Origin of the sequence: Halomonas sp. LBP4 (assembly GCF_003202205.1) — a bacterium.
Taxonomy (GTDB): Bacteria; Pseudomonadota; Gammaproteobacteria; order Pseudomonadales; family Halomonadaceae; genus Halomonas; species Halomonas flagellata.
On the sequence record NZ_PDOG01000010.1, the window covers coordinates 56055 to 101775 of the forward strand.

42 protein-coding genes and 1 other RNA gene (1 of these 43 running past the window's edge) are annotated in these 45721 nt (G+C 66.2%); 19 read left to right on the plus strand and 24 right to left on the minus strand.

Translation table 11 applies throughout. The annotated features are described in order from the left end of the window. Window positions 1-90 carry the 5' end (the start) of a DMT family transporter gene (locus CR157_RS20860; protein ID WP_110285487.1) on the minus strand. The gene continues 804 nt to the left of window position 1, outside the view, so 90 of the gene's 894 nt are visible here — the first part of the coding sequence; its start codon is at window positions 88-90; the stop codon falls past the left edge of the window. 248 nt (window positions 91-338) lie between these two features. Between CR157_RS20860 and CR157_RS20865 the strand changes: the two genes are divergently transcribed. Further along, on the plus strand, window positions 339-1283 hold the full coding sequence (locus CR157_RS20865; protein WP_110285445.1) for an HNH endonuclease: 945 nt from the start codon (window positions 339-341) through the stop codon (window positions 1281-1283). 71 nt (window positions 1284-1354) lie between these two features. Here CR157_RS20865 and dnaJ read toward each other — a convergent pair whose 3' ends face one another. From dnaJ to grpE, 3 genes are all read right to left on the minus strand, one after another. Next, window positions 1355-2506 (minus strand): molecular chaperone DnaJ, encoded by a 1152-nt coding sequence (dnaJ, locus tag CR157_RS20870; protein WP_110285446.1) that lies wholly within the window; start codon window positions 2504-2506, stop codon window positions 1355-1357. Window positions 2507-2598: 92 nt separating this feature from the next. Beyond that, a complete protein-coding gene (dnaK, locus tag CR157_RS20875) occupies window positions 2599-4530 on the minus strand; it encodes a molecular chaperone DnaK (RefSeq protein ID WP_110285447.1) in 1932 nt (643 codons plus the stop codon). A gap of 129 nt (window positions 4531-4659) precedes the next feature. After that, on the minus strand, window positions 4660-5286 hold the full coding sequence (gene grpE, locus CR157_RS20880) for a nucleotide exchange factor GrpE (RefSeq protein ID WP_110285448.1): 627 nt from the start codon (window positions 5284-5286) through the stop codon (window positions 4660-4662). A gap of 247 nt (window positions 5287-5533) precedes the next feature. Between grpE and recN the strand changes: the two genes are divergently transcribed. Further along, window positions 5534-7207, plus strand: coding sequence for a DNA repair protein RecN (recN, locus tag CR157_RS20885; protein ID WP_110285449.1), 1674 nt, complete (start codon window positions 5534-5536; stop codon window positions 7205-7207). A 105-nt stretch (window positions 7208-7312) separates the two neighbouring features. Here recN and fur read toward each other — a convergent pair whose 3' ends face one another. Then, window positions 7313-7762, minus strand: coding sequence for a ferric iron uptake transcriptional regulator (gene fur, locus CR157_RS20890; protein WP_110285450.1), 450 nt, complete (start codon window positions 7760-7762; stop codon window positions 7313-7315). 72 nt (window positions 7763-7834) lie between these two features. Here fur and CR157_RS20895 point away from each other — a divergent pair, with 72 nt between their 5' ends. After that, entirely contained in the window at window positions 7835-8284 is a 450-nt protein-coding gene (locus CR157_RS20895) for an outer membrane protein assembly factor BamE (RefSeq protein ID WP_110285451.1), read from the plus strand. A gap of 51 nt (window positions 8285-8335) precedes the next feature. Here CR157_RS20895 and CR157_RS20900 read toward each other — a convergent pair whose 3' ends face one another. Beyond that, on the minus strand, window positions 8336-8638 hold the full coding sequence (locus CR157_RS20900; RefSeq protein ID WP_110285452.1) for an RnfH family protein: 303 nt from the start codon (window positions 8636-8638) through the stop codon (window positions 8336-8338). Continuing rightward, window positions 8625-9062, minus strand: coding sequence for a type II toxin-antitoxin system RatA family toxin (locus CR157_RS20905; protein ID WP_110285453.1), 438 nt, complete (start codon window positions 9060-9062; stop codon window positions 8625-8627). The genes CR157_RS20900 and CR157_RS20905 overlap by 14 nt, the downstream gene beginning before the upstream one ends. A gap of 127 nt (window positions 9063-9189) precedes the next feature. Between CR157_RS20905 and smpB the strand changes: the two genes are divergently transcribed. From smpB to CR157_RS20935, 6 genes are all read left to right on the plus strand, one after another. Continuing rightward, entirely contained in the window at window positions 9190-9681 is a 492-nt protein-coding gene (smpB, locus tag CR157_RS20910) for an SsrA-binding protein SmpB (RefSeq protein WP_110285454.1), read from the plus strand. Between the two features lie 40 nt (window positions 9682-9721). Further along, window positions 9722-10102: a transfer-messenger RNA gene (ssrA, locus tag CR157_RS20915) on the plus strand. 328 nt (window positions 10103-10430) lie between these two features. Then, the gene (locus CR157_RS20920; RefSeq protein WP_110285455.1) at window positions 10431-11630 is read left to right on the plus strand and encodes a saccharopine dehydrogenase family protein; all 1200 of its coding nucleotides are present in this window, start codon (window positions 10431-10433) and stop codon (window positions 11628-11630) included. Window positions 11631-11636: 6 nt separating this feature from the next. Further along, on the plus strand, window positions 11637-12794 hold the full coding sequence (gene nspC / locus CR157_RS20925) for a carboxynorspermidine decarboxylase (protein ID WP_110285456.1): 1158 nt from the start codon (window positions 11637-11639) through the stop codon (window positions 12792-12794). A 77-nt stretch (window positions 12795-12871) separates the two neighbouring features. Further along, the gene (locus CR157_RS20930; protein ID WP_110285457.1) at window positions 12872-13111 is read left to right on the plus strand and encodes a hypothetical protein; all 240 of its coding nucleotides are present in this window, start codon (window positions 12872-12874) and stop codon (window positions 13109-13111) included. A 100-nt stretch (window positions 13112-13211) separates the two neighbouring features. After that, entirely contained in the window at window positions 13212-14183 is a 972-nt protein-coding gene (locus CR157_RS20935; protein WP_110285458.1) for an alpha/beta hydrolase family protein, read from the plus strand. Here the strand turns inward: CR157_RS20935 and CR157_RS20940 are convergent. From CR157_RS20940 to CR157_RS20965, 6 genes are all read right to left on the minus strand, one after another. Further along, the gene (locus CR157_RS20940) at window positions 14173-15057 is read right to left on the minus strand and encodes a helix-turn-helix transcriptional regulator (RefSeq protein WP_181422135.1); all 885 of its coding nucleotides are present in this window, start codon (window positions 15055-15057) and stop codon (window positions 14173-14175) included. The two genes, CR157_RS20935 and CR157_RS20940, sit on opposite strands and share 11 nt — an antisense overlap. A gap of 67 nt (window positions 15058-15124) precedes the next feature. After that, window positions 15125-16297 carry a Gfo/Idh/MocA family protein gene (locus tag CR157_RS20945; protein WP_110285460.1) on the minus strand — a complete coding sequence of 391 codons (1173 nt, stop codon included), beginning with the start codon at window positions 16295-16297 and terminating at the stop codon, window positions 15125-15127. 16 nt (window positions 16298-16313) lie between these two features. After that, window positions 16314-17249: a TIM barrel protein gene (locus CR157_RS20950; protein WP_110285461.1), complete on the minus strand. Its 936-nt coding sequence runs from the start codon at window positions 17247-17249 to the stop codon at window positions 16314-16316. Between the two features lie 409 nt (window positions 17250-17658). Beyond that, window positions 17659-18591 carry a sugar ABC transporter substrate-binding protein gene (locus CR157_RS20955; RefSeq protein WP_110285462.1) on the minus strand — a complete coding sequence of 311 codons (933 nt, stop codon included), beginning with the start codon at window positions 18589-18591 and terminating at the stop codon, window positions 17659-17661. 39 nt (window positions 18592-18630) lie between these two features. Continuing rightward, on the minus strand, window positions 18631-19572 hold the full coding sequence (locus CR157_RS20960) for a sugar phosphate isomerase/epimerase family protein (RefSeq protein ID WP_110285463.1): 942 nt from the start codon (window positions 19570-19572) through the stop codon (window positions 18631-18633). A 107-nt stretch (window positions 19573-19679) separates the two neighbouring features. Then, window positions 19680-20852 (minus strand): Gfo/Idh/MocA family protein, encoded by a 1173-nt coding sequence (locus CR157_RS20965; protein ID WP_110285464.1) that lies wholly within the window; start codon window positions 20850-20852, stop codon window positions 19680-19682. A 220-nt stretch (window positions 20853-21072) separates the two neighbouring features. On the opposite strand from CR157_RS20965, the gene CR157_RS20970 reads away from it, so the two are divergent. The 4 genes from CR157_RS20970 to CR157_RS20980 all read left to right on the plus strand — a co-directional run bounded on the left by CR157_RS20970 (window position 21073) and on the right by CR157_RS20980 (window position 24926). Continuing rightward, window positions 21073-22119, plus strand: coding sequence for a LacI family DNA-binding transcriptional regulator (locus CR157_RS20970; RefSeq protein ID WP_110285465.1), 1047 nt, complete (start codon window positions 21073-21075; stop codon window positions 22117-22119). A gap of 345 nt (window positions 22120-22464) precedes the next feature. Then, window positions 22465-23427 (plus strand): ornithine cyclodeaminase family protein, encoded by a 963-nt coding sequence (locus CR157_RS20975; RefSeq protein WP_110285466.1) that lies wholly within the window; start codon window positions 22465-22467, stop codon window positions 23425-23427. Window positions 23428-23514: 87 nt separating this feature from the next. Continuing rightward, on the plus strand, window positions 23515-23667 hold the full coding sequence (locus tag CR157_RS22720; protein WP_181422136.1) for a hypothetical protein: 153 nt from the start codon (window positions 23515-23517) through the stop codon (window positions 23665-23667). Further along, window positions 23664-24926: an NAD(P)/FAD-dependent oxidoreductase gene (locus tag CR157_RS20980; RefSeq protein ID WP_110285467.1), complete on the plus strand. Its 1263-nt coding sequence runs from the start codon at window positions 23664-23666 to the stop codon at window positions 24924-24926. Before CR157_RS22720 ends, CR157_RS20980 begins: the two co-directional genes overlap by 4 nt. A gap of 100 nt (window positions 24927-25026) precedes the next feature. On the opposite strand, the gene CR157_RS20985 is transcribed toward CR157_RS20980, so the two are convergent. Further along, the gene (locus CR157_RS20985; RefSeq protein ID WP_110285468.1) at window positions 25027-25872 is read right to left on the minus strand and encodes a helix-turn-helix transcriptional regulator; all 846 of its coding nucleotides are present in this window, start codon (window positions 25870-25872) and stop codon (window positions 25027-25029) included. A 119-nt stretch (window positions 25873-25991) separates the two neighbouring features. Here CR157_RS20985 and CR157_RS22725 point away from each other — a divergent pair, with 119 nt between their 5' ends. Further along, entirely contained in the window at window positions 25992-26159 is a 168-nt protein-coding gene (locus CR157_RS22725) for a hypothetical protein (protein ID WP_181422137.1), read from the plus strand. 98 nt (window positions 26160-26257) lie between these two features. After that, on the plus strand, window positions 26258-29923 hold the full coding sequence (putA, locus tag CR157_RS20990; protein ID WP_110285469.1) for a bifunctional proline dehydrogenase/L-glutamate gamma-semialdehyde dehydrogenase PutA: 3666 nt from the start codon (window positions 26258-26260) through the stop codon (window positions 29921-29923). Window positions 29924-30082: 159 nt separating this feature from the next. Here putA and CR157_RS20995 read toward each other — a convergent pair whose 3' ends face one another. From CR157_RS20995 to CR157_RS21030, 8 genes are all read right to left on the minus strand, one after another. Continuing rightward, complete coding sequence (locus tag CR157_RS20995) at window positions 30083-31585, minus strand: CoA-acylating methylmalonate-semialdehyde dehydrogenase (protein ID WP_110285470.1); 1503 nt, start codon at window positions 31583-31585, stop codon at window positions 30083-30085. A 31-nt stretch (window positions 31586-31616) separates the two neighbouring features. After that, window positions 31617-32519: a myo-inosose-2 dehydratase gene (gene iolE, locus CR157_RS21000; protein ID WP_110285471.1), complete on the minus strand. Its 903-nt coding sequence runs from the start codon at window positions 32517-32519 to the stop codon at window positions 31617-31619. A 52-nt stretch (window positions 32520-32571) separates the two neighbouring features. Continuing rightward, window positions 32572-34419, minus strand: coding sequence for a 3D-(3,5/4)-trihydroxycyclohexane-1,2-dione acylhydrolase (decyclizing) (iolD, locus tag CR157_RS21005; RefSeq protein WP_110285472.1), 1848 nt, complete (start codon window positions 34417-34419; stop codon window positions 32572-32574). A gap of 1 nt (window position 34420) precedes the next feature. Further along, a complete protein-coding gene (locus CR157_RS21010) occupies window positions 34421-36367 on the minus strand; it encodes a bifunctional 5-dehydro-2-deoxygluconokinase/5-dehydro-2-deoxyphosphogluconate aldolase (RefSeq protein ID WP_110285473.1) in 1947 nt (648 codons plus the stop codon). An 84-nt stretch (window positions 36368-36451) separates the two neighbouring features. Continuing rightward, window positions 36452-37183, minus strand: coding sequence for a TIM barrel protein (locus CR157_RS21015; RefSeq protein WP_258364250.1), 732 nt, complete (start codon window positions 37181-37183; stop codon window positions 36452-36454). Between the two features lie 161 nt (window positions 37184-37344). Further along, on the minus strand, window positions 37345-38205 hold the full coding sequence (locus tag CR157_RS21020) for an ATP-binding cassette domain-containing protein (protein ID WP_110285475.1): 861 nt from the start codon (window positions 38203-38205) through the stop codon (window positions 37345-37347). 1 nt (window position 38206) lies between these two features. Continuing rightward, window positions 38207-39337: an ABC transporter permease gene (locus tag CR157_RS21025; RefSeq protein WP_110285476.1), complete on the minus strand. Its 1131-nt coding sequence runs from the start codon at window positions 39335-39337 to the stop codon at window positions 38207-38209. Between the two features lie 52 nt (window positions 39338-39389). Continuing rightward, entirely contained in the window at window positions 39390-40340 is a 951-nt protein-coding gene (locus CR157_RS21030) for a sugar ABC transporter substrate-binding protein (protein WP_110285477.1), read from the minus strand. Window positions 40341-40546: 206 nt separating this feature from the next. On the opposite strand from CR157_RS21030, the gene CR157_RS21035 reads away from it, so the two are divergent. Genes CR157_RS21035 through iolB form a run of 3 tightly spaced genes read left to right on the plus strand, consistent with a single transcriptional unit; the run spans window position 40547 to window position 43272 of the window. After that, window positions 40547-41410: a MurR/RpiR family transcriptional regulator gene (locus CR157_RS21035; RefSeq protein WP_110285478.1), complete on the plus strand. Its 864-nt coding sequence runs from the start codon at window positions 40547-40549 to the stop codon at window positions 41408-41410. Between the two features lie 44 nt (window positions 41411-41454). Continuing rightward, on the plus strand, window positions 41455-42450 hold the full coding sequence (gene iolG / locus CR157_RS21040) for an inositol 2-dehydrogenase (protein WP_110285479.1): 996 nt from the start codon (window positions 41455-41457) through the stop codon (window positions 42448-42450). Window positions 42451-42468: 18 nt separating this feature from the next. Further along, complete coding sequence (gene iolB, locus CR157_RS21045; RefSeq protein WP_110285480.1) at window positions 42469-43272, plus strand: 5-deoxy-glucuronate isomerase; 804 nt, start codon at window positions 42469-42471, stop codon at window positions 43270-43272. Between the two features lie 89 nt (window positions 43273-43361). On the opposite strand, the gene CR157_RS21050 is transcribed toward iolB, so the two are convergent. Together CR157_RS21050 and gap are read right to left on the minus strand one after the other, a co-directional pair. Then, window positions 43362-44105 carry a sulfite exporter TauE/SafE family protein gene (locus tag CR157_RS21050; protein ID WP_110285481.1) on the minus strand — a complete coding sequence of 248 codons (744 nt, stop codon included), beginning with the start codon at window positions 44103-44105 and terminating at the stop codon, window positions 43362-43364. 103 nt (window positions 44106-44208) lie between these two features. Further along, window positions 44209-45231, minus strand: coding sequence for a type I glyceraldehyde-3-phosphate dehydrogenase (gene gap / locus CR157_RS21055; RefSeq protein ID WP_110285482.1), 1023 nt, complete (start codon window positions 45229-45231; stop codon window positions 44209-44211). A 377-nt stretch (window positions 45232-45608) separates the two neighbouring features. Between gap and CR157_RS23140 the strand changes: the two genes are divergently transcribed. Continuing rightward, on the plus strand, window positions 45609-45721 hold a 113-nt coding region (locus CR157_RS23140; protein ID WP_258364251.1), incomplete at its 3' end, for a pyruvate kinase.

Genomic DNA, 45721 nt, shown 5'->3' on the forward strand with positions numbered 1-45721 from the left:
CTTCACGCACACCATCATCGCCGTGAAGAGGATGCCCGACAGCAGCCTGAGCGTGATGCCGGCCAGCGGCCTATCGGTGAGGTCGTCCATGAACACCATTGCCTACAGAGCTGAGCGAAAAGGGGCATTCTCGCCCCATCATGCATCGAAAGCCATCGGCAGGGCCCGAACGGTGGCTCCTGGCTATTTCAGCAGCCCGTCTCCTGCTCGAAGGACACCTCCAGCGATACCGCACCGTCGCTGGACTGGAAGATCTGGATCTGCTGCATGAGCTCTCCCCTCTCGACCGGCGTGGTAACGTGACAGCAACACTGCACAGGGAATGAGGGAGACACCGCATGGTCGACGCGCTTGGCTGCTTGACACGCCTCAGGGTCGGACATAGGCGATGCCAGCCGGCCCTCAACAAGCCCTGCCTGCTGCTCGCTATCATATGCGAGATCCAGGCCGGCCATATCGCGTCGAACCCGATCACCATCGACTCTCGCCTGCTGGCCCGCTACCACGATCTCTATGAGCTACTCACGGGCGAGCGGCACAAGGCCAGCTCCTGGCTTCCCTTGTGGCACCTCTGCAGCGACAAGGGCCCGTCCGGCCCGCTCTGGTCGCCTGAATACCCGAGCGAGATCGCCTCACTGGCAGGTCAGTTGGGCCAGCCGAAGTCCCTGAACCAACTCCTGGGACGCTTCTCCTCTGCTCGACTGGATCCCGTGCTTTACTCGGCTCTCCAGGACCGCCAGACAGCCGAAGAGGCCTGTGCCCTGCTGGGCTCACGCTACCTGCCATCGGATCAAGCGGCCCAAGAGCGCCTTCGGGCCTATCTCGAGACGGCGCTGGCCAGCGGTGAGTACGAGCGACATCCCGAACGCCTGGTGGGTCGCGTCCAGGAGAGCCGCCAGCAGTATGCCCGCTCCGCCGCCTTTCGCTCCCTGGTACTGGAGGCCTACGACTACCGATGCACTGCCAGCCGCTTGCGTTATATCACCCCTGACTACCGCTACCTGGTGGAGGCTGCACACCTTATTCCCTTCGCCGAGAGCCAGGATGACCGTCCAGTGAATGGCCTGGCCCTTACCCCCAACCTGCACTGGGCCATGGACAACCACCTGATCGCCCCCGGCCCCGACCAGCTCTGGCACGTCAGCCCCACGGTGGACTCGCTGGTGGCGGATAATCAGTGGCTCTGCGAGTTGAATGGCAAGCCACTGGTATTGCCTCGTGATCCCAAGTGGCAACCCGACAGGGAGGCGCTGACGTGGCGCATGGATCATCTCCAGCGCTGAAGTCCGAACACAAAGGCCCCCGGCATCTGGCGATACCGGGGGCCTTTCGCTTCGGGGCGGAAGCCGGGAGGTTACGGCTTCATGTCCTCGAAGAACTTCTTCACGCCGTCGAAGAAGCTGGTCTTGCGCGGCGAGTGGCTGTTGCCTTCGCCGAGGCTCTCCTGGAGCTGGCGCAGCAGCTCCTTCTGATCTTCCTTGAGGTTGACCGGGGTCTCGACCACCACCCGGCAGAGCAGGTCGCCCGGGGGGCCGCCGCGCACCGGCTTGACGCCCTTGCCGCGCAGGCGGAACAGCTTGCCGGTCTGGGTCTCCGGCGGGATCTTCAGCTTGACCCGGCCGTCGAGGGTCGGCACCTCGAGCTCGCCGCCCAGCGCCGCGTCGATGAAGTTGATCGGCACCTCGCACTGCAGGTTGCGGCCGTCGCGCTGGAAGATGTGGTGCGGCTTGATGTGCACCTGGACGTAGAGATCGCCCGGCGGGCCGCCGTTGATGCCGGCCTCGCCCTCGCCGTTCAGGCGGATGCGGTCGCCGGTATCCACGCCGGCGGGGATCTTCACCGACAGGGTACGGGTCTCGCGTACCCGGCCCTCGCCGTGGCACTTGTGGCATGGCACCTTGATGTGCTGGCCGCTGCCGTGGCAGGTCGGGCAGGTCTGCTGCACGGCGAAGAAGCCCTGCTGCATGCGCACCTGGCCATGGCCGTTGCAGGTGGGGCAGGTCTCCTTGGAGGAGCCGGGCTCGGCACCATGGCCGTCGCAGCGCTCGCACTCGACGTGGCGCGGCACGCGGATGTCCACGCTGGTACCGGTCACCGCGCTCTCGAGGTCGAGCTCGAGGTTGTAGCGCAGGTCGCTGCCGCGGGCCGGCGCGTGGGGATTGCGGCGCCCGCCGCCGCCACCGAAGATGTCGCCGAAGACATCGCCGAAGATGTCGCTGAAGCCTCCGGCCCCGGCCCCGGCGCCACCGAAGCCGCCCGCACCGAAGCCGCCGGCCTGGCCGTCGACACCGGCATGGCCGAACTGGTCGTAGGCGGCGCGCTTCTCGCTGTCGGTCAGGACCTCGTAGGCCTCCGAGACCTCGCGGAACTTGGCCGCCGCCGTGTCGTCGTCCGGGTTGCGGTCCGGGTGAAACTTCTGGGCCAGGCGCCGATAGGCCTTCTTGATGTCCTTCTGGTCGGCCCCGCGCTCTACGCCCAGCACCTCGTAATAGTCTCGTTTGGACATGGGTCTGTCCGCCTCCGTAGCGACACCGCGGAAACACCAACGCGGGAGTCGGGCCCCCGCGCTGGCGTCATCCGTGGCTCAGATGTCGTGGTTTACTGCTTCTTCTGGTCGTCGTTGACTTCCTCGTACTCGGCGTCGACCACGTCATCTTCCTGCTTGGCGCCGGCTTCACCGGCCTCGCCCTCGGCCTGCTGCGCGGCCTCGGCCTGGGCGGCATACATCTTCTGGGCCAGGTTGCCGGAAGCCTCGGTGAGCTTGTCCAGCTTGGCCTGGATGGCGTCCTTGTCGTCACCCTTGAGCGCCTCCTCCAGCTCGGAGATGGCGGTCTCGATGGCCTGCTTCTCCTCGGCGCTGGCCTTGTCGCCGGCCTCCTCGAGGGTCTTGCGCGAGGCGTGGACCATGCCGTCGGCCTGGTTGCGCAGCGCCACCAGCTCCTCGAACTTCTTGTCCTCGTCGGCGTGGGCCTCGGCGTCGCGGACCATCTGTTCGATCTCCTCTTCGGTCAGGCCGCTGGAGGCCTTGATGACAATCGACTGCTCCTTGCCGGTGGCCTTGTCCTTGGCGGAGACGTGCAGGATGCCGTTGGCGTCCAGGTCGAAGGCGACCTCGATCTGCGGCACGCCACGCGGCGCCGGCGGGATGTCGGCCAGGTCGAAGCGGCCCAGCGACTTGTTCTGGCCGGCCTGCTTGCGCTCGCCCTGCAGCACGTGAATGGTCACGGCAGTCTGGTTGTCGTCCGCGGTCGAGAAGGTCTGGGTCTTCTTGGTCGGGATGGTGGTGTTCTTCTCGATCAGCGGGGTCATCACGCCGCCCAGGGTCTCGATGCCCAGGGTCAGCGGGGTGACGTCGAGCAGCAGCACGTCCTTGACGTCGCCGCCCAGCACGCCGCCCTGGATCGCCGCGCCCACGGCCACGGCCTCGTCCGGGTTGACGTCCTTGCGCGCTTCCTTGCCGAAGAAGTCGGCGACCTTGGCCTGCACCATGGGCATGCGGGTCTGGCCGCCGACCAGGATGACGTCGTCGATCTCGGACGCGGACAGCCCGGCATCCTTGAGCACGGCCTTGCACGGCTCCATGGAGCGCTGCACCAGCTCCTCCACCAGCGACTCCAGCTTGGCCCGGGTCACCTTGACGTTGAGGTGCTTGGGCCCGGTGTTGTCGGCGGTGATGTAGGGCAGGTTGACGTCGGTCTGCTGGGCGCTGGAGAGCTCGATCTTGGCCTTCTCGGCGGCTTCCTTGAGGCGCTGCATGGCCAGGTTGTCGCCGGACAGGTCGATGCCGCTGTCGGCCTTGAACTGGTCGACCAGGTAGTTGATCAGCTTGAGGTCGAAGTCCTCACCGCCCAGGAAGGTGTCGCCGTTGGTGGCCAGCACCTCGAACTGGGTCTCGCCGTCGACGTCGGCCACCTCGATGATCGAGATGTCGAAGGTACCGCCGCCCAGGTCGTAGACCGCGATGGTCTTGTCGCCGCGCGCCTTGTCCATGCCGTAGGCCAGCGCCGCCGCGGTGGGCTCGTTGATGATGCGCTTGACCTCGAGGCCGGCGATGCGGCCGGCATCCTTGGTGGCCTGGCGCTGGGAGTCGTTGAAGTAGGCCGGCACGGTGATCACCGCCTCGGTGACTTCCTCACCCAGGTAGTCCTCGGCGGTCTTCTTCATCTTCTTCAGCACTTCGGCGCTGACCTGCGGCGGGGCCAGCTTCTTGCCCTTCACCTCCACCCAGGCGTCGCCGTTGTCGGCCTCGGTGATCTTGTAGGGCACCATCTTGATGTCCTTCTGCACGACATCGTCCTTGAAGCGACGGCCGATCAGGCGCTTGATGGCGTACAGGGTGTTCTCGGGGTTGGTGACCGCCTGGCGCTTGGCCGCCTGACCCACCAGGATCTCGCCGTCGTCGGTGTAGGCGATGATGGACGGCGTGGTACGCGCGCCCTCGGCGTTCTCGATCACCTTGGCGCTGTCGCCTTCGAGCAGGGCCACGCAGGAGTTGGTGGTCCCCAGGTCAATACCGATGATGCGTCCCATAGGAAATCCTCGAAAGTCGTTGCAGAGTTTCTGAAAGTCGCGTTCTGCGGCCTTCGCCGCGGAGTTGTCGTCTATCTGGGGGCCGCTCGTCGCTTTTCAAGACCCGCCGCCCCCATTTGTTGCTCGCCGTCAGTCGGCGGCCTGGCTGACCACCACCATGGCGGGGCGCACCAGGCGACCATTGAGCAGGTAGCCCTTCTGCATCACCTCCATCACGGTGTTGGGCTCGAGCTCGGGGTTGGGCACCATGGCCATGGCCTCGTGGTACTGCGGATCGAAGGGTTCGCCATGGGGCTCCACCACCTCGACGCCGAACTTGCCGAGCACGTCGTGCTGCATCTTCAGCGTCATCGAGACGCCCTCGCGGTGGGCCTCGGTGGCGTCCTCGCCCATGGCCTCGAGCGCCTTCTCCAGGCTGTCGACCACCGGCAGCAGCTCCCTGACGAACTTCTCCAGGGCGAACTTGCGCGCCTTCTCGGCCTCCTGCTCGGCACGACGGCGCACGTTCTGCGCCTCGGCGGCGGCACGCAACGCCTGGTCCTTGGCCTCGGCCACGCTCTGCTCGAGCTCCTCGACGCGGGCCGCCAGCACCTCGGCCTCCGGATTGTCGGAGGACTCGGCCTCCCGTGCGACCTGCTCGGCCTCTTCGGCCCCTTCGATGGCGTCCTCCAGCTCGCCCTCCCGCGGCTGGGGCTCGGCCTCCTCTTCCTGGCGGGCGAGTTCCTCGTCAAGCGGGGTCTGGGGGTCTTTGGCCATGTGTGTCTCCTGAAATGCCGCTCTTGAATGCTGAGGGGCGACGCGCGCGCCGCCCGCGGGGAGTGTCGAAACATCTTCGCAGTCTGCGGGGATATATGGGGCTGGGTGCGCCGAACTCAAGTCGTGACAACGACAAGGCACTCATCGAGGGCGCCGACGTGCATTGTCGGCCCCCCTGGACTACTGTATAAACGCACAAGACGTGTACGGATAGACAGTGGTTTCGGACGGGCCCCGGGGAGGCGTCATGCTGACAGAGCTTGCCATTCGCGACTTCGCCATCGTCGATCACCTCGAGCTGGAGCTGGCCACCGGCATGACCGCCATCACCGGCGAGACCGGCGCCGGCAAGTCGATCCTGCTCGGCGCCCTGGGGCTCTGCCTGGGCGAGCGCGCCGATGCCGCCAGCGTGCGACACGGCCGCGAGCGCGCCGACCTCTCGGCCCGCTTCGACATCCGCCAGTTGCCCGCGGCGCGAGCCTGGCTCGAGGAGCGCGAGCTGCCGGCGGACGACTGCCTGCTGCGCCGGGTGGTCACCGCCGCGGGCCGCTCGAAGGCCTGGATCAACGGCCAGCCGGCCACGGTGGCCGACCTCCGAGCACTTGGCGAGCGGTTGATCGAGATCCATGGCCAGCACGCCCACCAGGCGCTGCTGCGCGAGGAGACCCACCTGCGCCTGCTCGACGACTTCGCCGGCCAGCGCGAGGCCGTGGCGGCCCTGGGCGAGACCTTCCGCCGCTGGCAGGCGGCCCGGCGCCGGCTCAAGCGGCTGGCCGAGGACGGCGACGAGCTCCAGGCACGCCGCCAGCTGCTGCGCTACCAGGTCGAGGAACTCGATCAGCTGGCCCTGGCGGAGGACGAGCTCAAGGGCCTGGAAGCGGAGCAGGAGGAGCTCGCCCATGCCGAGGAGCGCCTGCGCGAGGCGCAGTTTGCCGCCGAGTGCTGCGACAACGACGAGGGCGGTGCCACGACCCTGCTGACCCAGGCGATCAACCGGCTCTCGGCGCTGCCCGGCAGTGACCGCGGCTCCCTGGCCGAGGCGCTGGCCATGCTGGGTGACGCCCGCATCCAGGTCGAGGAGGCGGCCCGCGAGCTCAACCACTTCGCCGGCACCACCGAGCTCGACCCGGAACGCCTGGCCTGGGTCGAGGAGCGCCTCGGCGAGGTGCACCGCATCGCCCGCAAGCACCACGTGATGCCCGAGGAGGTCGTCGCGCTGCACCGCCGACTGCAGGCGGAGCTCGAGGGGCTGGAGGGCGGCGAACAGGACCTGGAGACGCTCTCCGCCGAGGTCGACGCCCTGCGCGATGCCTGGCGCGAGCAGGCCCGCCGCGTGGGCGAGGCGCGGCGCCGGGCGGCCGAGCGCTTCGGCAAGGCGGTGCAGGAGCAGCTGGCCTTCCTGGCCATGGACAAGGCGCGCTTCGCGGTGGAGGTGGAAGCCCGCGACACCCCGGCCGCGGAAGGGCTCGAGGGGGTACGCTTCCTGATCAGCGCCAACCCCGGCCAGCCGCCGCGGCCGCTGGCCAAGGTCGCCTCGGGCGGCGAGCTGTCGCGTATCAGCCTGGCGATCCAGGTGGTGGCGGCACGCCACTCGACCATTCCCTGCCTGGTGTTCGACGAGGTGGACGTGGGGGTCTCGGGCGCCACCGCCGAGATCGTTGGCCAGCTGCTGCGCCGGCTGGGCGAGCAGGGCCAGGTGCTGACCGTCACCCACCTGCCCCAGGTGGCCGCCCAGGCCCACCACCACCTGCATATCGAGAAACGGGCGAAGCGCGACACCACCCTGACCCGCATGGCGCTGCTCGACGAGGCCGGCCGGGTCGGCGAGCTGGCGCGCATGCTGGGTGGCGTCAACCTCTCCGACCATACCCTGGCCCACGCCCGGGAGATGCTCGACGCCAGCCAGCGCGCCCATCACTGACCACGCCGCCCCGGGGCTCCCTCCCGGCGCCGGAACGAACACGGCCCCGATCGATGACCGGGGCCGTGTTCGTGTTCGGGGTGCTGCACTCAACGCCGCGTGCGATCACTTCTTCGGATGGATGCCTTCCTGGCGGGTCGCCTTGGAGCCCTTGGGGCGCACATAGAGCACCAGCGCATGGTCGACGAGCTCGAAGCCATGCTCCTCGGCGATCTCCTGCTGGCGACGCTCGATGGTCTCGTCGAAGAATTCGATGATCTCGCCGCTCTCGAGGCAGACCATGTGGTCGTGATGCTCTTCCTGGGAGAGCTCGAACAGCGCGTGGCCGCCATCGAAGTTGTGGCGAATCACCAGGCCGGCCGATTCGAACTGGGTGAGCACGCGGTAGACGGTGGCCAGGCCCACGTCCTCACCGGCCTCCAGCAACGCCTTGTAGACGTCCTCGGCACTCAGGTGGTGCTGTCCCGGGGCATTCTCCAGGATCTGCAGTATCTTCACGCGCGGCAGGGTCACCTTCAGACCGGCCTTGCGTAGTTCATGGTTCTGGTCGGCCATGGTCGCTCTTCGCAGTATCGGGTAGGGTCGGGTATGATCGACCGAATCCACGATAGTGAATAACAGGCGAAAATGCAAAAGTTGACTGGAATCGTCACCCTTTCGGCCATCCTGCTGCTGAGCAGCGGCTGCAGCTACTTCGGCGTCTACAAGCGCGACATCCCCCAGGGCAACCTGGTGACGGCCGAGATGGTCGAGCAGCTCCAGCCCGGCATGAGCCGCGAGCAGGTGGTCCGCGTGATGGGTCGTCCGCTGCTGGAGGCCCCCTTCGATGCCAACCAGTGGGACTACGTCTTCCGCCTCGACGAGGCCTATGGGGGCGTGGACAGCCGCCGGGTCACCCTGACCTTTGCCGGCGACCGCCTGGCCAATATCGAGCGCGAGGGTGACCTCAGTGGCGATATCGAGCTACGCTCCGTCGAGGGCGCCGCCCCGCTGGAGGCCATGCCGGCGCCGCAGCCGCAACCCCAGCAGGAGGCCGGCGGCCCCCTGCCCCCGGGCGGCGCGCCTTTCGCCCCCTGATCCGTAGTCGACACCTGACGCCCCGGCGCCGAGCCTCCTCGGCCCGGGGCGTCAGCGCTTGGTGCGGGCACGTTCGGCACGCGCCGCCTTGGGGTCGATCACCAGCGGCCGATAGACCTCGACGCGATCACCGGCCCGCAGCACCTGGTGGTCGGGGTCGCGCAGCGGCTTGCCGAAGATCCCCAGGTCCGCCTCGCCGAAGGTCGAAGGCGGCAGCTCGGGGAACAGCGTCTCCAGCCCGGCGAGCCGGACGGCCTGGCGGGCCGTGGTGCCCTCCGGGACGGCGAGGGTGACGATGCGCTGCCGCTCCGGCAGGGCGAAGGCCACCTCGACCTCGATCTCAGTAGCGGCCATAGATGTCATCGGCACGGCGGGTGAAGGAGTCGACGAGTTGCCCGGCCACCTGCTGGAAGAGCCTGCCGAAGGCCATGCCCAGCAGGCGGCTGGCGAACTCGAACTCCATCTCCAGGCTCACCTTGCAGGCATTCTCGCCCATGGGGGTGAACAGCCAGCGACCGCGCAGCCGCTTGAAGGGGCCGCTGACCAGCGACATCTCGATGCGGTCGGGCTCGATCAGGTCGTTACGGGTGGCGATGCTCTGCTCAATGCCGGCCCGCCCCAGGGTCATCTCGCCGATCAGGTGGGAGTCGTCGCGCTCGATCAGCCGCGCGCGCCGGCACCCGGGCAGGAACTCCGGATAACGCTCGAAGTCGTTGACCAGGTCGAACATCTCCTGAGGGGTGTGCCGCACCATGGCGGACCGATTGACCGTTGGCATTGAGCTCTCCGCTGACTTCACAGTGCCCAGGGCGTATCATGAGCCGTTATTTCGGGCCTTGAATGGTATCACGCTTCCCCCCATGTCGGAGGGGAGCCGCCATCGGCAGAACACGACACGAGGTTTCATGGCCAACAAGAAAGGCAAGGGCAAGGGGCCCGGCAGCAACGTCATCGCCTTGAACAAGAAGGCGCGCTTCGAGTACCACATCGACGAGACCTTCGAGGCCGGCCTGGTGCTGGCCGGCTGGGAAGTGAAGAGCCTGCGCGCCGGCAAGGCGCAGCTGACGGACACCTACATCCTGATCAAGGATGGCGAGGCCTGGCTGCTGGGCAGCCATATCATGCCGCTCAACACCGCCAGCACCCACGAGGTGGCCGACCCCACCCGCACCCGCAAGCTGCTGCTGCACCGCAAGGAGATCGCCCGGGTCTTCTCGCGGACCCAGGACAAGGGGCACACCTGCGTGCCGCTCAAGCTCTACTGGAAGGGCAACCGGGTGAAGTGCGAGCTGGCGCTGGTGACCGGCAAGAAGCTGCACGACAAGCGGGCCACCGAGAAGGACCGCGACTGGCAGCGGCAGAAGGGACGCATCATGCGGGAACAAAACAAGGCCTGAGGTATCACAGTACGGCACATCCTGATAGGATGGGCGTTACGGGGGCGACATGGTTTCGACGCTGGTGACAACCCCTGCGGTGCATGCCGAGAGCGTGATGTATCTCGTAAATCCAACATCACGACTAAATAGTCGCAAACGACGACAACTACGCTCAGGGCGCGCTGGCAGCTTAAACGCTGTTAGCTTCTAGCCCGGCCCGAACGCGATGTGCCCATTCATCGCCGACGGGATATGAGCCAAGACTGATGGGATCGCGGTTGGTGGTGTCCTCTCGCCAATCGCTAAACTTGACGAGGAATCGCGTTGCTGGATCCTGCCCGTCGGAGCCAGTAGCGTTAAAGCAAAAGACGGACCTAAGCATGTAGAGCCAATGGGCGAGTGCCGGCGGACGCGGGTTCGATCCCCGCCGCCTCCACCAATCAAGCAAGCGAATCAAGCACCTACGGGTGCTTTTTTCGTTTCTGGACACAACCCTGCAATCCTCCTGCGCCCGGTGTCCGGCGCTCACGGAAGCCGCTCGCCGTGGGGAGCCTCCACTCCGCGGCCACTCCCCCTCGACCTTCGCCTCACCCTTGACGCGAAAAGCACTTGATACCAGCCTCAGGGGAAGCCATTATCAGCGCCCACTCGCCGGCCCAGGCGAGCGTGAGACCGGGGTGGCATCGGGTCCGGACGCGCCGAGGCGCTCCAATTACCGATAAGACCCTACCATTGTTGATATTTTCCCGATCTGGATTCGATACCCCATGAGCAAAGTCCTGATTGTCGGCGCCGGCGGCGTCGGTGGCGTCGTCACCCACAAGTGTGCCCAGCATCCCGAGGTCTTCAGCGAGATCATGCTGGCCAGCCGCAACGAAGCGAAGTGCAAGGCGATCGCGGCCCAGCTGGACCGTCCCATCCAGACGGCCCGGGTGGATGCCGATGACGTCGAGGCGCTGGTCGCACTGATCGAGTCGTTCCAGCCGGACGTGCTGATCCACGTGGCCTTGCCCTATCAGGACCTGACCATCATGGAGGCGTGCCTGCGCACCGGCGTGCCCTATCTCGACACCGCCAACTACGAGCACCCCGACGAGGCCAAGTTCGAGTACAAGGAGCAGTGGGCCTTCCAGGAGCGCTACGCCCGCGCCGGCAACATGGCCACCCTGGGCTGCGGTTTCGACCCGGGCATGACCAACATCTACTGCGCCTATGGCCAGAAGAACCTGTTCGACGAGATCCACCGGATCGACATCCTGGATGCCAACGGCGGCGACCACGGCTACCCCTTCGCCACCAACTTCAACCCCGAGATCAACATTCGCGAGATCACCGCGAATGGCCGCTACTGGGAGAAGGGCGAGTGGAAGGAGACCGCGCCCCTGGCGGAGAAGCGCACCTTCGACTTCGACGGCATCGGCGAGAAGGACCTCTACCTGCTCTACCACGAGGAGCTCGAGTCTCTCAGCCAGAACATCAAGGGCTTGGAGCGCATCCGCTTCTGGATGACCTTCTCCGAGAAGTACATCACCCACCTCAAGGTGCTGGAGAACGTCGGCATGACGCGCATCGAGCCGATCGAGGTGGAAGGGTGCAAGATCGCCCCGCTGCAGTTCCTCAAGGCGGTGCTGCCCGACCCGGCGTCGCTCGGGCCGCGCACCAAGGGCAAGACCAACATCGGCGTGATCCTCGACGGCATCAAGGACGGCAAGCGGCGCAAGGTGCACATCTACAACATCTGCGACCACCAGAAGTGCTATGAGGAGGTCAAGTCCCAGGCGATCTCCTACACCACCGGCGTGCCGGCGGTGACCGGCGCCATGCTGATGCTCCAGGGCATCTGGAAGGGCGAGGGCGTGTTCAACGTCGAGCAGCTCGACCCGGACCCCTTCATGGAGCGTATCGGCGACATGGGCCTGCCGTGGCAGATGGTAGAACTCGACCCCGACGCCGACCCGCTGGCCTGATCCACGATGGCAGAACCGACCTATCCGTTCGACATCCACGCCTGCCCCTCGCCGGCCTACGTGGTGGATGACGCCCTGCTGCGCCGCAACCTGGACCTGCTCGGCGAGGTCCAGGAGCGCAGCGGTGCCCGCATCCTGCTGGCCCTGAAGGGCTTCGCCATGTGGGACTGCTTCCCCATGATCCGCGAGTACCTGATGGGCACCACCTCCAGTGGCCAGGACGAGGCGCGCCTGGGGGCGGAGACCTTCGGCGGCGAGGTGCATGTCTACTCGCCGGCCTTCACCGAGCCGGAGATGGAGGTGGTGCTGCGCTACGCGGACCACCTGAGCTTCAACTCGCCGGGGCAGTGGCGGCGCTTCCGCAGCCGGATCGCGGGGGCGCCGCGCCGGGTCTCCTGCGGGCTGCGAGTCAATCCGGAGCACTCCACCGGCGCGGTACCGCTCTACGACCCCTGCGCCCCGGGCTCGCGACTCGGCACCCGGGCCGTGGACCTCAGGCCGGATGACCTCGAGGGCCTCGAGGGGCTGCACTTCCACACCCTGTGCGAGCAGAACAGCGACGCCTTCGAGGAGACCCTCGCGGCGTTCGAGGCCCAGTTCGGCCGCTATCTGCCCGCCATGAAGTGGATGAACTTCGGCGGCGGGCACCATATCACCCGCTCGGACTATGACGTGGAGCGGCTGGTGCGGGTGGTTCGCGACTTCCGTGCTCGCTACCCGCACCTCACGGTTTACCTGGAGCCCGGCGAGGCCATCGCCCTGAACACCGGCTACCTGGTGTGCACGGTGCTGGACATCGTCGAGAACGGCGGCCCCATCGCCATCCTCGACACCTCGGCCACGGCCCATATGCCGGACGTGCTGGAGATGCCCTACCGACCGGAGATCATCGGCGCCGGCGAGCCCGGCGAGAAGGCCCACACCTATCGGCTGGGCGGCCTGACCTGCCTCGCCGGCGACGTGGTGGGCGAGTACTCCTTCGATGCCCCCCTGCAGATCGGCGACCGGCTGGTGTTCACCGACATGGCCCACTACACCATGGTCAAGACCACCACCTTCAACGGCATCCGCCTGCCGTCGATCTGCCGGATCGACGAGGCGAGCCGCCAGGTGCGCACGGTGAAGACCTTCGGGTATGTGGACTATATGCAGCGGCTTAGCTGATACGGCCCTCGCTGCTGTCCGGACGGCTGCCGCCATGCCCCATGGCAAGGCCGGCCGGACACCCAAGGCACCCCCGGGTGCCTTTTTCATCTCTGCCCCCGGCGCGGCTCGAGCCGCTGGCCGAATCGCTGACCGCCGACTATGGGGTAAAGCGCCGGGACGACCTGACGCTGCTCACGGTGCGCCACCCCGAGAAGCCGCTGCTGGACGCCCTCGCCAAGGACCGCGAGATCCTCGTCGAGCGGCACAACCGTGACACGGCGCGGCGGCTGTTTAGAAGCGCCCAGTGCCCCGAGACCTGGCATATCCCTTCCTAAGGCCCGGCGCCTTCGCCAAAGGTGCGAGTGCCGCACAAGCGGGCGTATGCGAAGGTAAGGGGCAGATAGCGCTAGTGACTAGCCGCCAGGAACCCAGCCCATGCCCCATTCCATCACCTTCAAGGCCGCCGACGGCTTCCGCCTGCATGGCCACGAATGGCGCCATGCGCAAGCGGATCCATCGCGCCCCGTGGTGGTGATCAATCCGGCCACCTCGGTGGCCAGCCGCTATTACCACCGCTTCGCCGCCTACCTGCACGAGCACGACATGGACGTGGTGACCTACGACTACCGCGGCATCGGGGCCTCGCGCCCGCCGGCCTCGCTGCGCCGACTCAAGGCCAGCTGGTTCGACTGGGGCGAGCAGGACTGCGAGGGCGCCCTGCGCCATGCCAGGGCGCAGTTCCCCGGCCAGCCGCTCGACGTGGTGGCCCACTCGATCGGTGGCTTCGCCCTGGGCCTGGCGCCGTCCAATGTCGAGGTGCGCCGGGTAGTCACCATGGGGTCGCAGTTTGCCTACTGGCGCGATTATCCGCCCGAGCTGCGGCGTGGCATGCTGCTCAAGTGGCACCTGGCCATGCCGCTGCTGGCCGTGGCGCTGGGCTACGTGCCCGCCAAGCGCCTGGGCTGGATGGAGGACACCCCGCGCGGGGTGGCGCTGGACTGGTCGACCATGCGCCCCGGCTTCGAACGCAACTTCCGCCACCGCTCGCCGCAAGGTGCGCGGCTCGCCAGCCAGCGGCTCGAGCGCTTCGCCGGGCTGCGCGCCCCGCTGCTGGCCCTGAGCGTCACCGACGACCCCTTCGGCACCGAAGCCGCCATCGAGCGCCTGCTCGGCTACTACACCTCGAGCCCGCGCACCCACCTGCGCCTCGCCCCCCAGGACATCGACGCCGCGCAGATCGGCCACTTCGCCTTCTTCCACGACCGCTTCCGCGACAGCCTCTGGCCAATCGCCCTGGAGTGGCTGACCCAGGAGGCGCTGGCGGAGATGCCACGGTCCAGGGCCATCCACGACTTCGAATCATCATCATCTCGATTGACCACCCACTGCACCACCGTCATTCGCTGAGGTAGCGCTTCCGGTAGCCGCCGGGCGTCACACCCACGACCCGCTTGAAGGCGGTGTTGAAGTAGCTGGGATGGCGATAGCCCACCTGCTCGGCGATCTCGGCAACGCTCAGCTGCGTGTTGATCAGCAGGGACTGGGCCTCGCCGACCCGACGCCGGATCAGGTAGTGGATGGGCGAGCAGCCGACCGCGGCCTTGAAGCGGTGGGCGAGATGATAGGGACTGACCTTGAAGCGCTGGGCCATGACCTGCAAGTCGATCGCCTCGGCGTAGCGCTCGTCAATATAGCGCCTGACCTCCTGGCCGAGGTCGTAGCCGGGAGACTCGAGCCGCGGCTCGGGGCGTTCGAGCAGGCGCCCCACCAACTGGATCAGCGCCTGCAGCAGATGATGGCAGACCTCGGCACTGCCGCCCTGCCCCACCTGATCGTAGAGCAGCTGCATGAGGCCCTCGAAGGCGGCATGGTGCTCGCCACTGGCCAGCACCGGGCTGCCCTGCTCGGGCACCAGGTGATTGACCGGCAATCCCCTGAGCTTGAGCCCCCGGAAGCCGCAGCAGTAGGCGACGATGCCAACCTCGGGCCGAGCGGACTCGTCGTGGAGGATACCGCTGTTGTAGATCAGCACGTCGCCCCGGCGGGTCCGGTACTCGTGCCCGCCGATGATATGGGTCCCCTGCCCCTCGCGGATGAAGACGATCTCGGCACGGTCGTCATGGCGATGCATGGCCCGGGGCATGGCGCTCTGGGTGCCCTCGGCCCTGCACATATAGAGCAACTCGGCGGGATGCTCGACGATCAGCGAGCTGCTGGCGCCAGGCCTCATGAACCGCTGGATCACCGGTGCCCCTCCGCAATGGCGACGTTCACCGGTCATCTTCGCGCATCCCCGGCGTCGCCTGCCAGCCCGCCGGCTTCCTCCCGGGGCGGGCCGGCATGGACCATCAGGCATAGTCGACCCAGACCGCCCCGGCATCGGCGGAACGCACGCAGTTCTCCACCCAGCGCACACCCTCGACCCCGGCATCGATGTCGGGGATCCCCAGCGCCTCGACGGCCGTGGTGTCGCCGCGATCCATCGCCTCCATGGCCAGCGCGAAGCGGTAGTAGAGATTGGACCACGCCTCGAACAGCCCCTCGGGGTGGCCGGCGCCGATGCGATCGTCCTCCCGCGCCTGTGGATAGAGGTAGTCCATGCCGCGCTCCAGTATCCGCACCGGCTCGCCCTGCACCTCGTAGCGCAGCTGGTTGGGGTGCTCGTCCCACCACTCGACACTGGCCCGGGAGCCGATGACCCGCACCTTCTGGCCGTGCATGGAGCCGGCATTGACCGCCGAGGTCCAGAGGTGGCCCATGGTGCCGCCCTCGTACTCCATCAGCACGTAGGCGTTGTCCTCCAGCGGCGCCCGGCTCGCCACGAAGCTCTGGCGCGAGCACAGCAGCCGCTTGATCCGGAGTTCCGGCAGCATCATCTCGGCGATGTAGTAGGGGTGGGTCGCCAGGTCCCCGAGCACGTAGCTGGGCCCTGCGTAGCGCGGATCGACCCGCCATCGGGTGCCGGGGTTGGCCTGCTCGACGGCCTCGCTGTGGAAGCCATGGGCGAACTGCATGTGGACCATGCGGATCTCGCCGAGGTCGCCGTTGGCGATCATCTCCCGCGCCTGGCGGATCAGCTGATGCCCGGCGTAGCCATAGGTCACGCCGACGATGCGTCGCCGCTCCTGGGCCAGGGCGCGGAGTTCCTCGGCCTCATCCACGCTGAAGCACAGCGGCTTCTCGCAGACCACGTGCAGCCCGGCCTCCAGCGCCGCCTTGCAGATGGCGAAGTGGGTGCTGTTGGGCGTGGCGATGGAAACCGCCTGGATACCGTCCTCGCGCCTGGCCTCCTCGGCGAACAGCGTCTGGTAGTCCGAATAGCAGCGCTTGGGCGCCACCCGCAGCGACTCGCCGAAGTCGCGCCCCCGAGCCGGGTCGATGTCGAAGGCGCCGGCCACCAGTTGGAAGCTGTTGTCGCGCAACGCCGCGCAGCGGTGGCTATAGCCGATCTGGCTGCCGCGGCCGCCCCCCACCATCGCCCAGCGGATCGGGGCTGTGACTTTCAGGTCACCCTGGATCATGGTCATGTCTCCTGTGTTAGAGGCTGGCCTGGAAGCCCTGGCCCTTCAGGTATTCGAGACTCGCCGTCACATCGGCGAGGCTGCCGTCGGCATCGCGCGGATCGCGCTCCTGCTCGATGGTGATGTAGCCCCGGTAGTCGATCTCGGTGAGCAGCCGGTAGATGCCGTCGTAGTCCACGATGCCCTTGCCGATGGGGCACATCACCCCCTGGGCGCAGGCATCGAAGAAGTCCACCTGCCGGGCCATGACCTCGTCGAAGATCTTCGGCTCGATGTCCTTGAAGTGCAGGTAGTCCATCCGGTCGGCGTGCTCGCGGATCCACGTCACGGGATCCATGCCCGAGTAGTGGAGGTGGCCGGTATCCAGGCACAGGCCGGCGGTCTCGTAGGGAATCTCCTCCATCAGGCGCAGGATCTCGTCCTCGAACTCGATGTAGCCGCCGGCATGGGGGTGGATGACGGCGCGGATGCCGTACTCGCGGCGGGCCAGCTCGGCGATGGTGCGGATATGCCCCATCATCGTGGCCCACGGGTCATCTTTCAGGCGCGGCGCCTTGTCGGGATGGCCGGCATAGCGGCTGCGCTCGGCATGCACGTGGTCGATCACCACCAGGTAGGGAGCCGGGTAGTGCTGGCCCGGTTCGCGCGGCAGTTCCGGCAGCTGTTTCAGGAAGGCGCAGATCTCGTGGGTCTGCTTGACCAGGCTGTCCCGATTGGCCGGATCGACCAGGTCGTCGAAGATGGTGCCGGCGACCACCTTCAGGCTGCGCTCGTCCAGGGCCTTGCCCAGCAGCTCCTTGTCGGGGGGCAGGTAGCCGTAGGGGCCCAGCTCCAGGCCCTGGTAGCCCGCCTGGGCGGCCTCGTCCAGGACCTTCTGCCAGGGCGGCAGATGGGGGTTGTTGACGTCGTCGACGCCCCAGCAGCAGGGCGCGCTGGCGATTCGCATGCTCATGTGGATGGCTCCTATTGCTCTTGTCATGGGGGCTGGGGCTATGCCCGAGCGACCCCCATTACAACAGGCCTCCATCAGCCCCAGTTTCATATTCTTGCGATTTCTTTGCCCCTCCACTCAGCCGACGACCAGCAGCAAATCCGTCAGGTAGAGGGCTGGCGGCGACGGCCGTCCCCGCCGGGTACAACCGATTTAATTTTCTTGTGACAGATAGGCGGCACCGGGACAGCGAGTCCCGGAAAAGCATGGCGGCCCGGGGTGCGCCCGGGCCGCCATGGTAATGTGGAGGCAAGCGCATACGAGAAACGCCGAACTCTTTGACGCGGTGATTCAGCATAGGTGCCATGCACAACGCCAGGCGCCGGGTTCGAGAACCCGACGCCTGGCGTCATCGCTTGGCATGAGCGACTCAGTTGCGCCCCAGGTACTCATCTATGTTGTCAGGGGTCACCAGTTCAAAGGGAACCCACACTGCGTTGTCGACCTCCTCGCCTTCGATCAGCCGGCGCAGGGTGTCGACGGCGCCCTCGCCCTGGGCAGCGCCGTTCTGGAAGACCGTGACATCCAGCTCGCCGGCCTGCATGGCGGCAAGAGCGTCGCTGGTCGCGTCGATACCCGCTACCACGACATCGTCCATGTCATAGCCCATATTCCGCAGCGCCTGGATGGCACCGATGGCCATCTCGTCGTTGTTGGCAATCACCGCATCGAATTCGATGCCCGACGTCAGCCAGTTGGTCATCAGGTCGTTGGCCTCGATGCGCTGGTAGTCGGCTGCCTGCTGTTCGACGATCTCGAGCCCGCTGCACTCGGGCGTGGCAATGACGTCATGCACGTCCTGAGTACGCACCTCGGTGGCAATGTCTCCCAGAGTGCCCATCATCACGAGCAGCTTGCCCTCCCCGCCGAGCAAGCGACAAACCTCCTGAGTCTGCAGGGTACCGGACTCCTTCTCGTCGGAGCCGACGAAGGCCTGGTTGTCGGGAAGAGAGTCGATATCCATGGGCTGGCGGTTCACATAGACCAGCGGAATACCCGCCTGCTCGGCGGCGCGGGTCATCGCCTGCGTGGAGTCCGAATGCACCGGCTGGACGATGATGCCGTCGACGCCTGCCGCGATGAAGTTCTGCACCTGGCTGAGCTGGCGGCCGATATCGTCGCGGGCATCCTCGACACTCACCTCCATGCCCTTTTCCCCGGCAGTTTGCTCCATACTCTCGCGCACGCCGATGGCGAAGCGATCATCGAGGTTGAAAAAGCTGGCACCGATATTGAGATCGGCGGCCAGCGATGGGGCACTTATCAGAGCGGCGGCGAGCGGAATGATGGCAAACTTTTTCATGGTTGTACTCCTTGTAATATGTCGGCTTGAGTAACGGTGTTACTTACTGATGGTCTGCTGAAGGGCGTCGATGGAGGACTGGATACCGGCCTCGGTGGACATGGTGAAGTCTTCCATCTCGAGACTGACCCAGTCGTTGTAGCCAATCATGCGCACGACGGAGAAGAACTCCTTCCACCACTGCAGGTCGTGACCGGCGCCCACGGCGACGTAGTTCCAGGCGCGGTTGGCCACGTCGGTAACGTCACGCAATTCGAGCAGGCCATTCACCTCGGCCAGGCCACGTTCAATGCGGGTGTCCTTGCCATGCACATGGTGGATCGCCTCGCCCAAGGCGCGGGCCCCGGCGATCGGGCAGGCCCCTTTCCAGAACAGATGCGACGGGTCGAGGTTCATGCCAACCCTGGGCCCCACTTCATCGCGCAGCCGGAACAGGGTCTCGGGGTTCCACACCAGCATGGCGGAGAAATTCTCGAGCGCGACTTTCTCGACGCCCACTTCCTCGGCGAGCCTGACGAGCCCATGCCAGTAGGGGAAGGCACAATCTTCCCACTGGTAGCGATCACGCTCGGGCATCTCTTCGGGCCAGCTCTTGGTGTAGACCAGCCAATTCGGGACCATGTCGCCCGGCGCCGCGGGCGGCAGACCGGACATGGTCACGATCTTCTTCACGCCGATCTCGCCGGCCAGGCGGATGGTCTGCTCGATCTCCTGGCGGTGGCGCTCGCCCAGCGCGCCGGGATCGAGCGGGTTGCCCGAGCAGTTGAGCGCGGCGATCTCGAGGCCCCGGGCCTCGATTTCATTCAGCTTCTTCTTCAACAGGCTCTTGTCCGCCAGCAGTTCGTCGGCGCGGAAATGCGGTGCCGGCGACCAGCCGCCGCCGGTCATCTCGACGCCTTCGACGCCGAGTTCCACGCATTTGTCGAGCATCTCGGTGAAGGAGAGATCGCCCATGACATCGGTACAGATGGAAAGCTTCATTGTCGTAACTCGCGTTGTCGGTGATCGATACGCCCCAAGAGCTTCAGTAAAACCACATCAATGGGATGGGCTGTTAGTCGCTCTAAAGTCGGTGCGTCACTTGCTGTTTATTCGTAATGGACCCAGGTAGCGCCGCTGTCGGCCGAGCGCACGCAGTTCTCGAGCCAGCGCACCCCTTCGGTGCCGGCCTCGATGCCCGGGTAGTGGTGGGTCTTCAGGAAGGCGTCGTCACCGCGCTGCTTGGCGTCGATGGCCTGGGCGATCCACAGGTAGATGTTGGCCCAGCTGTCGCCGAGACCTTCGGTGTGCAGCGCGCCCATGCGATCGATCGCCAGGCTTTCCTCTTCGAGATAGGGCATGCCGTGGTGCAGGGTGCGGGGCGGCTCACCCTGCACTTCGTAGATCAACTGGTCGGGATGGGAATCGGACCACTCGAGAGAGGCCTTGGAGCCGACGAAACGGTAGCGCTGGGAGCCCATGTAGCCGGCGTTCACCGACGACACCCACAGGCGGCCACGGGCGCCGTTATCGTAGTGGGTCAGCACGGTCGCGTGGTCTTCGAGCGGCGCGCGGGTCGGAATGAAGGCCTTGCGGTCGCAGAGCAGCTTTTCGATCTTCATGTGCGGCAGCACCACCTCGGAGAGGTAGTAGAGGTGCGTACCGATATCGCCCAGCACGAAGGTCGGGCCCGCGGTTTCGGGGTTGGTGCGCCATTTCACGGCCTCACCTGCATCCGCATCGTCGCCCGAGTTGAAGCCATGGGTGTATTGCATGTCGACGATGCGGATCTCGCCCAGCATGCCCTTCTTGACCATGGCGGCCATCTGGTGGACCAGCGGGTGGCCGGTGAAGCCGTAGGTGACGCCCACGATCAGGCCCTTGTCCTCGGCCAGCCTGGCCACCTCTTCGCACTCGGCGACGGTGAAGAACAGCGGCTTTTCGCAGATCACGTGCAGACCCGCTTCCAGGCAGGCCTTGGTGATCTCGTAGTGGGTGAAGTTGGGCGTGGCAATCGACACCACCTCGACGCCATCTTCGAGCTCGGCCTCGCCGGCAATCAGGTCCAGATAGGTCGCATAGCAGCGATCCTCGTCGACCCCCAGGTTGGTGCCGAAGTCTTGGCCGCGCTCGGCTTCCAGGTCGAAGGCGCCGGCAACCAGTTGGTAGGTACCGTCCCGCAGGGCGCCGGTGCGATGCTTGTAGCCCACCTGGCCGGTGCGGCCGCCTCCCACCATGCCCCAGCGTAGGGGCCGTTCGATCTTCTTCTCACCGTTCAGCATGTCATCTTTCCTCGTTTGTCGGTTGTTGTACGTCGATCACCTAGCGCTCGGCCCTCCGCCTCTTGCACCCGGTTGCAACTCGTCGCAAAAAAATAGGCCAGCCTCATGTCCTACTACCTGGCTCCTGCCTGGCCTCGCCACCTGTGCTACCCTCGAAGGAGTTTTGCACCCGGTTGCAACCCAGACTAGAATGGAATGAAAATTCCGTCAAGGAGGAAGAATGAGCAAAAAGTCTAAAGACAAGGAAGCAACGAACGGCACCTACAAGGTGACCGCCAGCGACGTGGCCCGGCGCGCCGGCGTTTCCAAGTGGACCGTCTCGCGGGCCTTCACCGAGGGCGCCTCGATCTCCCCCAAGGCGCGAGAGCGTGTCCTCGAGGCGGCGGAAGCGCTGGGGTATCGGCCCAACCTACTGGCGCGCGGCCTGACCAAGCGTCAGACGCGCATCGTGGGCCTGGTGGTGGACGAGATGGACAACCCCAACATGCTGCTCCTGTTGAATGAGGCAAGCCTGCAGCTGCAGCGACGGGGCTTCCTCTCCATGCTTCTCAATATCACTGGTGATGGCCGCCAAAGTGCGACCATCTCGCTGGCCGACCAGTTCCAGGTGGACGGCCTGATCTTCCTAGGTACCGTGCTGACCGATGAGTTGATCAACCTGGCCCGGGATATCCGCCACATTCCGCTGGTGGTGCTCTACCGCAACTGCGAGGACCCCGATATCCAGGTCGTCTCCACGGATGGCTATGCTGCCGGCCGAGAGATCGCCGAGTTACTCGTCGCCCAAGACTATCGACGCATCGGTTATATGGCCGGCCCGGCCAGCGAGTCGACTCGCCTACGCCGCCTCGCCGGCTTCCAGGAGGGCCTGGTCCCGCACGGCGTGAACGCCATCGAGGTGCTGGAAGCGGGGCATTACCGACGCGACCGGGGATTCGCCACCCTGGCGGCCTACCTGGATGCCACCCCCCCGGGTGAACGCATCGAGGCGCTCTTCTGCGAGAACGACATCCTGGCCATCGGCGCCCTGGACGCCCTCTCGGAACGCGGGCTGGACGACCGCCTGGCGATCGTCGGCTTCGACGATATCGAAATAGCCGCCTCGCCGCATTACGCGCTGACGACCTACCGGCAACCGCGGCAGGCGCTGGTGGCAGAGGCCGTTCGCCGAGTGGTCGATCGGCCTGAAGCCGATAACCACCACCTCCAGCGTGGCGAATTGATACTGCGTCGTTCCCACCTCATCGGCACAAAGACGACCGCGTAAGAACGCCGGAGCCTCAGGCCCCAGCGTTTCGCTGTCACCAGCTTCCCGCGGAGCGGGATCGACTCAGTGCGTCGGCATGGTGAAGTGATTGGTCTCCTCGCGGATGCCGCTGTGCCATGGACTCGGGTGCCTTCAGCTGGCGGTGGCCGTGGCAGTGCTCGCCGCGGGAACGAGCGATCAGGTTGCGCCTGGCTTGGGGCTGGGGCACGGGGACGGCTCCTGGCTCGAACCGGCAGGGAAGGAGCGAACTGTGGAGCCTGGGGTAACTATTGCGGAGCCTCGGTCAAGGGGATAGGGGGGCGCCGCCGTAGACTGATCCTATCGCCCAACCAATCGGAGACGGTCATGTATCTCGATGCCGATCAAGTGATCCAGGCCCTGCCCTGGCCTGCCCTCGTGGAGGCCCTGGATGACGTCTTCACCCAAACGGTGCACTCACCGGTGCGCCATCACCATCATATCCAGGTGCCCGGCGACCCGGAGGCGACCCTGCTGCTGATGCCGGCCTGGATCGAGGGCAAGTACCTGGGCGTCAAGCAGGTCAACGTCTTCCCCGGCAATAGTGCCCGTGGCCTGCCCGGCCTCACCGGCCACTACCTGCTGAGCTGCGCGCGTACCGGCCACCACCTGGCCCAGTTCGAGGCCAATGAGCTGACTGCCCGTCGCACGGCGGCCGCTTCCGCTCTGGCGGCTCGCTACCTGGCCCGCGAGGACGCCAGCGAGCTGCTGATGGTCGGCGCCGGGCGCATGGCCCGCCGCCTGATTCCGGCGCACCGGGCGATTCGGCCGATCCAGCGGGTGCGCATCTGGGATATCCGCGAGGCCTCGGCCCGTGCCCTGGCGGAAGAGTTCCGGGCCGAGGGGATCGATGCCGAGGCGGTACCGGAGAACGGCTTGGCCGAGGCCACCGGCCGGGCCGACATCATCAGCTGCGCCACCCTGAGTCGCGATCCGCTGATCCGGGGCGAGTGGCTATCACCCGGCACGCACCTGGACCTGGTCGGCAGCTTCACGCCCTTCATGCGCGAGGCCGACGACGAGGTGATGCGTCGTGGCGCGGTCTTCGTCGATACCCGCGACGGCGCCCTGAGCGAGACCGGCGACCTGATCGATCCGCTGAAGGCGGGTGTCATCCAGGAATCCGACATCCTGGCCGACTTCCCCGACCTGTGCGGCAAGCGCCATGCCGGCCGCAGCGCGCTCGAGGATCCCCAGCAGGCCATCACGGTGTTCAAGTCGGTGGGCGCCTCGGTGGAAGACCTGGCGGCGGCCATCCTGGCCTACGAGCGCTGCTCCACGCCGTCCTGAGCCAAGGGCGGGCCGCCCTCAGTCCCTCGGCTCCTGAGACAACGACAACAGGGTGGGGCAATACCGCGCCCGGGAGTGTTACGCAAGATGAAAGACGACGCAGTCCCCGACATCCCCGTACCGAGCCTGCCGCTGGTCTTGATCCCCATCGTGCTGACCATCGCGCTGCTCGGCTGGTTCTCCCGGCGGGCCGAACCCGAGGCACCGGCTGGCGTGGCCATGGCGGAGGACCAGGCATGAGCCAGGCCGCCTTCCCTTGCCGGATTGCGGTGGTCGGCGCCGGCGTGGTGGGCATGACCACCGCGCTGGCCCTGCAGCGCCAGGGGCATACGGTCAGCGTACTGGATCCCCAGGGGCCGGGGGAAGGCGCCTCCTACGGCAACGCCGGCTTCCTGGCCACCGAGTTGATCGACCCCTTGTCGACGCCGGCCACCCTGCGCAAGGCGCCACGGTTGTGGCGAGACCCCCACGGGGCCCTGGCCCTGCCCCTTCGCTACCTGCCACGGCTGGCGCCCTGGCTGATGCGTTTTATCGCCGCCGCCCGTCCCGCCCGGGTCGCCAAGGGGCGCCAGGCACTGGCGGCCCTGAACGGGGCGGCGGTGGCCGCCTGGCAGCGCTGCCTGGCCGATATCGGGGCCGAGGAGGAGTTGGTGGCCTCGGGGTATCTCCTGGTTTGGGAGTCTGACCGAGGCCGGGCGGCGGCCAAGGCGCAGATGGCACACCTGCGCCATTGGGGGTATGAGGTGGAATGGCTCGAGGCGGCGGCGCTACGCAAGCGCGAGCCGGGACTGACGGGCGAGCTGAGCCACGGGCTCTACTTCCCCGGCGCCCACCAGGTGCGCGACCCCTATGCCCTGGTGCGGCGCCTGGCCGCAGCGTTCGAGGCCCGCGGCGGGGTTATCCGCCAGACGAAGGTGGAGCGCCTCGAGCCGCGTGGCGAAGGCGTACGCCTTCACACCGATGCGGGGGAGTGGGAGGCGGACCAGGCGGTGGTCGCCGCGGGGGCCTGGAGCCATCGGCTGGCCGCCGGGCTCGGCCTGTCGATCCCGCTGGAGACCGAGCGCGGCTATCACCTCACGCTGCCCCAGCGGGGGGAAGCGATGCGCCAGCCGGTGGGCTCGGCGGAACGCCGCTTCGTGATGACGCCGATGCGTTGCGGCCTGCGGGTGGTCGGCTTCACCGAGCTCGGTGGCCTGGCGCTGCCCCCGGTCAAGCGCCGCTACACCTCCCTGCGCCATCATGCCGAGGCGCTGCTGCGCGACCCCACCGGCCTCGATGACGGTGCCGAGGAGTGGATGGGCTTCCGGCCGACGCTGCCCGACTCCCTGCCGGTGATCGATACCCACCCGGACTACCCGGCGGTGCACTTCGCCTTCGGCCACCAGCACCTCGGCCTCACCCAGGCGGCGATCACGGCAGAACTCGTCGGCGCCCTGGTGATGGGGGAGCCCCCCGCCCTGGACCTCGAGCCTTATCGTGTGACGCGCTTTCAGCGGTGAAGGAGGGCACACCAAGCCGGCCGGTTCCGTAGTGGCTCGGCGTGACAAGACCGCCGCGAAAACGGTTGGATGTCGAGACCTCTTCCGGCCTCCGGGCCCATCACGCCGATGGCATCCGGCCAGGTAAGGTGTCCGCGTTGCATCTATCTGGATGCATTGCGCTTCTTCGCTCCTCACTCGGTGAATAGCCCATCCTGCGCCGATAGGCTCGTGAAAAGCTCGACACCCCGGAAAAGCCCAGGTCGAAGGCGATTTCACTTACCCGGCGCGGCGTCTCGCGTAACCAGAAACGCGCCCAGCGTAAACGCCGGTTCATGACATACTGCTGCGGAGTGACGCCGAAATCGCGCAGGCAGAGCAGGTGGAGTTGGCTCTGGCTGAGATGGCAGGCATCGGCCAGCAGCTGGTTATCGGGAGGCGTCGTCAGGCGCTCGTCGATCAAGCTATCGAGAAGTGTCGCGGAGAGTCGCCCTTGGCCTCGGGTCTCCGTATGACCCAACGCCAGTAGCTCACTGAGCTGGCTGACGAACAGGATGGCCAGTTGGTGGTTGAGGAGGGCGGACTGCGCCGTGGACTTGTCCGCCTTCAACTGGCGTGTGGCCAGCTCCACCATGGGGATCAAGGTGGGCGGCAGGCTGAGGGTCTTGGGCGTCGCGAACAGGGACTCGCGCAGTTGCAGGGCGCAGCTCTGCTCCAGTGACGCCAGGCAGGGGTCATCGGTGTCGAGATCGATGACCAGGATCTCGCAGCTGTCGTCGCCTCCCCGGAAAAGATGGTGCTCGCTGGGCGGCAGGATCGCCGCCCGGCCCAGTTCGAGGTGCTCTCCGCCGGGGCTGAATTCAATGTCCAGGACGCCACGCCACCCCAGCAGCAGTTGCGGATAGGAATGGCAATGCTCTCCCGAGTGGCGTGCAATGCGGTTGCAGCGAGCCAGGGTCTGGGACATGGGCCTTCCTCGGGCAGCAAGAGTGCGGAGTCTCGAGCAACGGCTCAGGAGTCTGGATCAAGAGTCCGGTCGATGCTCTGCCTAGACTGGCATGACAACATCGTTGAAACGAGGTTGACATGAAGCTCGAGTCCGAGCAAGCGACCGAGGCGCTACCTTGGGAGGCCCTGGCTGACGTCTCCGGACGCGAAGCCAAGGTCGGGATCACCCTGTTCAAGGGCGTGGGCATCGCCACCGAGGATCTCGGTGTCGCCATCCCGGCGCTGGAGACGGTGGGCGCAACCTGAGCCGGGACACCTAAGCTACATAATGACCTTTCGACAAGAACGACAAATCCGAGTTGGCGCATCGACGCTGTGTTCCAGGTGACAAGGGGAGATCGACCATGAGCGAAGTAACAATGCGCCACCATGGCACTGTGAGCGAACCGCGGGCGCGCATCCGTGCCCACTATGCAGCCGACGAGGCCGAGGTGCTGCGTGGGCTCGTCGAACGCATCACGCTGTCGGAGGACGACCGCCGCCGGGTAGCCGAGGTCGGCGCCCACTATGTGGAGCGCGTGCGCCAGGAAACCTCGCCCTCGATGATGGAGGCGTTCCTGGCCGAATACGGGCTCTCGACCGAGGAGGGCGTCGGCCTGATGTGCCTGGCCGAGGCGCTGCTGCGCGTGCCCGATGCGGAGACCATCGACGATCTGATCCATGACAAGATCGAGCCGTCCGACTGGGGCGCGCACCTGGGCAAGTCCTCGTCGTCGATGGTCAACGCCTCGACCTGGGCGCTGATGCTGACCGGCAAGGTGCTGGAAGAGGATCCCAAGGGCCCGGTGCGGGCGCTGCGCGGCCTGGTGCGCCGCATGGGCGAGCCGGTGGTACGCACCGCCGTCGGTCAATCGATGAAGGTCCTCGGCCGCCAGTTCGTGCTCGGCCAGACCATCGAGGAGGGCATGAAGAATGCCCGCGAGCTCGAGAAGCAGGGCTACACCTACTCCTACGACATGCTGGGCGAGGCGGCGCGCACCGACGCCGACGCACGGCGCTATCACCAGGCCTATGCCACGGCGATCGCCGCCATCGCCAAGCAGGCCAAGGGCGACGTGCGCGGAAGTCCCGGGATCTCGGTGAAGCTCTCGGCGCTGCACCCGCGCTACGAATTCACCCACCGCGACACGGTAATGACGACCCTCGTGCCACGCGCCCTGGAACTGGCGAAGCAGGCGGCCAAGGCCAATATCGGTTTCAACATCGACGCCGAGGAACAGGACCGCCTGGACCTGTCGCTCGACGTGATCGAGGCGCTGCTCTCCGACCCCGGTCTCGCCGGCTGGGACGGCTTCGGGGTGGTGGTGCAGGCCTACGGGCGCCGCGCCGCGCCGGTGATCGAGGCGCTCTACGAGCTGGCCGAGCGGCTCGACCGCCGGATCATGGTGCGGCTGGTGAAGGGCGCCTACTGGGACACCGAGATCAAGTTGTCGCAGGAGATGGGGGTCGAGACCTTCCCGGTCTTCACCCGCAAGGTCAACACCGATGTGAGCTACATGGCCTGCGCGCAGCTGCTGCTCGACCGGCGCGACCGCATCTATCCGCAGTTCGCCACCCACAACGCCCATACCTGCGCCGCCGTCGTCGCCATGGCGGGCGACGACAAGGACAGCTACGAGTTCCAGCGCCTGCACGGCATGGGCGAATCGCTGCACCATATCGTCAAGCAGGCGGAGGGCACGCATTGCCGGATCTATGCCCCGGTCGGTGCGCACCGTGACCTGCTGGCCTACCTGGTACGCCGCCTGCTGGAGAACGGGGCGAACTCTTCGTTCGTGAACCAGGTGGTGGACGACTCGATTCCCCCCAGCGAGGTCTCGAAGGATCCGGTGGCCGGGATGCAGCGCCTCGGCGACGCCATCGCCAGCCCGTTGATCCGCCAGCCCGGCGAGCTCTTCGCCCCCGAGCGCAAGAACTCCCGCGGCTACCGGATCAACGAACCCGCCTCGATCCTGCCGCTGCTGGCGGCGCGCGAGGAATTCGCCGACACGACCTGGACCGCCGGGCCCATGCTGGCGGGAAGCCCGGCACCGCAGGGACCGGCCCGCGATGCCCTGTCCCCCACCGACGGCTCGCGCCTGGTCGGCAGGGTGCATGAGGCGACGCCGGCCGAGGTCGCGGCCGCGCTCGACGCCGCCGAGGACGGCTACCGCGACTGGTCGGCGCGGCCGGTGGCCGAGCGGGCCGAGGTGCTGCGCCGGATCGCCGACCTCTACGAGCAGCACATCGCCGAGCTGACCGCGATCGCCACCCGCGAGGCCGGCAAGATGATTCTCGATGGCATCGCCGAGGTGCGCGAGGCGGTGGATTTCCTGCGCTACTACGCCAACGAGGGCGAGCGGCTGGAGGCGGAAGCGCCCGGCGGCGCCCGCGGCATCTTCGTCTGCATCAGCCCGTGGAACTTTCCGCTGGCCATCTTCACCGGCCAGATCGCCGCGGCATTGGCGGCCGGCAACGCGGTGCTCGCCAAGCCCGCCGAGCAGACACCGCTGATCGCCGCCCGGGCCGTCGAGCTGATGCGCGAGGCCGGGCTGCCGGAGGCGGCGCTGCAGTTGCTGCCCGGCGACGGGCCGACGGTGGGCGGGCCGCTGACCCGCGACCCGCGGATCGCCGGCGTCTGCTTCACCGGCTCGATCGAGGTGGCGCAGATCATCCACCAGGCCCTGGCGCAGAATGCCGGGCCGGATGCGGTGCTGATCGCCGAGACCGGCGGGCTGAACGCCATGATCGTGGACTCCACGGCGCTGACCGAGCAGGCGGTGCGCGATATCCTGATCTCGTCCTTCCAGTCGGCCGGCCAGCGCTGCTCGGCGCTGCGCATGCTGTATGTCCAGGAAGAGGCGCGCGAGCGGCTGCTGACGATGCTCGACGGCGCCATGGACGCGCTCACCATCGGCGACCCCTGGAACACCGACACCGACGTCTCGCCGGTGATCGACGCCGACGCCCAGGCCGACATCGCCGCCTACGTGGCGGCGCAGCAGAAGGCCGGCAAGGTGCTGAAGACGCTGCCCGCGCCGGACGTCGGCACCTTCGTCACCCCGGCCGTAGTCGAGGTCGGGGGCATCGAGGATCTCGAGCGCGAGATCTTCGGCCCGGTCCTGCACGTGGCGACCTTCAAGGCGCGGGACATCGACAAGGTGGTCGACGCGATCAATGCCAAGGGGTATGGGCTGACCTTCGGCCTGCATACCCGGATCGACGACCGCGTGCAGCAGATCGTCGAACGCCTCCATGTCGGCAATATCTACGTCAACCGCAACCAGATCGGCGCCATCGTCGGCTCCCAGCCCTTCGGGGGCGAGGGCCTGTCGGGGACCGGGCCCAAGGCCGGCGGCCCGCTCTACGTCAACCGCTTTCGCCGCACCGCCACCGCCGAGCGCCACGAGGCGCCCCAGGACGCCGCCGTGGCGCTCGGGGATCTCCAGTCGGCCCTCGACGGCCTGGACCCGCGCAACTGGGCGGCGCGCCCCGACCGGGTCGAGGTGCTGCGCAAGGCGCTCTCCGGTAAACGCGGCGTGATCCGCAAGGCGCTCGCCGAGACCGCGGCCCTGGACATGACGCCGCAGACGCTGCCGGGGCCGACGGGGGAAAGCAACCGGCTGTCGTTCTATCCCAAGGGCCCGGTCCTCTGCCTCGGGCCGACGCTCGACATCGCCATCGCCCAGGCGGTACAGGCGCTCGGCGCGGGCTGTGCGGCGGTGCTCGCAGCACCGGGTGCGGTACCGGCCGTGCGGCCGCTGGTCGATGCCGGGGCGCCCGTCGCCGCGCGCGACGGCCGCGTCGCGGCCGAGACGCTGAGCGCGGTCCAGGGCATCGCGGCGGTGGCCGCGGCCGGCGCCAGCGACTGGACCCACGAGCTGCGCCTCGCGCTCGCCGCGCGCGACGGCCCCATCGTGTCGCTCGAGACCCAGACCATCGCGCCGGAGCGCTACGTGGTGGAACGCCACCTGTGCATCGACACCACCGCCGCGGGCGGCAATGCCAGCCTGCTGGCGACGGCCGAATAGGCTCACCGGTTCTGTCGAGGTGATCCCGCCCCCAGCGGCAAGGGGGCGGAACACAGCGTCAAGAGGCTCGGGGCCATCAAGCGGGATGGAACGTTTCTAATAAAAACGCCGGGGCCTTGAGCCCCGGCGTTCGCGGTCACACCAATATCCGATCGATGATCAGTGCGTCGGCATGGTGAAGTGGTTGGTCTCCTCACGGATACCGCTGGGCCAGCGCTGGGTGATGGTCTTCATGCGGGTGTTGAAGCGCACGCCGTCGGGGCCGTGCATGTGCAGCGGACCGAACAGCGAGCGCTTCCAGCCGCCGAAGCTGTGGAAGGCCATGGGCACCGGGATCGGCACGTTGACGCCAACCATGCCCACCTGGATCTGCTCGCAGTACTGGCGGGCGGCGTCGCCATCGCGGGTGAAGATGGCGGTGCCGTTGCCGAACTCGTGGTCGTTGACCATCGCCACGGCGTCGTCGAAGCTCTCCGCTCGAGCGATGGCCAGTACCGGGCCGAAGATCTCCTCGCTGTGGATGCGCATGCCCGGCTTGACGTGATCGAACAGCGAGCCGCCGAGGAAGAAGCCGTCGCCGGCGCCCTCGATCACCGCCTCGCGGCCGTCGACCACCAGCTCGGCGCCCTCGTCCACCCCGACCTGGATATAACCCTTGACCTTCTCCAGGTGCTCACGAGTGACCAGCGGGCCCATGTCGTGGTCCGGGCCGTCGACGATGCCCGGGCCGACGCTCAGCTTCTGGAGCTGCTCGACGAGCTTCTCGCGCAGTCGGCTCGCGGTCTCCTCGCCCACCGGCACGGCCACGGAAATCGCCATGCAGCGCTCGCCGGCGGAGCCGTAGGCGGCCCCCATCAGCGCACCGACGGCCTGGTCCAGGTCGGCGTCGGGCATGATCACCATATGGTTCTTGGCGCCGCCCAGGGCCTGGACGCGCTTGCCATGGGCAGAGCCGGTGGCGTAGATGTACTCGGCGATGGGGGTGGAGCCGACGAAGCTCACCGCCTGGACGCGCTCGTCGGTGAGCAGCACGTCGACGGCCTCCTTGTCGCCGTTGACCACATTGAACACGCCATCGGGCAGGCCGGCCTCCTTGAGCAGCTCGGCCAGGCGGATGGAGGTGGAGGGATCCTTCTCGGAGGGCTTCATCACGAAGGTGTTGCCGCAGGCCAGGGCGATGGGGAACATCCACATCGGCACCATCGCCGGGAAGTTGAACGGCGAGATGCCGGCACACACGCCCAGCGGCTGCATCATGGAGTAGCTGTCCACCCCGGTGCCCACATTCATGGAGTGCTCGCCCTTCTGCAGGTGCGGGATGCCGCAGGCGAACTCGACGACCTCCAGGCCGCGGGTCACCTCGCCCTTGGCGTCGGAGAACACCTTGCCGTGCTCGCTGGAGATCAGCCGCGCCAGCTCGTCGGCGTGCGTTTCCACCAGCTCCTTGAACTTGAACAGGATCCGCGAACGCTTGAGCGGCGTGACCTTGGCCCAGCCGGCGAAGGCCTCATGGGCGACGCGCACCGCCTCGCGGGTCTCGTCGGCGGAGGCCAAGGCCACCTGGGCGCTCTGTTCGCCGGTGGCGGGGTTGTAGACGGGGGCGGTGCGGCCGCTCTGGCCCGGGACGACGCACCCGTCGAGGAAATGTTGAATGCTGTTCATGGGTCTCTCCATATATCAAAAGCGTGGTATTTCAGTCGGCGATGCGGAAGCCGGCCTGCTCGGCGAGGGAGCGCAGATTGCGATAGCCCATCCGCGCATAGGTCAGCGGGTGTGCTACCTCGGGGTCCTGCTCGGCCTCCACCACTAGCCAGCCTCGGTAGCCGGCCTCACACAGATGGGTCAAGGCCGGCAGGAAGTCTACATCGCCATCGCCGGGTACGGTGAAGAGGCCATCGAGCACCCCATTCAGGAAGCTCTTGTCGCGGTTACGGAGCTCCTCCAGGACCGGGTAGCGCAGGTCCTTGCAATGCACATGCTTGATCCGGGCGGCATAGCGCCGAGCCACCGCCAGGGGATCGCCATCGGCACCGCGCAGGTGACCGAAGTCGAGCAACAGGCCGACGGAGTCGCGGGTGCCCTCGAGCATCCGCTCCACGTCTTCCTGGCTCTCCACCACGGTGCCCAGATGGTGGTGGTAGGCGAGATGCACGCCCTGCTCCTTGAGGTAGTCCCCCACCACGTTTAGCCCCTCGGTGAAGCGACGCCAATCGGCATCACTGAGGTGAGGGCGCCGGGAAAGCGGGACGGCCTGGTTGCCGTGGACGCAGCGACTCACCTCGCAGAACACCATGACTTTGGCACCACACTGCTTGAGCAGCTCGAGGTGGTCCTGGAGCGCCTCGATCTCCTCCTCCGGGCTGCGCTCAAGTAGGCGAGCGGAGTACCAGCCGGAGACCAGCGCCAGGTCGTAGCGACCCAGCACGTCCGAGAGCGCATCCGGTGTGCGCGGGAACTTGTTGCCGAGTTCGAAGCCGGAAAACCCCGCCTCACGGCCCTCTTCCAGGCAGACCTCCAGCGGAGTGTCGGCTCCCAGGCTCGGCAGGTCGTCGTTGGTCCAGGTCAGGGGATTGATCCCCAGGCGTACAGTAGACATGAGAAACTCCTGATCAAGTGAGCCTGTTGGCCCACTTCTGGCTGTTCTAATTTCAGTGATGCTGGCGACGCTTGGCCTCGCGGTAACCGCGGTAAGCCTCGTTGACCTGCTCACGCTGAGAGACCTCGGGCACCGCGACATCCCACCAGGCGCCGCCTTCGGCGGTGCTGGGCAGCGGGTCGGTGTCCAGGGCGATGACATAGGTGGTCGAGGCCTGGCGGGCTCTTACCAGCGCCTGCTCCAGCGCTTGGATGCCGCACACGCTCTCCGCCTGACAGCCCATGCTTCGAGCGTGAGCCGCGAAATCCATCTTCGGGGCGCCTCCCGCTACTGTGCGGCAGTCCTCGAGAAGGTTGTTGAAACCAGCCCCGCCGGTGGCCTGCTGCAGGCGGTTGATGCAGCCGTAGCCGCGGTTGTCGAGCACCACCACGACCAGCTTGTGACCCAGCATCACCGAGGTGGCGAGCTCCGAGTTGTGCATCAGATAGGAGCCGTCGCCCACCATCACGAACACCTCACGCTCGGGATGGGCCATCTTGACCCCCAGGCCGCCAGCGATCTCGTAGCCCATGCACGAGAAGCCGTACTCCACGTGGTAGCTGCCCGGACCGGAGGCCTGCCACAGCTTGTGCAGCTCACCCGGAAGCCCGCCGGCGGCGCAGACCACGGTGCCGTCCTCCCCGGCCTGGCGATTGACCGCACCAATCACCTGGGCGTCAGTGGGCAGCTCGCGCCCCTCATCGGCGGTGACGCGAGCCACCACCTCGACCCATTCGCGCTTGAGGCTGCCGACCTGCTCCCGCCAGGCGTCGGCGGCACGCCACTCGGACAGGCCGGTGTCGAGTGCCGCGAGGCCAACGAGGGCGTCACCGATCAGCGGCAGGGCATGATGTTTCTGACTGTCGAAGCGCCCCACGTTGAGCGCCACCAGGGTGAGATCGTCATGCTCGAAGAGCGTCCGGGAGCCGGAGGTGAAATCCTGCAGGCGGGTTCCCACCGCAAGAATCACATCTGCCTGCTCGGCCAGGCGATTGGCGGCGGCGCTGCCGGTGACGCCGATGGCGCCTACCGCGCAAGGATGGGCGTCGGACAGGCATCCCTTGCCGGCCTGAGTTTCGGCTACCGGCACGCCATGAACCTGGGCGAACTCGCCAAGACGCTCACAGGCGCCGGCATAGTGCACACCGCCGCCGGCAATGATGAGCGGACGCTCGGCGCGGGCCAAAGCGGCAATGGCCTCATCCAGTTCCCGCGAGTCCGGTTGGGGGCGGCGGATGCGGTGCACCCTCGGCGTGAAGAAGGCCTCAGGATAGTCGTAAGCGAAGGTCTGGACGTCCTGGGGTAGCGCCAGGGTCGCGGGGCCGCAGTGCTCAGGGTCGAGCAGGGTGGCAATGGCCTGGGGCAGGCTGGTCAGCAGCTGCTCCGGGCGGGTGATGCGATCGAAGAAGCGCGACACCGGACGGAAGCAGTCATTGACCGTGATGGTCGGGTCGCCAAAGTTCTCCAGCTGCTGCAGCACCGGGTCGGGCTCCCGGGTGGCGAAGGTATCGCCAGGCAGCAGCAGGATCGGTAAGCGGTTGGCGTGGGCCAGAGCCGCGGCGGTGACCATGTTGGCAGCTCCCGGGCCGATGGAGCTGGTGGCCGCCATCATCCGACGCCGGCCGTTGGCCTTGGCGAAAGCGATGGAGGCGTGGGCCATGGTCTGCTCGTTGTGAGCGCGCAGGGTCGGCAACTCGTCCTGGGCATGGTAGAGCGCCTCGCCGAGGCCGGCCACGTTGCCGTGACCGAAGATGGCGAACACCCCCTCGAACAGCGGGAGCTCACGCCCCTCATGTTCAATGCGCTGGGCCGTCAAATACTTGATCAAAGCCTGGGCCATGGTAAGACGAATGGTGCGCATATCAGGCTTCCTCCGGCTGGTGGGCGGTGCGGCGCAGGCACCGCCACTCCTGAATCAGTTCGGCATAGTTTTCGGCAACGCGGCTCACTAAGGTGGCATCGTCGATGCGCCCCCCCAGCCATTCGCGGCTTGCCGCGGCGAAGAGGGTACGGCCCACGGTGAAGCCCTTGCAGCGCGCCTGTCGGGCAGCGGGAGCGAAGCCGCGTTTCATGTCCTCCATGGGCGCGTCGAGGCCCAGCAGCACCACGCCGCGACAGTGGCGATCCTGGGCGCCGATGATCCGTCCCACCGCCTGCCAGGCGGCATCGGACATGGCCGGCAGCTTCCACCAGTCAGGGCGAATGCCAAGGTTGTAGAGACGCTGCAAACTGCGCGGCAACGTGGTGTCGTCCTGGGGCATGTTGACCGGCGGAATCACTTCCACCAGCAGCTCGAGGTGGTTGTCGCAAGCCGAGCGATAGAGCTGGCGAAGACGCGCCTCCTGCTCCAGGCGCAGCTCCAGGGCATCGTCCGGATGGTAGAACACCAGGCATTTGATGATGTGCTCGGCCGGCCAGTGGCGCAGCTCGCTGCCCAGGTCGTCACCGTGCTGGAAGCGCAGCGGGCGTGAGCTCGGCAGCTCCACCGGGCGGCCGATCCACCAGCCGCGACCGCTGGCGTCGTTGAGGGCATCCTGGCCGAGCACGTCGTCCACCAGGATCGCCGGCTTCGCCAGTCCACAGCGGCGGGCACCCTCCTCGGCGGCCCGAACCAGCAAGCGCTTGAGCATCGGCAGCCGAGCGGGATCCGCATGCTCTTCCCGGGCCATATCGGTGAGCTGTCGGCGATGATCGAAGGCCAGCCCGCACACCTCAGGCCACTCGGCCGGCACCCGGGTGGTAACACGATGCAGATGGTTGAGACGCTCGTCCTTGTCGGGTCGGGGCACCTCGTCACGGCGCGACAGGTAGTCGAACAGCTCCTCCTCGGTGGGCATGGCCGGCGCGCAGCCGTGGCGGGAGACCACCAGCGCCCCGCAGGCATTGGCGTAGGTGGCGCTGGTTTGCCACTCTTCACCACGCAACCAGCCTCTCAAGAGACCACTCATAAAGGCGTCGCCGGCGCCCAGCACGTTGAGCACCTCGACCTTGACCCCCCGGACCAGGATGCCATCCTCGATCCGCTCGGGGAGCTCGCCCTCGAAGACCACGCAGCCCAGTGCGCCGAGCTTGCACACCAGGGTGGCATCGCTGACCCGGCGTACCGCGCGCAGCGCTTCCAGGGTATCGGTGCTACCGCCGGCGATATGAAACTCCTCCTCGGTGCCAACGATCAGGTCGAAGTCGCCGAGCCAGGACTGCAGGTCGGTGGTAACCGTCTCATCGGCGATGAAGCGGGTCTCACCGTCGCCTGGGCTGGTCAGCCCCCAGAGCACCGGCCGGTAGTCGATGTCCAACACTCGCTTGACGCCATGCGACGCCGCCGCATCCAGCGCCTTGCGACAGGCTTGCCGAGTCGTCTCAGTGGAGAGATGGGTGCCGGTGATGGCAAGGGCCCGGGCGCGGCCGATGAAGGTCGGATCGATGGCATCCGCGTCAATGGCCATGTCGGCACAGTCCCGCCGGTAAAAAAGCAGCGGAAAGGTGTCGCGATCCTTGAGCGCCAGCAGTACCAGGCCGGTGTGGCGCTCCGGATCTGTCTGCAGGGCCATGGTGTCGACGCCGACGCGCTCGAGTTCCTCACGCACGAAGTGACCCATCTGCTCGTCACCCACCCGCGAGAGCATGGCGGACTTGAGCCCTAGCCGAGCGGTGCCATAAGCCATGTTGCCGGAGCTGCCGCCAAGGTACTTGGCGAAGCTGGTCACGTCCTCGAGGCGGCTGCCGACCTGCTGCGCATAGAGGTCGACGGCGACGCGACCGAGGCAGATCAGATCTAAGGGTCTGTTGTCGGTGTTTATCTCTTGCATAGGGTTTCTCCGCGTCGCTTGTCGTATGGCACCCATCGAACCGGTGGCCCGGCGAACGCTACGACGCTGTTCTCTTCGCAGGGGTTAAAGGGTGAAGGCATCTCGAAAGCGGGCCAGGGCCAGCTCGTCGTCGCTGGAGGCCCAGCCCTCCAGGCCAACGGTGCCCCGATAACCGATGTCGTTCAGCGCCCGCGCGATGGCCGGATAATGGATTTCGCCGCTGCCGGGCTCGCAGCGGCCGGGCACATCCGCCACCTGGATCTCGCCGATATAGGGCGCGCAGCGTCGCACCAACTCGACCAGATTCCCCTCGCCGATCTGGGCGTGGTAGAGATCCAACATGATGCGCACTTCCGGGCGATCGACAGCCGTCACCAGTGCCAGGACATCCTCGGCTCTCGCAAAGGGCACACCAGGGTGGTCGACGGCGGTATTGAGATTCTCCAGCACGAAGGTGACCCCATGCTGCTGGCCGAGGTCCGCCAGACGGTTCAGGGTGTCCGCCGCCTGGATCCACATGGGCCCGGTCATCTCGGCCCCCGACTTCACTGGCAGCCCCTGGCCATCCAGGCCAGTGCCATGCAGATTGAGCCGCGGTATACTAAGAATCTTGGCCACGTCGATCGATTCACGTGCCGTTTCGACCAGCCGATCAGCGCCATCCCGATCGGCCAGAGTGCCGTCGATGTAGCCGGTCATGGAGGAAAAGGTCGCACCGGTGTCTACCAAGGCTTGAATGTCGTGCTTCGTCCAATCCCAAATTTCTACCTGGAAGCCCAGGGCATCGATACGCTTGATCCGCTCGGTGACCGGCATATCGCGAAATACCATCTCAGCGCAGACCGCCAGGGTGAAGGGTGAGTGTTCAGCTCGTTGAGTCATTGCTACAGCTCCATGAAAGAGTGTCGTCACCCGCCTACACACACCGAACTCTGTAACCCTCGCCCGGCGGTGTCAGGCGACCAGTTGTGCTCACATTATGTGCCGGAAGAGCTCGAGGCCTCCTGCCGGGGCGCGGCACTTCCACGGCTCGCCTTCTGCTCCGTGTCGCTGCGCTGGAACTCGGCCAGCTCGGCATCGAGGCTCTCCAACTCCGCTCCACCGGCCATCATGTTCAACACCTCCTCACGGGTGATGTCTGCCTTGCGGAAGGTACCCAGGCTGCCGCCGCGCGCCAGCAGGGTGAAGGCATCGGCCACCGGAAAGGCGTGATGAACGTTGTGGGTGATGAAGATCACCGCCAGGCCATCGGCCCGCGCCTTGGCGATATAGCGCAGCACCACCGACGCCTGCTTGACCCCCAGCGCCGAGGTCGGCTCGTCCAGGATCAGCACCTTGGCGCCGAAATAGACCGCCCGGGCGATGGCCACACACTGGCGCTCCCCGCCGGAAAGGGTGCCGACCGGCTGACCGGGGTCACGTACGTCGATGCCGATCTTGGCCATCTCCTGCTTGGCGATTCGGTCGGCGTACTTCCAGTCGATGCGCTTGAAAGGCCCCCAGCCCACGGTGGGTTCGCGCCCCATGAAGAAGTTACGGGTAATGGACATCAGCGGGATCATCGCCAGGTCCTGGAAGACGGTGGCGATACCGGCGTCAAGCGCGTAGGCCGGGGACTTGAAGTGCACTGGCTTGCCATCCAGGTACATCTCGCCATGGGACGGGCTATGGACACCCGACAGGGTCTTGATGAGGGTGGACTTGCCGGCGCCGTTGTCACCCAGCAGGCACATGACCTCGCCGGAACACACTTTCATCGAGATGTCGCTCAGGGCGATGACGCTGCCGAAGTGCTTGCTGACATTGCACATCTCGATCATGGGAGTACGTTCGCTCATCTCACTTGGCCTCCATCGCCTTCTTGCGCATGTAATTGTTGAACAGCACAGCAACCAGCAGCATCACGCCCAGGAAGACTTGGAACCAGTCGGTGTTGACGCCGGTATAGAAGATGCCCATCTGCACCATGCCGAAGATGAGCGCGCCCAATGCCGCGCCGATGGCGGAGCCATAACCCCCCGTGAGCAGGGCACCACCGATGACCACGGCGATGATCGCCTCGAGTTCCTTGAGCATTCCGCGAATAGTGTCGGCAGAGCCGGTGTCCATTACCTGAATGCAGGCAAAGACGGTGGCCGAGAAGGCGGTGAACATGAACAGCGAGATCTTGACCCGATGTACCGGCACGCCGGAGTTGCGCGCGGCATTCTTGTCGCCACCGCTGGCGAAGATCCAGTTGCCGTAGGGGGTACAGAGCAAGACCCAAGTCGCCACGGCGGTGAGACCGAGCCACCAGACGATGGAGACCGGGATGCCGGTAACTATTGGGTTGCCGGCGAAGTTAGTGCCGATCCAGCCCTGGGAGGCCATCCAGGCGAACAGGCCCGTGGCCACCTCGCCGGAGAACAGGGCGGCGAACCAGTCACCGGGGATATGATCATGCACACCACCCACCTGGGTCCGCCCGGTCAGCAAACGGCTGATGCCGATCGCCAGGCCACGCAGGATGAACAGAAAGCCCAGGGTGACGATAAAGGAAGGCAGCCCCGTCTTATTGACTAGGTTGCCGTTGATCCAGCCCACCAGAGCCGCACAGAAAAAGGCCAGAAGGATAGCCGCCCACAGTGGCCAGCCGTATTCCACGGCGGGGATGGCGATGAGGATGCCAGCCAGCCCGATCATCGAGCCGATGGAGAGGTCAAACTCGCCACCGATCATCAGCAACGCGGCAGCGGTGGCGATGATGCCAAGCTGAGCTGCCACTTCGAGAAAATTGAGGATGCCAGCCGGGGTGAACATGCCGGTGCCGCTGGAGACGACAATGAAGAAGGCGAGGACCAGAACGGTACCGGCCAGAGCGCCAAGCTCGGGACGGCTCAGTGCCTTCTTCCAGAATGAAATCTTCTGAAGGCGCTCATCCTGTGGTTCCGCCACCGCAGCGGTAGACTGATTGGGTTCATTGGACTTCATGACGATCGACTCCCTGGGCCCGGATTCGCCGGGCCCGTCGGTTTGGTAGATATCAACGAATGCCCTGACTGCTCAGCTCGATGACCTGGGCGGCATTGTCAGAGGTCACGAAACCCGGGCCAGTGAGGACGTCTCCAGCCGGCAGCAGACCATTCTTGACGTACTGGTCGAGGAACGCGACGGGCAGGTAGCCCTGCAGGTACGGTTGCTGGTCGATAGCGAAGGCGAGATCACCCGCCTCAACAGCCTCAAGGATGCCGGGAGAAAGGTCGAAGGTGCCCAAGGTGAACTTGTCGGTGGCACCATGCTCGCGCATAGCGTCGACCATCGGTTCTGCAGCCAGGGCACCCAGGGTCAGCACCCCACCCACATCCTGATTCTGATTGAGGTAGGCGATGATGGCATTGCGGATCGCCGTTGGGTCGTATGTCGTCGCGATCTGTTCGGCATTGCCATCGAAGCCCTCGATGAAACCGTCGCAGCGCTGATCGAGCGCCTGGTTGCCTTGCTCCTGGTTGACGCAGACGGCTTTCTCTACGCCCATATCCCGCATGCGTTCGGCAGCTTGCCTACCCGCTTCGTATTCACTCTGCCCAACATGCATGCGAGCCCCGTAATCATGCGCCACATCGCCACCGGAGTTGATGGTGATCACCGGAATGCCGTTATCGACAGCATTCTGGATGACGCTGCCCAGCGCATCCTCGTCGGTGAAGGAGACGATCAGGCCATCAGGGGCCGAAGCCACCGCTGCCTCGACGAGCTGACGCATCCTGGCCATATCGAAAGTGGAGGGTGCGCGATACTCAAGCTCAGCGCCTACGAGTTCAGCAGCCGCCTCTGCTCCATTTTTGACCACGGACCAGAAAGGATCTGAGGGAACGCCATGGGTCACCATGACGAAGCGATTTTGTTCTTCCGTCTGCTCTTGTGCCTGTGCCGTGCCGGCCATGAGCGCCGCAGCGGTCGCGGAGGCCATCAGCCAATGGGATAGACGTGCCATGAGTAGAATCCTCGTGATTGTCGTTGTGAATGTACGCATTCGCGCAGTGACGGTTTGGAATATAGATTCCAACGAGGTGTTTGCGCAAATTTTTTATTCTATACTTTGGTATTATTGGAATTATTATTCCACTTCGCCTAAGCTGCCTCTCATCATCCAGCTAAACACCGGCGCCACATCCTGGCGAAGGCAAGGAAGAGAGTCAGATGAGCGAGACACCCCAGGACTACATCCAACTAGAAGCACGCATCACAGACGACTATCCGTCGCTGAGCCGCCGGCTGCAGCAAACGGCGCGCTTCTTGCTGGACCATCCTCAAGAGGTGGCCTTTGCTACAGCGGCCAAGCTGGCCGAGCAGGCTGGCGTCACACCCTCAACCCTGATCCGCTTCGCCAATCACTTCGGCTTCTCGGGCTTCTCGGAGATGCAACAGCTGTTCCGCGCAAGGTTGGTGGACGAATTGCCCAACTACACGGAACGCATCCGAGCCGTGCGCTCGGCCACCGGCGAGACACCCGACAGCACCCAGCTGCTGTGGGAGTTCGCCGAGGCCAATCGCGAGGTGTTGGAACAGCTGCCGGGGCGCATCGACCCGCGCAGCCTGGAGCGGGCCCTGGATATCTTCGAGCATGCCGATGCCATTCATGTCATGGCAGTTCGGCGCACTTTCATGGTGGCGAGCTACATGACCTATGCCTTGCAGCATGTAGACAAGCGTGCCCATCTGGTCAGTGGCATTGGCGGCATGCATGGCGAGCAGATTAGGTCGATCGGTGACCGAGACGCCTTGCTGGTGGTGAGTTATTCCCCCTATGCGCAGGAGTCGCGTGAAGCCGCCGAGGAAGCGGTGAGGCGCGGTATTCCCCTAGTGGTCATCACCGACTCAACCCTCAGCCCGCTTGCCAGGGTCGCTGATGTATCGCTCATCGTGCATGAAGCTGAGGTCAAGAGCTTCCGTGGCCTGACCGCCTCGCTGTGCCTGACCCAGACCCTGGCCATCGCCTTGGGCGTTCGCCAGGACAAGGCTCGTGATCGTCCCCCAACTGACAATGATGCCGGACACGCGTGAGCCATCCAGTACACGACAATTCATTCACACCAAGAGGACACCTTATGAGACTCGCCCTGATCGGCGCTGGACGCATCGGCAAGGTGCACGCCCAGGCTATCGATGCCCATCCCGAAGTGACCCTGGCCGCGGTGGCCGACTACCACGCTGAAGCTGCCGAAGCCTTGGCTAGCACATACGGTAGCCGTGCTCTCAACGCCAATGCCGTCTTCGAGGACGCCAATATCGACGCCGTGCTGATCGCCTCCAGCACGCCCACCCACGCCGACTACCTGGAGCGGGCGGCCCGCGCTGGCAAGGCGGTACTCTGCGAGAAGCCGATCGCCCTGGACCTAGCGCGCACCCGTGAGGCGCTGAAGGTGCTGGAGGCGCATCCGGTGACCTGCGCGCTGGGATTCAACCGCCGCCATGATCCCCAATTCTCTGCCCTCAAGCAGGCCGTGACAGAAGGGCGGGTCGGTAATCTTGAAACGCTGACCATCATCAGCCGCGACCCCAGCCCGCCCCCGGCGGAATACGTCGGCGCCTCCGGCGGCCTGTTCCGCGACATGACAATCCACGATTTCGACATGGCCCGCTGGCTACTCGACGAGCCCATCACCCATGTCCACGCCGAGGGCAGCTGCCTGATCGATCCCGCCATCGGCGAGGCCGGCGACGTGGATACCGCCATGGTGACCCTGACTACCGCCAGCGGCCGGCTTTGCCATATCAGTAATTCACGCCGCGCCTGCTACGGCTATGACCAACGTATCGAAGCCTTCGGCAGCGCGGGCATGCTGCAGGCCCAAAACGAGAGCGAGACCCGCCTGCGTTTCACCGGCGAGCCGGGCCAGGTGGAGGAGAAGCCTAAGTGGTTCTTCCTGGAACGCTACGCCGAGGCCTACAGCCGCGAAATCGGCGACTTTGTTGAGGCATGGCAGACGCAACGCCCCCCGCTGGCCGGCCCCATCGACGGCCTGGAGGCCCTGTGCCTGGCCGAGGCCGCCGAGCGCTCGCTGAAAGAAGGCCGCCGCATCGCCCTCGACGATATTCACTGAACGCCACAGGAGCGATCCATGACCTCATTACTGGTACGCCCCCACGCGCCCGATGCCCAAGGCAAGGTGCTGGAAGTCACCCCCGAATCCGCCGGCTGGGACCATGTGGGCTTTCGCGTGCACAAACTGGCGAAGGGCCAGGGGCTCGAGGCCAACACCGGTGACCGCGAGCACTGTTTGGTGCTGCTGTCGGGTCACGCCACCGTGACCAGCGGCGAGCACCGCTGGGAGGACATCGGCGAGCGCATGGATATCTTCGAGAAGATACCGCCCTATGCCGTCTATCTCCCGGATGGCGTGAGCTTCAGCGTGGAAGCCACCACCGACCTGGAACTGGCCGTGTGCAGCGCCCCGGGCAAGGGCAATCACGCCCCGCGCCTGATCACCCCGGACCAGGTCAAGCGCAGCACTCGGGGAACCGGCACCAATACCCGCCATATCCAGGACATCCTGCCGGAGACCGAACCGGCCGACAGCCTGCTGGTGGTGGAGGTCTACACGCCGGCGGGCAACTGGTCCAGCTACCCGCCGCACAAGCACGACGTGGACAACCTGCCCGAGGAGTCGATCCTCGAGGAGACCTACTACCACCGCCTCAATCCGTCCCAGGGCTTCGCCTTCCAGCGGGTCTACACCGACGACCGCTCCCTGGACGAGACCATGGCGGTGGAGGACGGCTGCTGCGTGATGGTGCCCCGCGGCTACCATCCCGCCGGCACGCCCCACGGCTACGAGCTCTACTACCTGAACGTGATGGCCGGCCCCAAGCGCAAGTGGAAGTTCCAGAACGACCCGGCCCATGAGTGGATCGTCAAGCAGTGAGCGGGCTCTCCCGCCTGCATCGTCAGACTCTCCGTCCTGACGTCTCTTCGCCCCGCCCCGTGCGGGGCTTTTTTGTGCCGGCAGACCGGTCACCCCAGCGCCTTGGCCACCAGTTGCACGCCGACGATGGCCATGGCCAGGATCACCAGGCGATAGAAGAGCGCCTCGCTGACCCGTTGCTGCAGCCACAGGCCGCTACGCACCCCGAACCAGGCCACCGGCACCAGCAGCAGAGAGGCCCAGGCGCTGGTGATATTGATCTCGCCGAGCCACAGGTAGGGCCCGAGTTTCATCAGGTTCACCGCGGCGAAGGCCAGCGCGCTGGTGGCGATGAAGGTCTCCTTGGGCAGCCGCCGGGGGATCAGGTAGAGGTTGAGCGGCGGCGCCCCGGCATGGGCCAGGAAGCTGGTGAAGCCGCAGCCGGTACCGGCCGGCAGCGCCCAGCGCGGCGAGATGGGCCGCCCGGCCGCCGGCCTGAGCAGCATATAGGCGGCGAACAGCAGCGAGAGCACGCCGAGCAGCAGGCGCACCCCGTTCTCGTCGAGAGTGCCGGCCAGCAGGGTGCCGATGACCACGCCGACCGCCAGCCCCGGCACCAGGCGGCGCACCTCGGCACCATCGTGCCGGCCCCACCAGGCCTTGACCGTGAAGGCGTCCATCACCAGCAACAGCGGCAGCAGCAGGCCGGCGGCCTCGATGGGCCCGATGGCCAGCGCCATCAGCGGCACCGAGAGGGTACCGAAGCCCCCGGCGAAACCGCCCTTGGAGACGCCGGTGAGGTAGGTGGAGGCGACGATCAGGGTCCAGGCGAACCAGGAGTAGTCGGGCAGCATCGGGCATCCTTGCGGGGAAACGGGCATGACAGACACGAAAACGCCGGGGCGGTGTGCCGCCCCGGCGTTCGATCATACCAACCTGCGTGGTCAAGTCACCGCATCAGGCGGCGTCGCGCTTGGCGTCACTCGCGGCCTGCATGGACAGGGCGGTATCGAGCATGCGGTTGGAGAAGCCCCACTCGTTGTCGTACCAGGCCATCACCTTGACCAGGCGACCGTTCACCCGGGTGTGGTTGGCATCGAAGGTCGAGGAGTTGGCGTCGTGGTTGAAGTCGATGGAGACCAGCGGCTGGGCGTTGACCGCCAGCACCGGGGAGCCCTCGGCGGCCTTGGCGACGATGGCGTTGATCTCTTCCTTGGTGGTGTCGCGGCTGGCGGTGAACACCAGGTCCACCAGCGAGACGTTGATCACCGGCACCCGCACCGCCAGGCCGTCGAACTTGCCGGCGAGGTCGGGCAGGACCAGCCCCACCGCCGCCGCGGCCCCGGTCTTGGTCGGGATCATCGAGTGAGTGGCGCTGCGCGCCCGGTAGGGGTCGCTGTGGTAGACGTCGGAGAGGTTCTGGTCGTTGGTGTAGGCGTGCACCGTGGTCATCAGGCCGTTCTCGATGCCCACCGCCTCGTTGAGGGCCTGGGCCACCGGGGCCAGGCAGTTGGTGGTGCAGGAAGCATTGGAGACCACCTTGTGCTCGGCGGTCAGCACGTCCTCGTTGACGCCGTAGACCACGGTGGCGTCGGCATCGGGGCTCGGCGCGGAGATCAGCACCCGCTGGGCGCCGGCCTCCAGATGCTTGGCGGCGGCGGCACGCTTGGTGAACAGGCCGGTGCATTCCATCACCAGGTCAACGTCCATTGCCTTCCACGGCAGCTCAGCGGGGTCACGCTGCGACAGGATGGTGATGCGGTCGCCATCCACGCTCAGGCTCTCCTCGTCATGCTCTACCTTGAAGGGAAAGTGGCCGTGCACGGTGTCGTGACGCAGCAGGTGGGCATTGAGGGCGGGATCGCCCAGGTCGTTGATGGCGACCACTTGCACACGATTGCGGTAGCCGTTCTCGTAAAGGGCGCGAAGCACGTTGCGGCCGATGCGGCCGAAGCCGTTGATGGCGATCTTGAGCGTCATGGCGTCTTTCCTCTCGCTCCAGTGGCGTCTGGTGGGTCGTGGCTGAGCCGATTGGCGGAGGCATCCAGGCTTGGCGACCGGCGTCGATCTCGTCCCTGCGTAACGGCCTGCGGCTCATCTGCCCCTTAATGTGGACCAGTCGACAAAAAGACTCAAGTATTTTTTAGTAACTTTACAACATATGGTTCTGCCATGGCCAAGACGCGAATTTTACCGGAATGCCGCACCATCCGGAGATAGTTCGACTAGATGAATCGATTCACCTGCGTGATCAGGCAGAGACATCGCCGCATCATGATGCGTCTTTATGTAGTAAACTTACCAGAAAGGCGCTATCGTACCCCGACAACAACACAGCCCCACCGGAGGAGCCCGACATGTCGAGCACACCGCTGCACGATCCCATCCGCCGCACCAAGATCGTCGCCACCCTGGGCCCGGCCAGCGACCGCGACGGCGTGCTGGAGGCGATGATCGCCGCCGGCGTCGA

Bases quoted from the DNA above. Each gene is read 5' to 3' on its own strand.
- CR157_RS20945 (WP_110285460.1), bottom strand. From the start codon at position 16,297: ATGATCCAGGGTGACCTGAAAGTCACAGCCCCGATCCGCTGGGCGATG.
- CR157_RS21025 (WP_110285476.1), bottom strand. From the start codon at position 39,337: ATGAAGTCCAATGAACCCAATCAGTCTACCGCTGCGGTGGCGGAACCA.
- CR157_RS22725 (WP_181422137.1), top strand. From the start codon at position 25,992: ATGAAGCTCGAGTCCGAGCAAGCGACCGAGGCGCTACCTTGGGAGGCC.
- CR157_RS20905 (WP_110285453.1), bottom strand. From the start codon at position 9,062: ATGCCAACGGTCAATCGGTCCGCCATGGTGCGGCACACCCCTCAGGAG.
- CR157_RS20940 (WP_181422135.1), bottom strand. From the start codon at position 15,057: ATGACCGGTGAACGTCGCCATTGCGGAGGGGCACCGGTGATCCAGCGG.
- CR157_RS20970 (WP_110285465.1), top strand. From the start codon at position 21,073: ATGAGCAAAAAGTCTAAAGACAAGGAAGCAACGAACGGCACCTACAAG.
- iolB (WP_110285480.1), top strand. From the start codon at position 42,469: ATGACCTCATTACTGGTACGCCCCCACGCGCCCGATGCCCAAGGCAAG.
- fur (WP_110285450.1), bottom strand. From the start codon at position 7,762: ATGGCCGACCAGAACCATGAACTACGCAAGGCCGGTCTGAAGGTGACC.
- CR157_RS20900 (WP_110285452.1), bottom strand. From the start codon at position 8,638: ATGGCCGCTACTGAGATCGAGGTCGAGGTGGCCTTCGCCCTGCCGGAG.
- CR157_RS21050 (WP_110285481.1), bottom strand. From the start codon at position 44,105: ATGCTGCCCGACTACTCCTGGTTCGCCTGGACCCTGATCGTCGCCTCC.
- CR157_RS20865 (WP_110285445.1), top strand. From the start codon at position 339: ATGGTCGACGCGCTTGGCTGCTTGACACGCCTCAGGGTCGGACATAGG.
- dnaJ (WP_110285446.1), bottom strand. From the start codon at position 2,506: ATGTCCAAACGAGACTATTACGAGGTGCTGGGCGTAGAGCGCGGGGCC.
- CR157_RS20965 (WP_110285464.1), bottom strand. From the start codon at position 20,852: ATGCTGAACGGTGAGAAGAAGATCGAACGGCCCCTACGCTGGGGCATG.
- CR157_RS20980 (WP_110285467.1), top strand. From the start codon at position 23,664: ATGAGCCAGGCCGCCTTCCCTTGCCGGATTGCGGTGGTCGGCGCCGGC.
- CR157_RS21015 (WP_258364250.1), bottom strand. From the start codon at position 37,183: ATGCCGGTCACCGAGCGGATCAAGCGTATCGATGCCCTGGGCTTCCAG.
- gap (WP_110285482.1), bottom strand. From the start codon at position 45,231: ATGACGCTCAAGATCGCCATCAACGGCTTCGGCCGCATCGGCCGCAAC.
- nspC (WP_110285456.1), top strand. From the start codon at position 11,637: ATGGCAGAACCGACCTATCCGTTCGACATCCACGCCTGCCCCTCGCCG.
- CR157_RS21020 (WP_110285475.1), bottom strand. From the start codon at position 38,205: ATGAGCGAACGTACTCCCATGATCGAGATGTGCAATGTCAGCAAGCAC.
- recN (WP_110285449.1), top strand. From the start codon at position 5,534: ATGCTGACAGAGCTTGCCATTCGCGACTTCGCCATCGTCGATCACCTC.
- dnaK (WP_110285447.1), bottom strand. From the start codon at position 4,530: ATGGGACGCATCATCGGTATTGACCTGGGGACCACCAACTCCTGCGTG.
- CR157_RS22720 (WP_181422136.1), top strand. From the start codon at position 23,515: ATGAAAGACGACGCAGTCCCCGACATCCCCGTACCGAGCCTGCCGCTG.
- putA (WP_110285469.1), top strand. From the start codon at position 26,258: ATGAGCGAAGTAACAATGCGCCACCATGGCACTGTGAGCGAACCGCGG.
- CR157_RS20950 (WP_110285461.1), bottom strand. From the start codon at position 17,249: ATGAGCATGCGAATCGCCAGCGCGCCCTGCTGCTGGGGCGTCGACGAC.
- iolG (WP_110285479.1), top strand. From the start codon at position 41,455: ATGAGACTCGCCCTGATCGGCGCTGGACGCATCGGCAAGGTGCACGCC.
- CR157_RS20995 (WP_110285470.1), bottom strand. From the start codon at position 31,585: ATGAACAGCATTCAACATTTCCTCGACGGGTGCGTCGTCCCGGGCCAG.
- CR157_RS20895 (WP_110285451.1), top strand. From the start codon at position 7,835: ATGCAAAAGTTGACTGGAATCGTCACCCTTTCGGCCATCCTGCTGCTG.
- CR157_RS20960 (WP_110285463.1), bottom strand. From the start codon at position 19,572: ATGAAGCTTTCCATCTGTACCGATGTCATGGGCGATCTCTCCTTCACC.
- grpE (WP_110285448.1), bottom strand. From the start codon at position 5,286: ATGGCCAAAGACCCCCAGACCCCGCTTGACGAGGAACTCGCCCGCCAG.
- CR157_RS20975 (WP_110285466.1), top strand. From the start codon at position 22,465: ATGTATCTCGATGCCGATCAAGTGATCCAGGCCCTGCCCTGGCCTGCC.
- CR157_RS20935 (WP_110285458.1), top strand. From the start codon at position 13,212: ATGCCCCATTCCATCACCTTCAAGGCCGCCGACGGCTTCCGCCTGCAT.
- CR157_RS20920 (WP_110285455.1), top strand. From the start codon at position 10,431: ATGAGCAAAGTCCTGATTGTCGGCGCCGGCGGCGTCGGTGGCGTCGTC.
- smpB (WP_110285454.1), top strand. From the start codon at position 9,190: ATGGCCAACAAGAAAGGCAAGGGCAAGGGGCCCGGCAGCAACGTCATC.
- iolE (WP_110285471.1), bottom strand. From the start codon at position 32,519: ATGTCTACTGTACGCCTGGGGATCAATCCCCTGACCTGGACCAACGAC.
- CR157_RS21035 (WP_110285478.1), top strand. From the start codon at position 40,547: ATGAGCGAGACACCCCAGGACTACATCCAACTAGAAGCACGCATCACA.
- CR157_RS21030 (WP_110285477.1), bottom strand. From the start codon at position 40,340: ATGGCACGTCTATCCCATTGGCTGATGGCCTCCGCGACCGCTGCGGCG.
- CR157_RS20955 (WP_110285462.1), bottom strand. From the start codon at position 18,591: ATGAAAAAGTTTGCCATCATTCCGCTCGCCGCCGCTCTGATAAGTGCC.
- CR157_RS20985 (WP_110285468.1), bottom strand. From the start codon at position 25,872: ATGTCCCAGACCCTGGCTCGCTGCAACCGCATTGCACGCCACTCGGGA.
- CR157_RS21010 (WP_110285473.1), bottom strand. From the start codon at position 36,367: ATGCAAGAGATAAACACCGACAACAGACCCTTAGATCTGATCTGCCTC.
- iolD (WP_110285472.1), bottom strand. From the start codon at position 34,419: ATGCGCACCATTCGTCTTACCATGGCCCAGGCTTTGATCAAGTATTTG.